The following is a 57,671-nucleotide window of genomic DNA, read 5'->3' on the forward strand; positions in this document are numbered from 1 at the left end:
GCGTTTCCGACTCTATCAGACTCTTTCGTGTCCGATTCCCGGTCGAAGCGGGTCCGCCTTCCAGTTCCACGCTTTCGCGTTTCCCTTTCCGGCGACTCCAACCTTACCAGATTCTTTTTCCGTTCCGTTTCCGGTCCGAATTTCAATTCCGGCGGCCGTTGGAAGGCCATTGCCTTTCGGCGGGCCCGACTTTATCAGAGATTCTGAGTCGGAATTCCGCTGCGCTGCAGGGTCACGGGCACACAAGTGCTTGTGGTGCTGAGCGGTCGGGCGGAGCCGTAAACGTACTGGAGCGGGGTGCCCCGATGCAAATCGTGGCACCCCGCTCCGGTTCACGTCCGCCGGGTCAGACCTCGACGACGACGGGAAGGATCATCGGACGCCGACGGTAGGTGTCCGAGACCCACTTCCCCACCGAGCGACGGACGAGCTGCTGGAGCTGGTGCGGCTCCACCACCCCGTCCTGCGCCGACTTGTTGAGCGCGTCTTCGATCTTCGGTACGACGGCGTCGAACGCGGAGTCGTCGATGCCGGATCCGCGGGCCTGGATGTAGGGGCCGCCGGTGATCTTGCCGGTGGTGCTGTCGACGACGACGAAGACCGAGATGATCCCCTCGTCACCGAGGATGCGGCGATCCTTGAGAGATGTCTCGGTGACGTCGCCGACCGAGAGCCCGTCGACGTACACGTAACCGGCCTGGACCTTGCCGACGATCTTGGCCCTGCCGTCGACCAGGTCGACGACGACGCCGTCCTCGGCGATCACGATGTGGTCCTTGGGCACGCCGGTGAGGGCCCCGAGTTCGGCGTTGGCCCTCAGGTGACGCCACTCGCCGTGCACCGGCATCAGGTTCTTCGGCTTGCAGATGTTGTAGAAGTACAGCAGCTCGCCGGCCGAGGCGTGCCCCGAGACGTGGACCTTGGCGTTGCCCTTGTGGACGACGTTGGCGCCCCAGCGGGTCAGGCCGTTGATCACACGGTAGACCGCGTTCTCGTTGCCCGGGATCAGCGACGACGCCAGGATCACGGTGTCGCCCTGGACGATCCGGATCTGGTGGTCGCGGTTCGCCATGCGTGACAGTGCGGCCATCGGCTCGCCCTGGGATCCCGTGCAGACCAGCACGACTTCGTCGTCGGGCAGATCGTCGAGGGTCTTGACGTCGACCACCAGGCCCGCAGGGACCCTCAGGTAGCCCAGGTCGCGGGCGATGCCCATGTTGCGCACCATCGAGCGCCCGACGAAGGCCACCCGGCGGCCGTACTCGTGGGCCGCGTCGAGGATCTGCTGGATGCGGTGCACGTGGCTGGCGAAGCTCGCCACGATGATGCGCTTGTGGGCGTTGGCGAAGACCGTGCGCAGGACGTTGGAGATGTCCCGCTCGGGCGGCACGAAGCCGGGGACCTCCGCATTGGTCGAGTCGGAGAGCAGCAGGTCGATGCCCTCCTCGCTCAGCCGGGCGAACGCGTGCAGGTCGGTGAGCCGGCCGTCCAGCGGGAGCTGGTCCATCTTGAAGTCACCGGTCGCGACGGCCATGCCCGCAGGGGTGCGGATGGCGACCGCGAGGGCGTCCGGGATGGAGTGGTTGACCGCGACGAACTCGCAGTCGAAGACGCCGATGCGCTCGCGCCTGCCCTCCTCGACCTCGAGGGTGTACGGGCGGATGCGGTGCTCCTGCAGCTTGGCCTCGATCAGTGCGAGGGTCAGCTTGGAGCCGATCAGGGGGATGTCCGGCTTCAGCCGCAGCAGATACGGGACACCACCGATGTGGTCTTCGTGGCCGTGCGTGAGGATGATCCCCTCGACCTCGTCGAGGCGGTCCCGGATCGTGGTGAAGTCCGGCAGGATCAGATCGACTCCGGGCTGCTCCTCCTCCGGGAAGAGGACGCCGCAGTCGACGATGAGCAGGCGGCCGTCGTACTCGAAGACCGTCATGTTGCGGCCGATCTCACCGAGGCCACCGAGCGGGGTGACGCGAAGGCCGCCCTTGGGAAGCTTCGGCGGGGCGCCGAGTTCGGGATGCGGATGACTCAAAAGACTCTCCTTACCACGCGCGCCACGTACCGCTTGGGCACGTGGCGCGCATGTCATTCGTGCACTTGCTGTTGTCTGCTATGTCGCTCTTAAGAGTTTTCTTCTTTTATTCAGTTTTGAAGTCCGTGGTCAGAGCTCTACCCCGCCGGCGGCGAGATCGATCTTGAGCTGCGCCGTCTCCTGTGCGGTGAGCTCGACCAGGGGCAGGCGCAGCGGGCCGGCGGGAAGGCCCTGGAGCGCCAGCGCGGCCTTGGTGGTGATCACACCCTGGGTGCGGAACATGCCGGTGAAGACCGGGAGGAGCTTCTGATGGATTTCCGTGGCCTTCTGCACGTCGCCGCCGAGGTACGCCTCGATCAGGGCACGCAGCTCGGGGGTGACGACGTGGCCGACGACGGAGACGAAGCCGACGGCGCCGACGGAGAGGAGCGGCAGGTTCAGCATGTCGTCGCCGGAGTACCAGGCGAGACCCGACCGGGAGATGGCCCAGCTCGCGCGGCCGAGGTCGCCCTTCGCGTCCTTGTTGGCGACGATGCGGGGGTGCTCGGAGAGCCGTACCAGCGTCTCCGTCTCGATGGGCACACCGCTACGGCCGGGGATGTCGTAGAGCATCACCGGGAGTCCGGTGGCATCGGCGATGGCCGTGAAGTGCCGGAAGAGGCCCTCCTGCGGCGGCTTGTTGTAGTACGGCGTCACCGCGAGCAGGCCGTGCGCGCCGGAGCGTTCGGCCGTGCGGGCGAGTTCGACGCTGTGCCGGGTGTCGTTGGTGCCGATGCCGGCCACGACATGGGCCCGGTCCCCCACTGCTTCCAGGACCGCCCTGACGAGCCGGTCCTTCTCCGCGTCGCTGGTGGTCGGGGACTCGCCGGTGGTGCCGTTGACGATCAGGCCGTCGTTGCCTGCGTCCACCAGGTGGGTGGCGAGCCGCTGGGCGCCGTCGAGGTCGAGTGCGCCGTCCGCCGTGAAGGGCGTGACCATGGCGGTGAGGACCCTCCCGAAGGGGGTCTGCGGAGTGGAGATCGGAGCCATGGGTAACACGCTACTCGCTGCTCAGGGCCCGCGGACCCCTCGGGGGGACACACCATAGGAGCCCGGCACTGCCTGCTCGGGGGTTCAGGCAGTGCCGGGTCCGTTTGATCAGCCTAGATGAACTTCACGAAACGCCGCAATATGGACACCGCTTACGGGGCGACGCGTCCGTTTTTGTTGAAGGCTGCATGGGTGAGCGGCATGAGCCGGGCCCAGTGCTCCTCCATCCGCTGCCCCACCATCTCGATCTCCCGCTGCGGGAAGGACGGCACCTTCGCCAGCTCGTGCTGGGTGCGCAGACCGAGGAAGTGCATCAGCGAGCGTGCGTTGCACGTGGCGTACATCGAGGAGTACAGGCCGACGGGGAGCACCGAACGGGCGACCTCGCGGGCCACCCCGGCGGCGAGCATCTCCTGGTACGCCTCGTACGCCTGGCGGTACGAGTCCTCCATGACCCGGCCGGTGAGCTCGTGCTGGGCCTGCGTGCCCTCGACGAACTCGTACTTGCCGGGACGGCCCTGCTGGACGAGCCTGCGCGACTCGTCCGGGACGTAGAAGACCGGCTCCAGCCGGCGGTAACGGCCCGATTCCTCGTTGTACGACCAGCCCACGCGGTGGCGCATGAACTCGCGGAACACGAAGATCGGGGCGCTGATGAAGAAGGTCATCGAGTTGTGCTCGAACGGGCTGCCGTGCCGGTCGCGCATCAGGAAGTTGATGAGCCCCTTGGAGCGCTCCGGGTCCTTGGTGACCTCCTCCAGGGACTGCTCCCCGGCTGTGGAGACACGGGCCGCGAACAGGACGTCGGCGTCGCCAGCGGAGTGTTTCACCAGGTCGACGGTGACATCGCTGCGGAAGCTGGGCTTTGCGGGCTCGGGGGTCTCGGTCACCGGCGGGGTCCTTCCAATCGCGTCGCTCGGGCGGCGCCCACTCTACGGGCCACCACCGACAACGCCGTCCGGAAGGTTCGCCATGGGATTTCTTCGGTGAATTCGGCGATTCGGGGCACCAAACGGGCCCGTCGTGCGTCTGTCTCAATAGCAGCACCGATCACAGAGTTCAAGGAGAGCTTCCTCATGTTCCGCCGGCGCGAGTCCGTCCCGTTCTCGTTCGTGGCCGAGGCCGACAGGTTCCGCAGCAACGTCACGCCGCCCCCGCGGGAGCGCGCCAGCGTCTCCCAGCTGGCCGCCCACTCGCTCGTCGGGCTCACGATCGTCGCGGGTCTCGTCGGCTCCCTGGTGCTGGGCATGCCCGCCCTGAGCCCGCAGAGCGAGTCGCACGCCCAGCAGACCGAGGCCGCGAACGGCCCCTGAACGGCCCTGCCCCGTACAGGGCCCCTGGGTTGGTCGGGCCGACGATCTCCTCGATAGCCTCACCGGGCACAGCAATCGAGCGTGCTTATGAGTGAGGATCAGTCGTGCCCCTGCCCTTCCTGACGGACGACCGCGCGTTTGACGCGGGCGCTGAGGACGTAGCGCCGCCGTTCGACGACCACGACAGCTGGCGGCGTCCGTACCGCCCCGGGCCCTGGCGGGTCGCGGCCGCGGCCGCCCTGCTGCTGCTCGCGTCGTTCATCCTCCTCGCGGGGGTCATCACCGCGTTCGCCGGGGCGGTGTCGGGTGCGGTCGTGTGCCTGGGGCTCGCCGCCGCCGTCATCGCCTCCGCCCTGCGGCTGCTGCGGATGGGCGCCTGGGTGAGTCGGCACGGGGTGCGCAGAGTGCGCTTCTTCACAACGACGACGGTGTCGTGGGACCGGGTCTCGACGGTCCGCACGGTTCAGCAGCCGGTGCGGTGGCTGGGGCTCCCGCGCACGGTGCAGGGTCAGGCGCTGGTTGTCGTCCGCCGGGGCGTCGAGGCGATGGAGCCGTTGCTCACCGACGGCAACGCGGACTTCCTGGGACGGCCCGACGCGTTCGACCGTGCCGCCGACACGGTCGAGGTGTGGGGGGACGAGTATCGGCGGGACCGAGAGCCTGTCGGGTGACCTCTGAGCGGGCGGCCACGCCCGGTCATCGCTCGGGCCCGGCGGCCGTCCACGGCTGCCGGGCCCGAGCCCGTTCGTCAGGCCCCCGTTCAGGCGCCGGAGGGGTGCGATCCGGCGGTCTTCGCGCCCTTGCCGGTCCGGGCGGGCGTCGCCCGCGCGTGCAGGGCGATGGCGCGCTGCATGGCCTTCCGGGCCCTGGGGGTGTCCCTGGCGTCCTGGTAGGCGACGGCCAGCCGGAACCAGCAGCGCCAGTCGTCCGGGGAATCCTCCGTCTCCGCACGGCGCCGGTCGAACACGGCGTCGGCCGAATCGCGGTCGATACGGCCGGAGGGGGTGCGGGCCAGTTCGTCGACCGGGAGCCCGCCCTCCGCGTCGAGTTCCGCCGCCAGCGCGTTGGCCCGCGCCACGAACCGGGTGTTCTTCCAGAGGAACCAGACACCGATCACCGGCAGGATCAGCACCGCGACCCCGAAGGCCACCGTGAGCGGGGTGCCGTGCTCGATGAGCAGGACGCCACGGCTGCCGACCAGGAAGAAGTAGAAGACCAGGACGGCGGCGGTGACGAAGTACGTGATCTTTGCGCGCATGGCGGGGCCCAGTCAGTCCAGGTCGAGGAAGTGTTCCAGGCCGAACGTGAGCCCGGGGGTGGTCACCACGCGGCGGACGCCGAGCAGGATGCCCGGCATGAAGCTGCTGTGGTGCAGGGAGTCGTGCCGGATCGTGAGGGTCTCGCCCTCGCCGCCGAGCAGCACCTCCTGGTGGGCGAGGAGGCCGCGGAGCCGGACCGCGTGGACCGGGACCCCGTCGACGTCCGCGCCGCGCGCGCCCTCCAGGGCCGTGACGGTGGCATCCGGCTGCGGGGCGCAGCCTGCCTTCCGCCGGGCCTCGGCGATCAGCTGGGCGGTGCGGGTCGCCGTGCCCGAGGGGGCGTCGGCCTTGTTCGGGTGGTGCAGCTCGACGACTTCGACGGACTCGAAATAGCGGGCGGCCTGCTGCGCGAACCTCATCGTGAGGACGGCGCCGATGGAGAAGTTCGGCGCGATGAGCACCCCGGTCTCCGGGAAGGAGGCCAGCCATGCGTTCAGCTGCGCGAGCCGCTCGTCGGTCCAGCCCGTGGTGCCCACGACGGCGTGGATGCCGTGCCGTACGCAGAAGTCGAGGTTGCCCATCACCGACCCGGGGGTGGTGAGTTCGACGACGGCCTGGGCGCCGGACTCCACGAGGGTCTCCAGCTTGTCGCCCCGGCCCAGGGCGGCCACCAGCTCCATGTCGTCGGCGGCATCGACGGCTCGTACGGCCTCGGCCCCGATGCGGCCCTTGGCGCCGAGAACGGCCACGCGCAGCTTGCTCATGTGCTCTGCTTCCTTACCGGTTCGGTGAGGTCTCGTGCTACGAGACCGCTTCTTCGAGGCGGTCGGCCTGCTTGTCCTTGAGCGGGCCGATGACGGAGAGCGAGGGGCGGCGTCCGAGGACCTCGCCCGCGACCGCGCGGACGTCATCGGGAGTGACCTGCGCCATCCGGTCCAGCATGTCGTCGACCGACATCTGGTCGCCCCAGCACAGCTCGCTCTTGCCTATGCGGTTCATCAGCGCGCCGGTGTCCTCCAGGCCGAGGACCGTGGAGCCGGAGAGCTGACCGATCGCCCTGCCGATCTCCTCGTCGCTCAGCCCCTCGGACGCTACCCGGTCCAGCTCGTCGCGGCAGATCTTGAGGACGTCGTGGACCTGGCTGGGCCGGCAGCCCGCGTACACGCCGAACAGGCCGCAGTCGGCGAACCCGGAGGTGTACGAGTAGACGCTGTAGGCGAGGCCGCGCTTCTCCCGTACCTCCTGGAAGAGGCGTGAACTCATGCCGCCACCGAGCGCGGTGCTGAGGACCCCGAGGGCCCAGCGGCGCTCGTCGGTGCGGGACAGTCCGGGCATGCCGAGGACGACGTGGGCCTGCTCGGTCCTGCGGTTGAGCAGTTCGACGCGGCCCGCGGTGCGCAGGGCGCGGGAGCCGGTGCGCGGACCGACCGGGACGGCGTCGGTGCGCGACAGGGCACCGGCGCGTTCGAACGCCTTGCGGACCTGGCGTACGACCGTGGCGTGGTCGATGTTGCCCGCGGCGGCGACGACCAGGCGGGTGGGGTCGTAGTGCCTCTTGTAGAAGCGGGCGATCCGGTCGCGGTCGAGCGCGTTGACGGTGTCGACGGTGCCGAGGACCGGGCGGCCGAGGGGGGTGTCGCCGAGCAGGGTGTGCGCGAACAGGTCGTGCACGCAGTCGCCCGGGTCGTCCTCCGTCATGGCGATCTCCTCGAGGATGACACCGCGCTCGGCGTCGACGTCCTCGGGGGTGATCAGCGAGCCGGTGAGCATGTCGCAGACGACGTCGATGGCCAGCGGCAGGTCGGTGTCCAGGACCCGCGCGTAGTAGCAGGTGTACTCCTTCGCCGTGAAGGCGTTCATCTCGCCACCGACCGCGTCGATGGCGGCGGAGATGTCGAGGGCGCTGCGCCGGGCGGTGCCCTTGAAGAGGAGGTGTTCGAGGTAGTGGGTCGCGCCGTTGAGGGCGGGGGTCTCGTCGCGGGATCCGACGTTGGCCCAGATCCCGAAGGTGGCGGAACGGACGGAGGGCAGGGTCTCGGTGACGACGCGCAGGCCGCCGGGCAGGACGGTGCGGCGCACCGTTCCGACGCCGCCTGTGCCCTTGAGGAGCGTTTGGGTACGGGCGACGGCCCGCGCCTTCGAGGAGGCACGGGCCGTCGTCCGGGAACTACGGGACGTCACTTGGCGGCGTCGTCCTTCTTCTCGGCGCCCGCGGCAGAGCCGCTGTCGGACTCGGCGCCCTCGATGACGGGGACGAGGGAGAGCTTGCCCCGGGAGTCGATCTCGGCGATCTCCACCTGGACCTTGGTGCCGACACCGAGCACGTCCTCGACGTTCTCCACGCGCTTGCCGCCGGCGAGCTTGCGGATCTGCGAGATGTGCAGCAGGCCGTCCTTGCCGGGCATGAGGGAGACGAACGCACCGAAGGTGGTGGTCTTCACGACCGTGCCAAGGTAGCGCTCGCCGACCTCCGGCATGGTCGGGTTGGCGATCGAGTTGATCGTGGCACGGGCGGCCTCGGCGGCCGGGCCGTCGGCGGCACCGATGTAGATGGTGCCGTCGTCCTCGATCGTGATGTCGGCGCCGGTGTCCTCCTGGATCTGGTTGATCATCTTGCCCTTGGGGCCGATGACCTCGCCGATCTTGTCCACCGGGATCTTGACGGTGATGATCCGCGGGGCGTTCGGGGACATCTCGTCCGGGACGTCGATGGCCTCGTTCATCACGTCGAGGATGTGGAGGCGGGCGTCGCGGGCCTGCTTCAGCGCGGCGGCCAGGACCGAGGCGGGGATGCCGTCGAGCTTGGTGTCGAGCTGGAGCGCGGTGACGAACTGCTTCGTACCGGCGACCTTGAAGTCCATGTCACCGAAGGCGTCCTCCGCACCGAGGATGTCGGTGAGGGCGACGTAGTGGGTCTTGCCGTCGATCTCCTGGGAGATCAGGCCCATGGCGATACCGGCGACGGCGGCCTTGAGCGGCACACCGGCGTTCAGCAGCGACATGGTGGAGGCGCAGACCGAGCCCATGGACGTCGAGCCGTTGGAGCCCAGTGCCTCGGAGACCTGGCGGATCGCGTAGGGGAACTCCTCGCGCGTCGGCAGCACCGGCACGATGGCGCGCTCGGCGAGCGCGCCGTGGCCGATCTCGCGGCGCTTGGGCGAGCCCACGCGGCCGGTCTCGCCGACGGAGTAGGGCGGGAAGTTGTAGTTGTGCATGTAGCGCTTGCGGGTCACCGGGGAGAGGGTGTCCAGCTGCTGCTCCATGCGCAGCATGTTGAGGGTGGTCACGCCCAGGATCTGGGTCTCGCCGCGCTCGAACAGCGCCGAGCCGTGCACCCGCGGGATGGCCTCGACCTCGGCGGCGAGCGTACGGATGTCCGTGACGCCACGGCCGTCGATGCGGACCTTGTCCTTGATGACGCGCTCGCGGACCAGCTTCTTGGTCAGCGCGCGGTACGCGGCGGAGATCTCCTTCTCGCGGCCCTCGAAGGCCGGGAGCAGCTTCTCGGCGGCGATCTCCTTGACGCGGTCCAGCTCGGCCTCGCGGTCCTGCTTGCCCGCGATGGTGAGCGCCTGGGCCAGCTCGGAGGTCACGGCGTCGGCGAGGGCCGCGTAGACGTCGTCCTGGTAGTCCAGGAAGACCGGGAAGTCGCCGGTGGGCTTGGCGGCCTTGGCGGCGAGGTCCGACTGAGCCTTGCAGAGGACCTTGATGAACGGCTTCGCGGCTTCGAGACCGGCGGCGACGACCTCTTCGGTCGGAGCCTCGGCGCCGTCCTTGACGAGCTGGATGGTCTTCTCGGTGGCCTCGGCCTCGACCATCATGATCGCGACGTCGCCGTCCTCCAGGACACGGCCGGCGACGACCATGTCGAAGACGGCGTCCTCCAGCTCGGTGTGCGTCGGGAAGGCGACCCACTGGCCCTTGATCAGGGCGACGCGGGTGCCGCCGACCGGACCGGAGAAGGGCAGGCCGGCGAGCTGCGTGGAGCAGGAGGCGGCGTTGATCGCGACCACGTCGTACAGGTGGTCGGGGTTGAGCGCCATGACCGTCTCGACGATCTGGACCTCGTTGCGCAGGCCCTTCTTGAAGGAGGGGCGCAGCGGGCGGTCGATCAGGCGGCAGGTGAGGATGGCGTCCTCGGAGGGACGGCCCTCACGGCGGAAGAAGGAGCCGGGGATCTTGCCTGCGGCGTACTGCCGCTCCTCGACGTCCACCGTCAGGGGGAAGAAGTCGAGCTGGTCCTTGGGCTTCTTGGAAGCGGTGGTGGCCGACAGCACCATGGTGTCGTCGTCCAGGTACGCCACGGCGGAGCCGGCGGCCTGCCTGGCCAGGCGGCCCGTCTCGAAGCGGATGGTGCGGGTGCCGAAGGTGCCGTTGTCGATCACGGCTTCGGCGTAGTGGGTCTCGTTCTCCACTAGCGTTTTCTCCTACATGTCGTCTTCTCGTCCCCCGCGCCCGTGTGGCGGGGGGACTGTTGCGGAGAAGCGCTCCTTCGACGGGCCGGTCTTCGATCGAAGCACCCGGTTGGTGGGTCCGGGAGCCACTACCGAGGACCGGCGGCGGGGAGTTTCGCTTCTCGCTCGTCCGCGGGACGTTTCTGCGACCAGGTTACTGAGATCCGGGTCGGCTTGGCATTCCGGCTGTGCGGGTCGGCCCGCCACGACCCGCACATGTGCGTGTACGCACAACTGTACGTACGGCAAAGGGAGCGGTCCCCTCAGTTGCGGGAACCGCTCCCCTCATGGTGTCTTACTTGGCGCCGGCCGCACCGCGACGGATGCCGAGGCGGTCGACCAGCGTACGGAAGCGCTGGATGTCCTTCTTGGCAAGGTACTGCAGCAGGCGGCGGCGCTGGCCGACCAGGATCAGCAGACCACGGCGGGAGTGGTGGTCGTGCTTGTGCGTCTTGAGGTGCTCCGTCAGGTCCGAGATGCGACGGGAGAGCATCGCGACCTGGACCTCGGGGGAACCGGTGTCACCCTCCTTGGTGGCGAACTCGGCCATGATCTGCTTCTTCGTAGCGGCGTCGAGCGACACGCGGTACTCCTCTTCGGTGTTCGAGCGCCCGCGAGTGCCCCTGTCTTGGTACCAGGGGGGCTTCCGTTACTCGGGGGCGAGGGTCCGATGGGCGCTGCTCCCAGGATGATCCGGGAGCGCGTACACAAACGGCCGTCACACAGCGTACCAGTCGCTGAGACCCCGGCCGCCCGTGGTACCGGGCGGATCAGCTGGTGAGTGCGCGGATCGAGTGGTAGACGTCGAAAACGGCGAGGCACAGCGGCAGCAGCGTCAGGAGCACGCACGCTTCGGCGATCTCCAGGAAGCGCCCCCAGAACGGGGTGACTCCCTTGCGCGGCACGATCAGCCCTACGGCAGTGATCAGCGCGGCGACGCCCGCCACCGCGGCGGTGAGCCAGATCGTACGGATGTCGAGCCCGGCGGTCTCCCCCTTGAACGCCTCGCGCACCAGCGTCGCCGGCGGGTTGAGGGACAGTCCGACGCCGAGGAGCACCAGTGCGCCGAGGCCCGCCGCCAGGGCGCAGCCGACCTGGGCCGTGTAACGGAACAGGTGGGCGCGCATCAGCATGGCGATGCCGGTGGCGAGGGCCAGCAGCTGGCCCCAGATGCTGTCCGAGATGCCGAGCACGGCTGCGGCTCCCACGGCCACCAGCGCGCATCCGCCGACCAGACCGAGGAGCAGCTCGTGGCCACGCCGCGCCTGAGCGGCGATGCGGTCGGCGTCGACCGGGCCCTGCGGCTCCGGGTCGGACGTCCCGTAGTCACCGACGGTGGTACGCGGCGGCTCGAAGCCGATGGGGAGGCGGGCGAAGCGGGTGGAAAGTCCAGGCAGGAAGGCGAGGAGCCCCACGGAGAGGGGGGCACACACGGCCGCGGTCTCGGCCGGCTCCATACCGGTCATGATCGCGACGAAGGTCACCAGCACGCCGATGGCAGCGGCGAACACGAACGCGACGAAGGTGCCGTCGCCTTCGGGTGCGGCGATCATGAGGATCACCGCCGCCACCAGCACGGCGGCGCAGGCGAGCAGGAACTGGAGCCTGCCGGTGCCCTGGCCCTCGCTGAGCGGCAACAGACCGGCCCCGGCGACCGCCGCGTTCGCGAGTACGCCGATCCCCAGCGCGATGGACGATCCACGGTCGGAGTACACACGCGCACGTACGCAGGCGAGCGCGAGAAGGAGTACGGCGGTGACGGCGGCCAGGATGCCCGGCAGGCCGTGCATGTCGTGCCGGACGTCGGAGTTCCACAGCACGAATCCGAGCAGGACCAGCAGGACCGATCCGCCGAAGAGCCCGGCCGATCGCGTGAGGCTGTCGCCCCAGAGAGTGCGGTCCCGGGCGACTGCGGTGGCGACGGCGTCGGAGACGTCGTCGAAGACCGCGGGGGGCAGCGACTCGGAGAAGGGCCGCAGGGACAGCAGCTCGCCGTCGAGGATGCGCTGGCCGGCCAGGGTGCGCCCGCCGTCGAGGACGGTGCCGTCGCGGCGGACCAGGTGATAGCCGACCGGCGCGCCCTGGGCGGGGCTCTGTCCCGACAACCGGAGGATCTCCGGGTAGAGGTCCGCGACGGGGATGTCCTCGGGTAGTGCCACGTCGACGCGGCTGTCGGGTGCGACGACCGTGACCCGGCAGAAACCGGTTCCGTTGCCGGCCGGAACTCCGGGACCCGGCCTACCGGCTCCGGTAGCCGCCATTTGGGCCGTCATAGTCACGTGCTGCTCCCCCTCATGGTTCTTCTGCCTCCTGGAACGCACCCCCGGTGTCATGGGCCCGACCCGCGTCCCGATGGATCACGCCGTCAACCGCGTCCCGAATGACCCATTTTTTTGCGGTAGTTAGCGGATGCGTACACGCGTTGCGACACCCTACCGCCCTCGGGCCATCCCCTACGCCAGTAGGATCCTCCCGCGGACGGAGCAAGTCGCCACGGGGGCGCCGATAGGAACAGCACCGTCCGGCAAGGGAATTGGTGAGCTGTGAGCCAGATTGTCGTCAAGCGCCCACCGCGGGCCCTCCCCTCCGAAGTCCCGGGCGAGCAGGTGCAGTTGCAACCTCCGCCCGAGCTGCCTCGCGGCCAGCAGGAGGGGGTGATGATGCAGCTGCTGCCGATGCTCGGCATGGGCGGTTCCGTCGTCTTCTTCTTCATGACGCCGAACCCGGTCATGCGGATCATGGGCATGATCATGATCGCGTCCACGGTCGCCATGGCCATTGCGATGATCATTCGCTTCCGGCGCGGCACCCAGGGTCAGCTCGCGGACATGCGGCGCGATTACCTCAAATATCTGACCCAGACCAGGCGCGCAGTGCTGAAGACGGCCCGCGAGCAGCGCGACGCGCAGTTCTATCTCCACCCGTCGCCGGAACAGCTGTGGGCGCTCGTCGCCGAGGGCAGCCGGGTGTGGGAGCGCCGCGTCGGTGACGCGGACTTCGCGCACGTACGCATCGGCCTGGGCAGTCAGGAACTCGCCACGCCGCTCGTCGCGCCCGACACCGCGCCGGTCGATGAGCTGGAGCCGCTGACCGCCGGGGCGATGCAGCAGTTCATCACGACCCACAGCACGCTGGACGGCCTGCCGATGGCGGTCTCGCTGCGCGCCTTCTACCACCTGACGATCAGCGGCGAGGCGGAGTCCGCGCGCTCCACGGCCCGCGCGATGGTCGGTGCGCTTGCCTCGCTGCACTCCCCCGAGGACCTGATCATCGCCGTCGCGACCGGCCGGGACGCCGCCCCGCAGTGGGAATGGACGAAGTGGCTCCCGCACGTGCAGGTCCTGGGCTCCGTCGACGGTGCCGGCAGCCGTCGCCTGATCACCACGAGTGTCGAGGAGCTGGAGGAGATGCTCGCGGGCCATCTCGACGGCCGACCGCGCTTCCAGCCCGATGGCCAGCCACTCCTGGAGCAGCCCCATGTCGTCGTCGTGCTCGACGGCCAGTCCGTACCGGCGACATCCGCGCTCGCCGCGGCCGAGGGCCTTCAGGGCGTGACGGTCGTCGAGATCGTCACGGGTCAGGTCAACGGAGCACGCGGCGGTCTCTCCATCGTGGTGGACCCCCACTCGCTGCAGTTGGAGTCCGGACACGGTCTGGTGTACGACGGCCTTCCCGACCTGCTGAGTCACGAGGCCGCCGAAGCACTCGCCCGGCAACTGGCCCCGCTCCACGTGGCCTCGGGCGGCGACGACGACGAACCGCTGCTCGCCAACCTGGAGTTCACCGATCTGCTGAATCTCGGCGACGCCGCCTCGGTCGACGTGAGCCGGACCTGGCGGGCTCGCTCGCAGGCGGAGCGGCTGCGTGTCCCGATCGGCGTCGGCGAGGACGGCGGTCCGGTGATGCTGGACCTCAAGGAGGCGGCGCAGGAGGGCATGGGGCCGCACGGCCTGTGCGTCGGCGCTACCGGTTCCGGTAAGTCCGAGCTGCTCCGTACGCTCGTACTGGGCCTTGCCGTCACCCACACCTCGGAGACGCTCAACTTCGTCCTCGCGGACTTCAAGGGCGGTGCCACCTTCGCCGGCATGGCGCAGATGCCCCACGTCGCAGCGGTGATCACCAACCTCGCGGACGACCTGACGCTGGTGGACCGCATGGGTGACTCCATCAGCGGTGAGCTCAACCGCCGCCAGGAGATGCTGCGCGACGCGGGCAACTACGCCAACATCCACGACTACGAGAAGGCGCGCGCCGCGGGAGCCCCGCTGCAGCCCATTCCCTCCCTCGTCCTGGTCATCGACGAGTTCAGCGAACTACTCACGGCCAAACCTGACTTCATCGAGATGTTCGTGCAGATCGGGCGCATCGGCCGTTCGCTGGGCGTCCATCTGCTGCTGGCCTCGCAGCGCCTCGAAGAGGGACGGCTGCGCGGCCTGGAGACCTATCTGTCGTACCGGATCGGTCTGCGTACGTTCTCCGCGGGCGAGTCCCGGGCGGCGCTGGGTGTGCCCGATGCATACCACCTGCCCAATGTTCCCGGTTCCGGCTACCTGAAGTACGGCACGGACGAGATGGTGCGGTTCAAGGCCGCGTACGTCTCCGGGGTGTACCGCTCGGGCGCCCAGCCGACCGCTTCCTCCGGCCCTCTGCCGGTGGACCGCAGGCCGGTGGTGTTCACGGCGGCTCCGGTGCCGGTGCAGTACGTACAGCCGAGCCCGCAGGCCGGGGCCGTCGTACCCGATGCGCGTACGGCGGAGGACGACGCTCTGGCGGACACGGTGCTCGACGTGATCGTGCGCCGACTGGAGGGCCGGGGGGCCTCGGCGCACCAGGTCTGGCTGCCTCCGCTGGACAACCCGCCGTCGCTGGACGAGCTCCTGCCGGGGCTGTCCGCGGTCGAGGGCCGTGGGCTGACCCAGCCCGGGTTCGAGGGATCGGGCCGCCTCGTCGTACCGCTGGGCGTGGTCGACAAGCCGTACGAGCAGCGGCGCGACACGCTCTACCGGGACTTCTCCGGTGCGGCGGGCCATATGCAGATCACCGGTGGTCCGCAGTCGGGCAAGTCCACGCTGCTGCGCACACTCATCGCGGGCTTCGCACTCACCCACACGCCCCACGAGGTCCAGTTCTACGGGCTCGACTTCGGTGGCGGCGGCATGGCCTCGATCGCCGGTCTGCCGCACGTCGGCGGGATCGCGTCCCGGCTCGACCCGGAGCGGGTGCGTCGTACCGTCTCCGAGGTGTACGGGATCATGGCGCGGCGTGAGGAGTACTTCCGCAGCGCGGGCATCGACTCCATCGCCACCTTCCGCAGGCTGCGGGCGCGCGGCGAGATCTCGGTGACGGACCAGCCTTGGGGCGACGTGTTCCTGATCATCGACGGCTGGGGCAACTTCCGTACGGACTATGAGGGCCTGGAAGCGGCGGCCGTGGACATCGCGGCGCGCGGCCTCGGATACGGCATCCATCTGATCGTCACGGCGTCACGCTCCATGGAGGTCCGGGCGAACCTCAAGGACCACCTGATGAACCGGCTCGAGCTGCGGCTCGGTGACGTCATGGACTCCGAACTGGACCGCAAGGTCGCGGTCAACGTGCCGGCCGGCGTGCCCGGTCGTGGTCTCACGCCGGAGAAGCTGCACTTCATGGCCGCGGTACCGCGGATCGACGGCATCAACTCCGACAGCGACCTCTCCGAAGCGACGGCGGCCATGAACCAGGAGGTCTCACGGCACTGGACCGCGGCGCCCGCCCCGGCGGTCCGTCTGCTGCCCCGCGAACTCCCGGTGCACGAACTGCCCGCGGGCTACGCGCATCCGGAGCGGGGCATCGCGTTCGGTATCGACGAAAACAACCTGGAGCCGGTCTTCCTCGACTTCGAGCGCGACCCGTTCTTCCTGGTCTTCGGCGAGAGCGAGTCCGGCAAGTCCAATCTACTGCGGCTGCTCATCAAGCAGTTGACCGAGAGGTACGAGGGGAACGCCTGCAAGTTCTTCGTCATCGACAACCGGCGAGCACTGCTGGACGCCACCCCCGCGACGCACCTGGCGGAGTACGTGCCCATGTCCAACGACATGGAGCACCACGTGGACGCGCTGTACAACCTGATGAAGCGCCGTACGCCGTCGCCCGACGTCACGGCGCAGGAACTGCGCGATCGCAGCTGGTGGAGCGGCCCGACGGTGTACGTGGTCGTCGACGACTACGACCTGGTCTCCACGTCCAGCGGGAACCCGATGGCCAGGCTCGCGGAGATGCTGCCGTTCGCACGTGACGTCGGCGTCCGGTTCATCATCGCCCGCAGCACGGCGGGGGCCGGACGTGCCCTGTACGAGCCGTTCATGCAGCGCATCATAGAGCTGGGCGCGCAGGGCCTGATGCTCTCGGGCGACCCCATCGAGGGGGATGTTCTCGGCAACGTACGGCCTCGCCCGATGCCTCCGGGGCGCGGGGTCTTCGTCACGCGGCGGCGGGGGAATCCGCTGGTGCAGTCGGGGCTCATGGACGGGGAGCGGTAGGAGTGGGTGCGGAGGCGGGGCGACGCGGGTGACCGGTGGCGGTCGCAATGCGTGGTGTCCCGCTCCCCCCTCGCCCCGCACCTCGCGGGCAGCGGCTGCGGCTGCCCGTCTCAGCAGAGATTCCGAAAGTCCGGCGTTCCCGGCACACACTGGAGGGTTCCGCGCATGGCATGGGCCGAGTGGGAGCAACTGAAGGCCGATGCGGCCAACAAGAGCGGCGCACAGATGCAGCTCAATAAAGCCGCACCTACAGGCGGCGGCGGGCAGGGCGACCTGAAGGTCGATCAGACCGACCTCTCGGCCGTCCGTGACGAGGCCTCCAAGTTGCACGGGCGCTTGTGGAAAGAGGGCCGTGTCGCAGTGCCCACCAGCGAGACAGCAGCAAGCGACCTCACCACCCAAGGACTGGAGCTAGGCGGCGCCCTCCAGCACGTGGCGGATCGGTGGGACAGACAGCTCAAGTCCCTTAGTGACGCCTGCGGGCACATAGCGAACCACGTGGACTTCACCAAATATGTGCACAACAGCGACGATCAGTACGTGAGGAGCAACATCAGCAGTATCGCCTCGCTCGACCAGGGATTCGACGACGACTACGCACCCAAGGGCAAGACGAACAAGGCGGACAACTGATGGATTTCGAAACGCTGCGCTTCGCCAAGTTCGGACTGCTGGACGAGGCCATCACCGACTGGTCGACCATGGTGACCAACCTTGCCGATCTGGAAAAGGACGCCCGGGAAGGCCTCAAGGCGAAAGCCGACAAAGCCAACTGGGCGGGCGACAACGCCAACGTCACCAGAGAGTTCGTCGGCAAGACGGTGCACGAGTTCGATGACGCCCACAAGCAGGCCAAGTCCTTGTGGAGCATCCTCAAGGACGTGCGTGACGAACTGAAGGGCTACCACAGCCAACTCAACGCGGCCCTGGAACGCGCACGTGGAAAGAACCTGACGGTCACCACCACCGGCGGTGGTGGCTTTACGGTCACGATGAACATCCACCCGGACCACGCTGCCAAGGGGGCAACCGTCCCCGACCACAGCCAGAGCGATGTCACCGCCCTACGGGACGAGATCCAGAAGATTCTCAACGAAGCGACCGAGAGCGATCACACGGCCGCCGTCGCCCTCAAGGCACTCTCGGACCAGGCCGACATAGGATTCACGGGGGCCGAGTACAAGGACCGGGACTCTGCGGCCGACGCGATCAAGAAGGCCGACCAGCTGTCCGCGATCGCGAAGAAGGATCCGGAAGATCTCACCGCCAAGGAATTCGACCAGCTGAATGCCGGACTCAAGAAGATGGCGGGCGACGAGCTCTTCGCCGCACGCTTCACGGAGAAGCTGAAAGCCAAGGGGACGTTGGATTTCTGGGCGGGGTTGAACGATCCCCGTCTGACCTATGAGATAGGTCGAGAAAGGGTCGACCAGTACGACGAGCTGCAGAAGAACCTGAGTCTCACACTGGCTACCGCCACCCAGAGCGACAGCCGAGGAATGATGGACTGGAAACGCGAGATGGTGGATCTCGGCAGCCAGCCTGTCTCAAAGCACTCGGGCACCCTGGGTTTCCAGGTGATGAGCAACCTCATGCGGTGGGGGAACTATGACGACCAGTTCCTCAAGAGCTACGGAAGCGAGCTGATCAAGACCGAGAAGAAACTCACCGACAATGGGAGCCACGGGGCCTGGCTACATACGGGAATCGATCCCCTTCTCAATCGAACCGGCACGGATTCCGGAACTGACCCGATGACCGGCTTCATGAAGGCTCTTTCGAACAGCCCCGACGCCGCGACGGACTTCTTCAGCGACACGTTCGTGACCAAGGACGAGGATCACGACTTCGAGGAAGACGCCGACAAGAACGGAAAGAACGAGAAGAGGGAGCTCAGCAACTTCGACTACCTCTTCGAGGAGCGGGACTGGCCCAAGGACCAGAACGACAAGGGCAAGGACAGCGTCACTGGTCGGAACGCCATGGCCTTGGCTCTGGAAGCGGCGACGACCGGCCATCCGGCAGGTGAAATTCCTACAGCTGACACTCCGGCACATAACCCGCAGCAGGCAAAGCTGATGGAAAGTCTTGTTGCCTCGATCTCCGAGGACAGCAAGCGTTTGACCGATCACAGCTACATGGGTGACAGTATCGGCCAGATCTCGTCCGAATATCTGCCCGATATAAACCGGGCAATGGCAGACGACCCAGAGATCCTAAAGGAGGGAGATAACGGAGACGTCAGCAAACTCTTCCCGATCTCGGGAAATCCGGCGGAGATGAACCACAGAGACACCACTCGTTTCCTGCTGGCAGTCGGTCAGACGCCTGAGGGTTACGCCCAGGTCGAACTCGGACAAAAGCAATACATGGCGAACCTCATGGACTATCATTTGAACCCCGATTTGCCTGCAGACCAGCGATTCTCTTCGGACAAGAACCTGACCGTGTCACAGATCGCCTATGGCTCGGGAGAAATTGCAGGAACGCTGGCCATCGGGCGGCAAGAGGAAGTTGCGGGCGCCGCCGAGGAAAAAGACAAAGCCTACGCTCACGCAATGACTCAAACAAAGGGCGCCATCTCGGGAGGTATCGGGATCGGTATCGGCGTGGGCACATCGTTCATTGCCACCCCTGCCGTTGGCGCCGCGGTAGGAGGCGCAGCGGGCACCGTGAGCGGAATGCTCCTTGAGCGAATCTTCAAGGATTACGAGGGGGAAGCAAAGAGCGAGGCAGGAGCGGTCATGGCCGAGCATTGGGAAAATGGACGCGACAATAACTTGAAACACAGTCAAGAAGCGGTGATTCTGGCGGCAAAGGCTCATGGAATACCGTTGGAGGACCTTGCCACATACGCCCGCACCGGCGCACGCGACGGATTCACGGATGCAGGCCCCAATACCACGGCGATGGGGCCCGACCTGAAGACAGACATTTAGATCAACACTCTCTTCTTTCAGGTGATAACCAATCCGTCCACCATCAGCCCAGGGATGAGAGAATTGACAGGCCATAGCGCACGCCTCATTTCCCGCAGAGGGGTGCAAAGAACTGCAGTGTTTACAGCTTTTGCGAGCCTCGCGCTCGTGAGCTGCTCAGACGAGGCAGAGCGCGAGTACAGAGTACCGAACGCCCTGTGTGGCACATCAGTATCGACCGAATTGTTGTCTCCCTTTCTCCCTCCAGGGAAGAAGGTATCGGAGAAATCCTTGACACCCGCGGACGGGATCGCGCGCTGCCAGGTTCTGGTGGACGGCGAGATCGCGCTGGTGGTCAGCCGGGAATGGTGGAGCGACAAGCCCAACCTGACAGAAATCGCACAGGGGCAGGCCTACGTAGAGCTCGAGAATTTCTCGGACGACGGAAGGTACATCCATTCCGAGCGAGGCGCGGTAGGGAAGGCGGATTGCGCAAGACCAGTCAAACCCGGCAACGAGCTGTTCACCGTGGTGCAGGTACCCGAGCCTGGTAGAGCAAATGCTGACGCGGTGAAGGCCCTCATCACGGGGTACACGGAGAGTATGAGCTCCTCGGATCAGTGCACGCGCAATGAGTGACATGATTCAACGAGGCTATCCCCTCTGCTGCGATCGACTTCCAAGAGAGGAACGGCAGTAATCAGCCGTAAAGTCGGACGATCCGCCGCAGCCTGGGCTGCCGGGGCGGCCTTGCTTCTACAGACGGGGTGGGGCAGCGATGACAGCAAATCCACTGCGCTGAGCGCGCAGCAGATAGAGGCTGCGCTGCCGGGTGGTGCGGCCATGCCGGTCTGGACGGTTTCCGAGGAGCCCGAGGCAATTCTCATCAATAGCACGCACAAGCAGCGTGTGCCCCAATGAGGGCAACAAGGGCTGCGAGGACGCTCGTTTCTATGGCCTCTCGACCTTCCAGCGCGACGACAAGAACGACAATGCCTACTTCTAAATCGCAGCCTACAAGGACGAGCAGACAGCCGAGACGGCATACGACGCTCTCTGGAAGAGCAACAGCCGGGGCCCAGGGCCGAAAGCTAAGAACCTGGATCTCGGCGGGCTCGGAGAAGAGAGCAACGCTTGTGTCGGCACTGTGGATTTTAGGGGCGAGCCGGGTGCGGTGGCACAGGTGCGGGTCGGCAGCGCTGTCTGCATAGGTACCGCCCCGATGGTCGGCCCGGGTGGAGTCATCGCGGGGGGGGCGTGGCCGGTACTGCCGCGAATGAAATTATCGGAGCTTCCACGGAAGGCCTGATGAAGGACAGTTCGGGGGAGGTCATCTACAGCAACGGCCAGGAGATGGACGCGACGAAGGAATCGACCTACAAGCTTGTCGAAAAGGCTGCGCAGTTGGCCGGCGAGCGGTCAGGAAACTCCTCTCCGAACATCGTCGCTTCCGTGGCGCCCGCAGCAGAAGAGGGGTTCAACAACGCAAGCACCAACATCCGCTCCTCTCTCGACGGCGAAGGCATGCCGAGGAAGCTCGAGGAGAAGAAGTAGTTCATGACCAAGAGCAAAGATTCAGTGATTGCAGCAAGCCTGGCGGCCGCCGTGGCTCTGGCAGCCGGAGGTGCCTACCTGCTTGAGTTCCCACCGTTCGAAGGCACAAGGACCATCGAAGCAGGCGAGATATGCAAGAACCTCGGCTCTTCGGAAAAAGCCGTCCCAGCCCTCAGAGGAATAGCTCCCCCGAGATCTAAATACTCGTTCGTCGAACAGGAGAACCAAGGGAAGATCACCTACTTCTCCGGCTGTCATGGTGTGGCAGAAGACGCGGAGTTCCTCGTCACCAGAACCGAGTACACCACGCTGAGCGGGACCTTCGAGACGTGGGTCGAGGGCCCGGCAAGCCACATGGTCGACACGGAAAACCCCAAGAACTTCACCAGGTTCGGCACGGGCAGCACGGACACGTGGGGAGTCGTGTCGAAGGACAAGGCGGCTGTGTCCACCCCCTGCTTCGCCGATAAGAAGCAGAGTCTCACCACCATTGTCCTGCTGAGGGATGCGGCAGAACAGGATGGGACGAGGGACTCGCACCGCGAAGAATTGGTCGACCTGGTCAACAGCGCAGCGGAATTCGCCCACCAGGACGCAGGCTGTACTCTGCCTCTCGAACTCGATCAGGGATAGCCGCGAAGAAGAGCGACGAGAGCTCCCCGGGCGTGTCGAACAGACGCAGCATGGCGACACCCCGTCCGCGACGCTCAGCCGCTGAACGTGGGCCGCGGAGGAACCAAGCAACGTAGAGCCAGGGTCGGCGTTCGGCTGACGGCTGGTGAGCCTCGCGTGCCGCGTTCGAGTCGTTGGATGTGTCCGCCAGCGCATCATTTCGGGGCGTCTCGCACAACGATGACAGTGAGGGCCTGACACCCCTGCCCATAGCCGTCTCTCCAAGCAGACAGCTATCGACTTCGATGACCTCAAGTCGGATGGAACATGCAGTCCGAGTGGGGAGAATTCCTCCAGCTTCTGGGGGACAGCAGAGTGTCCCGGAGGCATAGCGATCGCCCAATATACCGCGAGCCCGGAACAGGGAGGCGCGAGGCCTGAATTTACTGTCGCGCCACCTACGGCACGAGAGTACGCAGATCTGCGCACCTTCGCTGAGCAGTCAGCAAAATGTCACGGCTGCACAGGTCTCAAATTCCCCTCCGCGCCCACCAGATAATACTCGTCCCGCACTCCGAGAGGGAATTCAGTGATCACCTCTGATATAATAATTCGCCCATTGTTGATCGATGAGTACTTTTAGGAGCTCCGGCATGACGGCTGTGGGGGCACGAGACGCAGGGCCCGGGCGTGTAGGAACAGGGGGTCGTTGACGGCGATGGTTGTGTTCATTTTTCTCCTGGCTGCGACACTCGTTGCGATGGGTTGCCTCAAGGCGGACCGTGTCCGTGCCTGGCGCCGGTCCTTCAACCCTTCGGCACCCGAACTTCCAGATTCTGCCTTCGTTGTCGGTCGCATCTTCCTCTTCGGGATGGCGGGCATCGGCGCCTATACGGCCTTTCATTTCATGGCTGTCTCCGCCAACTCGGAGTGGAGCGATGACGAATTGGCCAGTGCGGTCAGCCAGGCCACGACCGCGTTGGACGGTGCGTCCCGCTTCGGCGACATCTTCGGTGACGACAGCGGCTTCAATGACGAGTACGCGAAGATGATCGAGGACGAAGTCATTGAACACGGCGGCGGTGGTGCTCCGCAGACTGGCGTGGACGCCGCCCCCGCAGACACGAACAAGGCCTCCGACGCCCGCTACACAGTCAGTGCGTCCGGCGCGGCCGCAGCCTTCTGTCTGCACGTCGAACGCGTGAGGTCGAAGGATGGCGACTGGGAGCCCCCTGGCGTGGCAGGCGGCGCCGGGACGGTGACCGTTCCGAGTTACGACTTCACGGTGACAAGCCGCGAGGGTGAGTGCTGAGTTGAAGTTGCCCCGGTTTGATGGACAACCTTTCACTTTGGGACACTGGGTCCCGCAAGGAAGAGTTCATCGTGCCAAGGGCGCGTCCGGCCTACCAACCGGAGTTCCGTCGCCAGATAGTCGAGCTGGTTCGGACTGGCCGGTCGCCGGAGGAGCCGGCGAAGGAGTTCGAGCCGTCCGCCCAGACCATCCGCACCTGGGCCAACCAGGACTGGGTGGATACAGGGGAGCGCCCCGGTCTGACCAGCGACGAGAGGGAGGAACTCGCCCAGCTGCACCGCGAGGTCAAGCATCTGCGTGAGGAGAAGGAGATCCTCCGCAAGGCCACGGTTTCCTTCGCCCGGGAGACCAGCCGGTGATCTGCAACCGGCTGATCGACGAGCACGCGGCACACCACCACGACGTCTCCCTCATGGCCCGGCTGCTGGGGCAGGGCTACCACGCCTGGAAGGACCGCGCCCCCTCTCGCCGGCAGCGGGAGGACGCCGAGCTCACGGAGAAGATCCGCGGGCACCACGAGCGGTCCCACGGGACCTACGGAGCCCAGCGCGTCCACGCGGACCTGCGCGAGATCGACGGCCTGTTGGTCGGGCGCAAGCGCGTCGCCCGCCTGATGCGCAAGGCCGGGCTGACAGGCGTGCACCGCCGCACCGGCCGGGCCTCGCTCACCCGCCAGGACCGGCAGGCCACGGCCACCCCCGACCTGATCGGCCGCGAATTCACCGCGAGCGCGCCGAACCTGCGACCCGACGCCACGCCGAGCAGGCCCTCTTCGCCTACATCGAAGGCTTCTATAGCCCCTAGCGCCGCCATTCAACGAACGGCCAGCTCACCCCAGCCGAGTACGAACGTCGTCACGCCGCGAAGACACCACACAGAGTGCACTGCGCACCCGCATAGCTCGCAAGCCCATCAGTGTCTGCCAGACCGGGGCAACTTCACTCGGGACATAGGTCAGGGTGGGCACCTCCCGTGCGTGCTCGCCCTGCCCCGTGTTCTCCTCACGGAGCCAGGGGCAAACCCGCGCCCGCCTGAACTATCAAGATCGGACTCTAGGAAACTCGGGGCAGCTCGCCTGTCAGCTTCGCTCCGAGCCGGCCTGGCCGAAAACGGTCCGGGCTCACAAGCCAACTGTCCGCTTCGCACTGCTTCGGCCTGCGCAGACATCGCCGTGCCCACCGACCGCACCGCGTCCACCGCTTCTGGGCTTCATCCACGACTTGTCCGCCAGGGTCCGCGCTCGTCGGTGCGGGACTCACATGCTGGGCCTACGAGGCGAACCAGACCGTCGGCTGCCCGGTTCGAGTCGTGCTCGTCGGCACGGTACGAGGATCGGCCGACCACCGAGTGGACACTAAACTTGCGTCAAGTTCGGTAGTACGGACAGTGTTTCGAGCGGCAGATCGAAACTTCTCAACCAGCTCAGCGGTACAGGTTGCACGGGGAAAGGGGTCTGATGACCTGGGACGAGTGGGAGCAGCTCAAGACGACGGCTGTCGAGAAGCGCTCAGCGGCGATGCAGCTGAACCGTGTACCGGAAGACCCAAGCATGACCGCGCCCGGACATGACCTGAGGGTCAGTCAACAGGATCTCGCGGCCGTCGGTGACGCCGCGTTCCGGCTCTTCGACAATCTGGGCAAGTGCGGCCGTGACGCCTGGTCCATCAGCCAAACAGCCGCGAAGGATCTGAGCACCCAGGGTTTCGCGCTGGGCGACGCGCTCAACCATGTGCAGGAGCTCTGGGAGAAGCAGCTCAAGACCCTGCTTGACGCCTGCGCGCACATTTCCAATCACATGGACTTCACCCAGGGTGCACACGCCGGTGACGAGTACTACATCCACGACATCGTGAGCAGCATCTCGACGTTGGACGACGGATTCACTGAGAGGACGCAGCGCTGATGGACTTCGAAACGCTGCGCCAGGGCGACTTCGGCCAGCTCGGCCAGGCCATCACTGCCTGGAACGGAATGGTGGGCAAACTCGAAACGCTGGAATCGGACGCACGGGACGATCTGAAGGCAAAGGCGGACAAGGCCAACTGGGCCGGTCTGAATGCCTCGATCTCGCGTGAGTTCATCACCAAGACGGCGGGGGAATTCTCCGATGCCCGTACACAGGCGAAGACCATCCACGACATCCTCAAGGACACCCGCGACGAGCTGGTGAGCTACAAGGAGCAGTTGGATCAGGCCTTGGAACGGGGCCGCAAGAAGAACCTCACGGTGACCCAGACCCTCGGTGGCGGCTTCGCCGTGACGATGCTCATCCATCCGGACGGCGCTGCCGAGGGCCACGAGGTTCCGGCCCACTCCCCGCAGGACATGGAGCACCTGCGGGACGATGTGCAGCGCATCTTGAACCGGGCGACCGAGAGCGACACGACGGCGGCAACCGTTCTTCGCGCCATCGTCGACCAGGCCGAGGTCGGCTTCTCGGGTGCCTCGTACGGCGACCGTGACACTGCGATCGACGCCCTGCGCAAGGCGGAGGAAGCGGCCAAGCTCCTCAAGGAGAAGGGCGACGAGATGTCGCCCGCGGAGTTCCAGAAGCTGAACCGTTTGCTCGGCTCGTACAAGAACGACCCGTTGTTCCAGGAGAAGTTCGCCACGCAGCTGGGTCCGAAGGCGACGCTGGAGTTCTGGGCGGATCTGTCGAGCTTGGACAGTCCGAATGACCTGACCCGCACGCAGCTCAACCAGCTCGGCGAGTTCCAGAAGAACCTGGGTCACGTCCTCGGCGGCGCCACTCAGTCGGACAGCCCTGCCATGCGGCAGTGGGAGAACAACATGCTGAAGTTCGCGGGCGAGCGGTACAACACCCGCGCAGGCGATGTCTGGGGCTTCCAGATCATGAGCAACCTCATGCGCACGGGCGACTACGACGACCAGTTCCTCAACAAGTACGGCAACAACCTGGTTGCCAAGGAGAAGGAGATGAGGCTGCCGGGCAATTACTGGAACCAGCAGCCGAAGCCGAAGCTGAACTTCATCGGCGACGAGGAGTTCGGCCGCGACCCGATGACGGGCTTCCTCACGGCACTTGCCAACAGCCCGGATGCCTCTACTGACTTCTTCAACGCCAAGGAGCCGCAGGACAACGCGCAGTGGGTGCTGAAAACCCGCCCGTATCCCGACGACTCGCCGCTGAAAGATGGCCCGAACGAGGCCAAGGACGCGCTCGGCAAGGCCATGTTCGCGGCCGTCTCGGGCGTGTCCGACCCGAAGGATTCCGACGCGAAGTTCCTGCCGCACTCACCGGAGCAGCGGGAGGCCATGAAGCGCTCCCTCGGATTCCTCTCCAGCATGGGCAACGACTTCCCGCCCGAACTGCGCGACGACATGGCACTGGCCATGGGCAACCACGGCGACTGGGTGCACAAGGCGATGAGCGATCCGGTGTCACGCCACGAGCTCGACTCGGGGCAGCTGATGGAGGTCAGCAAGCAGATCTCGCGGAACAGGGACGCTTACGGCGAGCTCGTCAGGCAGATGCACGGAGCGGTCGTGGCCGACATCTACACGGAGAAGGCGCACCCGGAAGACAGCCTGGACCGCGCCGGCCGCACCATCGGCTTCCTGGAGGAGGCCCGCTACCAGGCCACCAACGACGAGAAGGGCCAGAAGCTCGCCGACGCCTCGTGGGAGAAGGCCGGGAGGTACCACGTCATCGGCGGCCTCGTCACACCGTTGCCACTGGCCGGCGACGCTGTCCAGCGCCTCGTGGACGTGGTCACGTCGAAGATGCTGGAGGACGAGCAGAACAAGATCAACGGCCAGGCGAGCGCGGACCACCAGGAGACGTACAGTCGGCGTACCCGGGAGCTCCAGCAGATCGCGGACATCTGGTACCAGGAGAACACAAAGTGGGCCGAGGATCCGACCCACGAGGGCTACTCACAGGACCACGGCGTCTACAAGCAGATCGGGGAAGCCGCCAACGACGGCAACAAGAAGGCCGAAGGAGTGGCGGGCGTCCAATGACCGGGAAGACATCACGGCGCCTCACCGCCTCGGCCCTTGTCTGCTGCCTCGCGCTGTCCCTCACCGCGTGTGGCGGGGGACGCGAGTACACCGTTCCGCAGGAGGCGTGCGGCCTCCCGATCAGCGAAAAGGCGCTCGACCCGTTCCTGGTGGATGGGAAGAAGTTCCAGATCCTGGGCGAGCCGCTGGCCACGGGTGTGGGCAACTGCGCCATTTGGGTGGACAATTGGCTCGTGGTCAACCTCGCACTCGAAAAGGTCGATAAGCTCTACGACCCGATGGACGAGTCGGAGGAGTTTCGCTTCAAGAACCGGGCAAAGGTGGCGGACCTGCCGTTCGACGGACTGGGCGCGGTGGGTGACTTCAACGCCATGGTCAGCACGCAGTGCGAGGCGCCCGATGCCAAGTACGTCATCGTGTACGTCGAGGTCAGTCTCAAGTCCACCGGCGATGTCTCGCGGCGGCGCGAGAACATCGAGTCCTACGCCGTCGACGTCGTACCGAAGGTGAAGAAGGCTCTCGGTTGCACGGTCTGACACCACGCCCCGTAGCCGGATCTCGTGGAATACGGCTACGGGGCGTGAGTCATCGGGGGGATTGTTCCAGCCGACCTGCGGACTGAAGCTCCCCTCTGAACCTGGACAGCAGGCAGAGAGGCTGCGGGGGCTGGTTGCAACAAGGTCCGCGCCTCGAGTGAGCTGGCGTGCCCGTACTCGGGGTGCTTACGGAGCCTGGTGCAATTGCATGCGATCTCGACGATGCGGAAGACGTCAGCTCGGGCGTGAGCCTGCGAGTTGATGCTGCTCCGGGCGCTGCACTGTGCTCGGCTTGGTGTTCGGGACACAGGTCAGGGTGGGCACCTCCCGTGCGTGCCCACCCTGACTGTGTTCTGGCGAGACTTACTCGAAGTTGGCCCTCGCCCGCTTGTCGCCGGCGTGGTAGGCAGCTCCGGCCTCGCGCACCTTGCGGGAGATCTCGCTCAGGGCGTCGCGAATCGCAATGGCGTCGTTGTCCCAGCCCTGCTGAGCGGTGTCATAGGCACTCTTGGCTTCGCCCACCCAGAGCTCGGACACATTGGCGATCATTCGCTTGATGGACGCAAGGTCCTCTTGGAGCTGCTTACTCTGCCGGTCGATGGCGCCGGCTGCGAGATCCAGGCTCGAGTAAGTGACAACCATCGTGCCGTCGTTGTTCGGCATGCGGTCCTCCCGTGGTATCCAGGTTCGGTTTGAAGACTTCGTACGTGGTAAAGGCGCGGCAAGATCAGAGGTTGTTGATGCTCGAGGCCCTGGCCTCCGCGGTCGCGTCACCCGAGTAGCCGCTGACGACGTCGACGCCCTGGAGGGCCTGCCTGACCTCGTCTTCGGTGTTACCCGAAATAGTCCGGGCCGCCTTGATAGCCTCCTGGAAGTTGAGGAGCCGATTGGCGATGCTGACCATCTTCCGGTTTACCTCCTCCTGCTTCGTGTTGAAGGCGCTGGCGCCGATGCCCTTCCAATGGCCTTCGAGGCTGTCGATCGTCGCCTGCAACGTCTTCAGCTGGCCCTTCACGGAGTCGAACCGCGTGGACAGCTCACCCTCCAGCTTGAGGAGAGCGGCATCTGAGAGCTTCTGATCAGCCATGTTTTCGGCTTCCTTTCTGGTGCTCTTGTTCGTCCGGCTTCACTTGCCGGTGGGTACGGGCGAAGAACATGGGTCGGTCAGGCGGTACGGCGCTTACGGACGAGCGCGAAGGCTCCCCCGCCGAGCACGATTACCGCTGCCACTCCGCCGAGGACCAGACCCAGTTGGCTGTTGTCGTCCTTCTCAGCGCTGGAGCTTGCCATGGCAGCGTCATCAGCCTTCTCGTTCTTGCCGGGCTGTGACGAAGCTGATGCAGACGGGGCAGGGGAGGCTGAGGAGCCGGACGTCTGCTCCTTGGTGAGAGGGCTGATGTCCGGGTCGCCAGGGTCTCCCTTGCCCTTCAGGATGTTCATGGAGGGGCGGATCAGGCCGTGGCCGAGGTACTTGCTGAGCGTGCCCTTCTCCCAGTCACGGCTGGCGGTATCGAAGAGAACGTTGAGGACTTGGTTCGCAGTCCAGTCCGGGTGGGCGGACCACACCAGGGCCGCGGAGGCTGATGCGATGGCGGTGGCCGCACTCGTTCCGCCATCGCCGTCGCAATAGCTTTGAAATGTGGTGTCGCACCAACGTGGGATGTCATTGCCAGGAGCAGCGATATCTACGATGTTCCCGTTTTGGGAGTACTCGGCCACCTTGCCCTTACGGTCAGCCGAGGAGACACCAACGACCTGCGGGTACGCGGCAGGATATTGCTCCCTATTGCTTCCCTCCGCATTGTTCCCTACACCCGCAAAGAACAGTTTTCCCTTGCTCTGGGCGTACTTGACAGCTTCTCTTTCTTCCCTGCCTGGAAAATCGCTGGCGAACGACATGTTGATGATCTGCGCGTCGCTGTCCGCCGCGGCTCGGATAGCATCCTCGGTATCATGCGCATTCACCGAATGCTCGTTCTGGAACTCCGTATCGGTGATCCGCATTGGGATGATCTTCGCACCTGGGGCGAGGCCTTGCAGGCCCCCGCCCTTACCTGTTCCAGCAATCAGCTCAGCCATGGTGGTGCCGTGGCCTTCGTAATCGTCCGTCTCGTCGCCCTCGGCACCTGTGGCATCAAGCCCTTTCAGGACCTGTCCCTTAAGAGACGGCGTCGATGAGTTGACACCCGTGTCGATGACAGCAACCTTAATGCCCTCACCCGTGGTGACCTTCCACATCTCCTCGGCCTGCATCGCGCTGAGGTACCACTGCTTCGATTGCACGTCTGCGGCCACCGCGGAGGGAACAGCTCCTGCAAATCCCACGCTCCAGGCAGCGGCCACAGCCACCGTGCCGAGCAGGCGTCCTCGCGATCCGAGAGGCATGCGGCGTTTCCGGGTCTGACTCATTCCTGCTGTCATCCTGACTTCCGAACTTCCCTGCACCTACTCGACCACCGGTGGTGCGACTCCACGCCGTCCGACCTCCCACGTCTCTCTGTCTTCCGTCAGGTAGTCCGGACGCGGCGTTCCCCCGTCCTGGTCCTCGTTGTTAGAGCCCTTTCGGCCTGCAGGTCCACGCACGAGGCCTGCACCTCCAGCGGTGAAGCCCTTTACGCCGCCGGATCCGGCAGCACCACCACGAGGCGTACCCACGACTCCGTTCGTGCTGGGAGTGCCTCGTCCACCAGGCCGAGGCGCGCTGTTCGCTCCCCCGGTTCCGATCACTCCCCGCGGGTTGGCAGCACCGGAAGAGCCGCGCGTTTGTGCTGCACCTCCTGCCCCGATGACCGTGCCACGCGAAACACCACGGGCTCCCCCAGGCATACCCGTGCCTGGGGCGGCACGTTGCGGAGTTCCGCCTACGATGCCGCTTGCCCGCCCAGCACGCGGACCGGAGGTTCCGGATGTACCTCCATGGCCTCCTGCCACGGGTCTTCCACCAGTCACACCGGACCGGCCAACAGGGGACTGCACCCCGCTGCCGCGTCCGGATGTGCCTGAGGCAGTGCCTCCGCCCATCGGAGACGGACGCCCCACCGGGGCTCCGGCGCGACCATTCGCTGCCGGCCCGCTGCCAGTGGAACCCGCGGCTCTGGATGCGCCGCCCCCGGGCTGCCCGACTGCCCTGGGCACGCCTGCTGATCCCTGGGACCACCGCGAGCTACCTGCCACAGGGTTCACAAAGCCATTCGCCATGGGCGGAGTCGAGCCTCCGCCGGGGCCCGTAGGACCTGTGGCTGGGGAAGCTGGAGATGTATTGGGAGCGGTCGCTGGAGCCGGTGGAGTGGCCACACTGTTGATCTCTGTCGAGGTGCTCGTGTCCAGCACGGGTGCAGTTCCGAGCGCCTCAATTGCAGCTTGGCTGCCAGTGCCTGTGGCGCGCAAGGTGGTTGCACTGCCAGTTGTGGCCTGCTCTGAGCTCTCTCGTGGCGTGCCGCTCCCTATCGCCTCAGAGCCTGCTGATGAGTTGCCGGAGTCAATAGGCGTTTCAATGCGCCCCTGCGGCCGCGGCATCGCAACATCAAGCCGCTTATCAAACCGCGGCGGCTCCTGCGCCGCCAGCGTCTGCTCCGAGACCGCGTAGTACGACGCGAGTCGGTTCGCCTGGTTGATCGCCTCCTGGCGGTGCTTCTCGGCCTGCACCGCCGCGGCGTACTCCGGGTTGCCCTCGATCCGTTTCGGGGCCTCGATGTCCTCGGGGGACTTGCGGCTGACACGGTTGTCGCGGGGCGGCAGTGAGTTGCGTACCGAGGCGAGGCCCGTGCCCGCGACCGTGATCTGAGTGCCGGCCGTCTGCGCGAACTCGCCGAGCTTCCTAGCGTGGGCGACCAAGCCGTTGCCCCAGTCCCGGAAGGCGATGCCCGATTCGCCCTCCCAGTGGACAGCCTTGATGAAGTCGCCCAACTCCTGTGCGGCCTCGTTGATCGCGGTCCTGGCCTTCAGTAGCGCCTCACCTGCGTTTTCGAGGTGCTCCGGGTTGGAGTTCTCGATCAGGTCGATCATCGCGTTGAGCTCATGGCCCTCAAAAGATGTCCGCCCCGAGGAGCCGGGCCCCCGGAAGCCGAACACCTTCAGGGTGCCCTCGAGCTGCCGGTTGACGTCGGTGATGAGCAACTGGCCCTGGACGCGTACCTGATCCTGCTGCTGCTGTTCCTGCGGAGTCAGTTCCGGCTGAGACTCGGAACCCGGTTCCGGCTTCTTCGGTTCGCTCATTCGGCTGCCCACCCCGAGTCGCTCTGCTTGTCAGCGTTCCGCTCAGGCGTGTCCGTCTTCTCGGCCTGCGCCTTCTCGCGCTCAGCGTCCAAACGCACCTGGATCTCGTAGAACCGCCGCCGCACGTCGTCCTCCACGTTGTCGAAACCCACAGCCGCCGCGTGCACGCCGAGGCTCAGGTACTCGATCTGGTCGCCCAGGGACTTCGAGAGCGTGACGAGCGACTCGTGGACGCGGTTGTACTGCGTGTAGAGCCCGTCCGCTTCCGCGAAGCACGTGTTCTGACCGCTCAAGGAGGCGCGCGACACCGTCTGTGCCGCGATGTTCGACTTGCCGGCTGCCGAACCCTCGAATTCCGCCAGCAACGCGTTCACGCGCTTCTGGAACTGCTCGAGGGCGCCTACGCCGCGCTGGAGATCCCCGCTCGTACCGTCGGTCACGATACTGCCCTTCCCCGATTCCCCGTTTACTCAGGCCGTCTCGCGTTGCTATCGCACCCGTGTGAACAGGCCTGGCCCCATAACGTCAACTTTAGCCACTGGCACTGACATGACCAACTCACTTGCCCATCGGGTGACTTCTCGGACTGACGTGATCGACATGTTCGAGCCCCAATCGTCGCCGCAATGTCAGGTACCGCTCATTCGCCCCGCGTGCCCGGACCGCCGTCGCATGTCGCGCAAGGCCACAGCCGCACCCGCTATGGCGGCGACCAGTACGCCCCCGCCCACCACCACGTAGGTCGCCAGGCGGGCGTTGCGTTCGTCCGCTGTCTCGCCCAGCTGGAGGGCGGCCGGAACCGGTGCTTCCCCCTTGCTCACGCCCTCGTGCGCCACCGGGCGTTCGATGGGTTTGTCGTCCTCGGTCAGGGCGCGCACCGGGTCGACGACGCCCCAGCCGACCCGGCTGTCGTGGCCCGCGATCGAGCGTTCCGCCGTCTGCTGGATCTGGGCGACGATCTGATCCTGCGTCCAGTCCTTGTGCTTGGCCTTGATGAGGGCGGCGACTCCCGCGACGTACGGGGCCGAGAAACTGGTGCCGTTGTCGGCGCAGTGTCCGCCGCCGGGGACCGTCGAGACCATGTCCACACCGGGGGCGGCCACGCCCACGAAATCGCCGGACTGGGAGAAGGCGGCCCGTTCGTTGTTGCGGTCCGACGAGGCCACTGCCAGGACACCCTCGTACGAGGCCGGGTAGGTCTCCTTGACGTTTCCGCCCAACCCGTCGTTGCCGGCCGAGGCGACGATCACGATCTCCTTGGCCAGAGCAGCGTCAACCGCTTGCTCGAGGACGGGATCGGGCTTCACCGCGTTGGCCGTGTCCTGGGAGATGTTGATGATGTCGGCGTCCGCCTCGTTGGCGGCGTAGCGGATGGAACGGGCCAGTGACTCCGCCGTTCCGTGGCCCTCGGCGTCGTTCTGCTGGATCGGGATGATCACCGCGTCCGGAGCGAGGCCGGTGAAGCCGGTGCCCTTCATCTCTCGCGCGGCGATGATTCCGGCGACCTTGGTGCCGTGGCCGACCACGTCGGTGGTGCCATTCTCCTTGCCGCGCTCGATCTTGCTGCCGTTGTCGTCCTTGAGGTCCTTCGGCAGGAAGTTGCGGCCGCTCCCGGTATCCACGGCCTTGGTCAGCTGAGGATTCTTGACGTCGACGCCGGTATCGATGACCGCGACCCGTACACCCTTGCCGGTGGACTGCTTCCACAGCTCGTCCAGCAGAACGCGCTGCAATGCCCAGGGCCGGCCCGGGTAGTTCTTCGAAGGGAAGGTGCACTGGGAGGAATCGTCCGCGGCCGCGGGCGGTACCGGCAGCGTGACGAAGAGGACGGCGATGGCGGCTGCGGCTGTCAGCAAACGCCGGGGGCGAGGAGAGGGATGCGTCGTCACGTGGTCGCTCCTCACGAACCCTGCGGCTGGCGGGCGGCGCCGGTCGACAGGCGCGGTCCCGTCGGCAGGAACGTGGACCAGGCAGCCGGAATGGGTGCGGGATCGACGTCCTTGTATCCCAGCCGATTCTGCGCCTGCTGGGCCTCCTGCTGACGCTGCTGCCTCTCCTCCTTCGTGCCGGATTCACCGATGCCGGAATCGTCCTGGGCGCTGTCGGCGTTGGACTGCATGGCGTAGCGCAGACCGGTGTCGGTCACCAGGAAGAGAGGGCCGGAGTCCGCGTTGGAGCCCTTGAACTGGCGGAAGAGCTGGCCTGATCCAGGGGTGACGTAGGCGCTGCTGGATCCGGTGGGGAGCGTGGCGGGGAAGCTCGTGCCCGCCCAGGTGATCAGCGTGGTGGTGCCGTCCTTCTCGGCGACGTCGCGCAGGACGTTGCACACGGTGTTGCGGCTTCCCTTCGCCGTACTCGCGGAGTTGATGGGGGCCAACTCGCTCGTGGGCCAGTCCCTCTCCTGCCCGAACGCCTCACCGGGCTCGAACGCTCCGGCGCTGACGTGCTTCACCTTGCCGTCCTGGTCGAGGTTGACCAGGGCGCTGCTGCTGAGCAGGAGTTTGGCGACGAAGTCCGATACCGGGGCGACCCTGCCCGGCAGGACCACGTACTGCTGGGTGCTGGTACCGGAGGGCGCCGCGAGGACCATGCCCACCTTGTTCGCGTCGGGCTGCAGCTTTCCCGGAACACCCGCGTCGGCGCCGGGAGTCCCCTCTATGACCGGGAAGGTGATCTCGTCTCCGGGGTGCAGTGTGGCGAGCCAGGCGGCGGACACCCGCTGGGGGACACGGTTCTCACCGACGAGGGTACGCAGCAGCAACTCGTCCTTCTGCACCGGGTACGCCTTGCCCGTGGCGTCCACGATGTAGCGGGTCCTGTCCGGTCCGGGCCCCTCGACGTACATCATTTCGCCACCGCGCAGCCGGCCTGTGCCCTCGGTCTTCTTCTGCTCGCGCTCCGCGAAGACGAACGCGGCCTTCTGGATGGCCCTGCCGCCCTCGCCGGGCTGCTCACAGACCGCCCAGCGCTTGTTGGAGCCGGCTTCGGTCCTGTCGGGCAGCCGGTCGGGCGCGTACGGGATGCCAAGGGTGGCGCCGTGCGGGATCTTGCCGCTGTCGAGGACCGATTCGTCGACGTTGATGACCTTGCCCTTGTCCGGGGCGAGGAGGAGTTTGGCGCTGGACATGTTCAGCACCGGGTGGAGCTGCTTTTTGCCGTCAGTCTTCAACACCACATAGCGCGTGGTGGATTTGCTGGCGATGATGACGTTCTCGTAGGGGGTGTCCCACTTCTGGGGAGCCACGGGCTTGAACATCCCCCAGGCCCCGAAGACCGCCAGGACGACGGCACCGACGACCGCCCCGGGCATCACCGCACGCAGGGGGCGCGGCGCACCCTCCTCCGAGCCGGACGGGTTGGGCTGCAGGAACTGTGCGATCAACCTCCGCTTCGCGAAGGTGTAGGCATTGAGTTCATCCCGCCGTGATGCCATGTGCGCGCTGCCCCTTCTCCCCAGTGGGCGACCAGGTTCCCACACCCGCCGTGAGCCGCCGCCGTCGACTGGGGCCCTTACTATGCCTGTTGGCACTTGGCTCTCACTGCTCGGGTAGGGTGATCGCCCGATCAACACCCATGGAAAAAACGATAAATGGGGCACGAGGGGGCAACGCGGCGATGGGTCCAGCGACGCGCGAGCGTACGAGGCGGTCTAGTCACCGATCGTCCGAATCTTCCCGACGGCAACGCAGCAACGGGTCGGCCGACGCAGCTTCCCGTCCATCGGCGAACGCCCCTGCGGCGACCACTCTGCGCTCGATCTCCCGGACCGGTCGCGTCGGGCCCGTGCTGCGTCAGATGGTCCTCGTCGAGGCAGCCCTGGCGGTCGCCCTGGTGGGCGCCGCGCTCGGCGGTCTGTGGCTGGTGCCCGGCGTCGCGGTCGCCTGCCTGCTGATTCTTCTCGCGGTGGTGCGTCGCCGGGGCCGGGCCGTTCAGGACTGGCTGTCGACGCTGCTGTTCCTCCGCGATCGCAGGCGGACCGCTGCGGCGCCCTCCGCCGAGACGGAGCCGCAGCTGGCGCCGGTGGCGGAGAACGTGCCGGGATTCGCTCCGTACATCTATGTGGACCGGAACCGCCGCACGGTGGGCATGCTCGGGGACGGCACGTTTCTGACCGCTGTCGTACGGGTCGAGGCGAGCGGTGAATCGCTCCGTCAGGCGCTGGGGGCGCGGGCGCTTCCGCTGTCCCTCCTGGGCGATGCCCTCACGGTGGACGACATCGTGCTGGAGTCGGCACAGCTCGTGCAGCAGGTGCGCCCCGCTCCGGCGCCGCATCTGCCGGAACGCTCGGTGGCCCGGCTCTCGTACGCCCCTCTGCAGGACCGGACCGGGGCGCCCGCGCTGCGGATGACCTGGGTGGCGTTGAAACTGGATCCGGAGCTGTGCCGGGAAGCCGTGGAGGCACGCGGTGGCGGAATCGGAGGAGCTCAGCGCTGTCTGGTGCGGGTCGCGGACCACGTGGCGAGCCGGATCACCGGCGCCGGGTTCCGGGCCGCGGTGCTGGATCAGGAGGAGCTGAACTCCGCCGTGGCGACGTCCGCGTGTGCCAGCCCCATCCTGTCGGCGCGCGCCGGGCGCCCGGATGCCGCACCGCAGCGACGGACGATGGAAACATCACGGGTCTGGCGCTGCGACGACCGTTGGCACACCACCTACGCGGTGGATCACTGGCCCGAGCTGGGCCGGGGAGCCACTCCGCTCCCGCGGCTCGTCTCGCTGTTGACCTCGGTCCCCGCGTATGCGACAACGTTCAGCCTGACGGTGCGCCGCGGTGCGCACCAGGGCCACATGTCCGTCTGCGGCCATGTACGGATCACCGGTGGCTCCGACACCGAACTCGTCGGGGTGCGAAGGACATTGGAGCAAGCCGCCCGGCATGCGAAGGTCGGCCTTGTACGGCTGGACCGCGAACAGCTGCCGGGTGCCCTGGCGACGCTCCCGCTGGGAGGCGCACAGTGACGAAGCACATCGCTCCGAGGCGGGGGCTGCTCGGCCCGCGTCATGCCGGCCACACCCTGGCAGCGGACCATCTGGGCGCGCTGTCGTTGCCGGTGGGGGACGACGGCGTGATCATCGGCGACGACGCCGAGGGACGCCCGCAGATGATTGGGTTCCACCGACCGGCGCCGTACGACGTGCTGTTGATCGGCGGACTGTGGACCGCGCAGGTGTTGGCACTGCGCGCTGCCGCTACCGGTGCGCGGGTGGCGGTCGAGACGGGGCGCACCCAGGCGTGGACCACGCTGGCACAGTCTGCGGGCGCCGGTCTCGAGTGCATCTCTCTCCATGACGTGGGCCGGGTTCCGCCGACAGGAGCGACCGTCAGCAGCCCGGTGTTGGTGGTGCGTGACTGCGGCATGCGCCCGCCCCGTGGCCGGGTGGTGTCTTCGCCGTGGCAGTCGGTGCTGACGCTGCTGCCCTATCTGAGCCCGGTGGCACCTCGGTTGCTGCGAGCTTCGACGCTCGTGGGCGTTCAGCGGGTCTCGCCGGCCGAAGCGGAGCAGATCGGCAGGATTCTGGGGCTCGCACGGGCCGAGAGCGAGGCCCTGCCCACTCTGGCAGACGGTGTCACGCTCTGGGTGGCGGGCCGCGAGCGCCACTGGGTGATGACCAGTGCCACGGACGTCGAGACCGGATTGCTGGGCGCTGCTCGCAGAATGGACTGAATCCTGTCTCGTTTACACCCCGGACCCGCCGCCGTTCAGGATCATGGCGGGGAACGACACAGTTCGATGGAAGGGACGTACGCATGGGCACCCAGCAGGAAAAGGACGAGCTCTATGCTCTCGACATCTCGGATGTGGAGTGGCTGAGCGCACCCGGTACCGAGAACGTCGAGGAACGGGTCGAGATCGCGCACCTCCCCGGGGGCGCGGTGGCCATGCGTTCCTCGCTGGATCCGGAGACTGTACTGCGGTACACGGAGGCCGAGTGGCGCGCGTTCGTGCTGGGCGCACGGGACGGTGAATTCGACCTCGCGTAGGTATCAGTCCGGTGCGAGGGCGGCTGTCCGGACGAGGCCGCCCTCTCACTACGCCCGGACATGTCCCGGTCTGTGACAGACCGTCTGCTTCTTCGTTCACGTTCTGCCGCCCCCGGTTCTCTTGAGCGTTGTACGTGACAACGGCTTCTGCGGGACAGTTGCTGCTATGCGATACAGCCTGCCGCGCTGAGCTCGATGGCGATTAGGGTGGGCCAGGGCGCGCCAGAAGAGCCTGTTCCGTGTCCCAGGGGGAGAGCCGCGCGCTCGGCAGAACGGAAACGGTCGCCCCCACCCATCAGTGCACAAGGGTGCTCGACCAGACCAGGAGGCAAAGTGAACGGCGATCGGGACGAGAAGCGCGGGGGCTGGAACATGCCCGTCGACGAGTCGTCCGACGCGGAGCCCGCCGAGATGACGGGTGAGTTCACCATCGACTACACCCCGCCCGCCTGGTACACGCAGAACTCCTCGGGGGATTCGTCGGGCGGTGCCGGCACGCATCTGGCTCCGCCTCCGCCGCCCAGCGGGGCGCCGCTCACCGTGCCCCCGCCGCCGGGCAGCGGCTTCGACCACGGCTGGGCCGCGACGCCGGCGGCGCCGCCCGTGCCGGACCCGGCCCAGGGCCCCGGCCCGGCCCGTCCCGCGGCGGTCGACGCCTCGGCCGCCGCCCCGGAGGGGGTGACGGCGGGATCCCCGGCGGCGGGTGGCACGGACGCGACGACGGACCCGTTCGGCGGCGGGGACGTGGAGAGCGGCGCGACGATGCGGTTCTCCCCGGCCGCGCTGAAGCGGGAGATCGCCGAGCGCGAGGAGGCGCCGAGGCGCGCGGAGGAGGACGGTCCCGGCACGGGTGCGGGCCCGGCTGCCGAGTCCGTCACGGCCACCGGCACCGGTGCGGGTGGTACGGACGGGAACGGGAGCGCCGGTTCGCCGCCCGCGCCCACGCCGACGGCGGACGCGAGCGCCGACGCACCGGCCGACGCGGATGCCGGTGCCGGCGCCGGTGCCCACAACGGTGCCGGTACGGCCGAGCCCGGCACGGACGCCACGACGTCCGCCGACGAGGCGAGCGGCACCGGGGACGCCGCCACCGGCGATGCCGCCGCGACGCCGCAGGACTCCGCGCCCTCGGACGCGGTGCCCCAGGACGCGCCGCCCGCCTCATGGGCCCCGGCGCCGCCTCAGGGCGGCCTGCCACCGCTGCCGCCCGCCTTCCAGCCCGCGGCGCCGCAGCCCGCGGCGCCTCCGTCCGCGGCGCAGTGGCCCGTGCAGACCCCGGCCGCCGCCCAGGGGCCCGGGAGCTACGGGTTCCCGCAGGCCGGCGGCGCCCAGACGCCGCAGCAGGGCGGTTACGGGTTCCCTCAGCAGACGCAACAGGGCGGTTACGGCTTCCCGCAGCAGCAGCCCGGTCCCCCCGCACAGGGGACACCGGCACAGCCGCTGTCGGCGCAGGGTGGTTACGGGTTCCCGCAGCAGCAGGCACCCCACGCGCCCCAGGCGCCGCTGCCGCCCCAGGCACCCCAGGCCCCCCAGTGGCCCGCACAGCAGGGCGCGCCCCTGCCCGCACAGGCGACCCCGCAGCAGCCCGCCCAGCCCCAGCCGGCACAGCAAGCGCAACAGCCCCAGGCCCAGCAGGCGCAGACACAGTCGGAACAGGGCCCGGGTCAGCACTTCCAGGCCCAGCCCGTCGATCCGCGGACCGGAACCGCCTGGCCGTCCCCGATCACCCACGACCAGCGCGAGCGTTCGGTGCCCGGCGCCCCGCTCGGATACACGGCGGCGGTGGAACTCTCCTCCGACCGGCTGGTCCGGGGCAAGCAGAAGGCGCGGAGCAGCCGCGCACCGTCCGCCGCGGCCCGCTTCCGGCTGGGCGGGAAGAAGGAGGAGGCCGAGCGGCAGCGCAAGCTCGAGCTGATCCGCACTCCCGTGCTGTCCTGCTACCGGATCGCGGTCATCAGCCTCAAGGGCGGGGTCGGGAAGACCACGACGACCACCGCTCTCGGCGCGACGCTGGCGACCGAGCGGCAGGACAAGATCCTGGCCATCGACGCCAACCCGGACGCGGGCACGCTCGGCCGCCGGGTGCGGCGGGAGACCGGCGCCACCATCCGCGACCTGGTCCAGGCGATCCCGTACCTCAACTCGTACATGGACATCCGCCGTTTCACCTCGCAGGCGCCCTCCGGTCTGGAGATCATCGCCAACGACGTGGACCCGGCGGTCTCCACGACGTTCAACGACGACGACTACCGGCGCGCGATCGACGTCCTGGGCAGGCAGTACCCGATCATCCTCACCGACTCGGGCACCGGTCTGCTGTACAGCGCGATGCGCGGGGTGCTGGATCTCGCCGACCAGTTGATCATCATCTCGACGCCGTCGGTCGACGGCGCGTCCAGCGCGTCCACCACCCTGGACTGGCTGTCGGCGCACGGGTACGCGGAGCTCGTCCAGCGCTCCATCACCGTCATCTCGGGGATCCGTGAGACCGGCAAGATGATCAAGGTCGAGGACATCGTGCAGCACTTCGAGACCCGCTGCCGCGGCGTCGTCGTCGTGCCGTTCGACGAGCACCTCGCGGCCGGCGCGGAGGTCGACCTCGACATGATGCGCCCCAAGACCCGCGACGCGTACTTCACGCTCTCGGCGATGGTCGCCGAGGACTTCACGCGCGCCCAGCAGCAACAGGGGCTCTGGACGGCGAACGGCTCCACGCCCCCGCCGCAGTACGCCCCGCCGATGCCCGGCCCGCAGCAGTACGCGCCGCAGCAGCCGTACCCCCAGCAGCAGCCGCAACAGCCGTACGGCCAGCCCCAGCAGCAGCCCCAGCCGCCGTACGACGGGGCTCAGCCGCCTCAACAGCCGTACGGCGGCGGGCCGTACCCGCCGCACCCCGGCCCCGGCGTGCAGCAGCACGGCTGGCAGCAGTCCTCGCCGTCCCAGGCACAGTCCCCGGCGAGCCCGGCCGGACCGCCCCCCTCGGTCCACCAGCCGCCCGCCGCGCCGAACCAGCCCGGCCCGCCCGACCACCCCGTTGCACCGAATCAGCCTGGTCAGCCCGGTCCGGCCGGTCCGTCGCAAGGTCCGCTCCCCCAGGCGCCGGTACCGCCTCCCGGCTGGCCGCAGCAACCGCCGTCAGCGCCTCAGCAGTAAGGCGGCAGAGGAGTAGACCAATGAGGGCCCGCACCGTCTCCACGGTGCGGGCCCTTCGCGCATTACCGCAGACCACACGGCATTTCGAGGACCGTTGACGTGGCTCGACCACCGCTGATAAACCTTCGCTTCACCAGCTGGCGAACCACAGATCAACCCGCCTTCTCCGTGCGAGTCATGACGCGAGGTCCCTGACCATGGTTGAAAGAGTTCCACCAAGCTCCGCCCAGCCGCGCCGACTTCGGCGTGTACTCCTGGCCTCCGGTGCCGCCGCGCTGGCGCTGGCCGCCGGTTCCGTCGTCCCGGGCGCGCCGCTCGGTGCCGCACCGCAACAGGCGCAGGCCGCCGACAGCGGCACGTCCACGCTGACCGTCGCCATCGCACAGAGTGTCGACTCCCTGAGCCCGTTCCTGGCCCAGAAGCTGCTCAGCACCAGCGTCTCCCGGCTCATGTACGACTTCCTGACGAACTACGACGCCAAGGACAACCACGCGATCCCCGGCCTCGCCACCGAGTGGAAGCCCTCCGCGGACAAGCTGACGTGGACGTACACCATCCGCTCCGACTCCACGTGGTCGGACGGGCAGCCGGTCACCGCCGAGGACGCCGCCTGGACCTTCAACAAGATGATGACCGACGAGGGCGCCGCGCAGGCCAACGGCAACTTCGTCGCCAACTTCAGGAAGGTGACGGCGCCCAGCCCGACCCGGCTGGTCATCGAGCTGAAGGAGCCGCAGGCCACCATGGCCGCGCTCGACGTGCCGATCGTCCCGAAGCACGTCTGGGAGAAGGTCGGCGACTTCTCCAAGTTCAACAACGACACGAAGTTCCCGATCGTCGGCAACGGGCCGTTCGTCCTGACCGACTACAAGGTCGACCAGTACGTGAAGCTCAAGGCCAACAAGGACTTCTGGCGCGGGAAGCCGAAGTTCGACGAGCTGGTCTTCAAGACGTACAAGGACCAGGACGCCGCGGTCGCGGCCCTGCGCAAGGGTGAGGTCTCCTTCGTCGCCGGATCCCCCGCGCTGACGCCCGCTCAGGCCGCGTCCCTCAAGGGCGAGAAGAACATCAAGGTCAACGAGGGTCCGGGCCGCCGCTTCTTCGCGCTGGCCGTCAACCCCGGCGCGCGGACCAAGGACGGCAAGAAGTTCGGCGACGGCAACAAGGCCCTTCTCGACCAGAAGGTCCGCCAGGCCCTCTTCCTCTCCATCGACCGCAAGACCATCATCGACAAGGTCTTCCAGGGGCACGCCGTCGAGGGGCAGGGTTACATCCCGCCGCGCTTCTCCGAGTACTTCTGGCAGCCCTCCGCCGAACAGACCCTCGCCCACGACCCGGCCAGGGCCGCGAAGCTGCTCGACGAGGCGGGCTACCCGCTCAAGGGCGGCAAGCGCGTCGGCGAGGACGGCAAGCCGCTCGACCTGCGCATCCTGTGCCACGCCACCGACCCCAACGACAAGGCGATCGGCAAGTACCTCCAGGAGTGGTGGGGCAAGCTCGGCATCGGGCTCAAGGTCGACTGCCGCGACGACGTCTCCGTGCCCTGGTACGCCGGTGAGTACGACCTCGCCTTCGACGGCTGGTCCGTCAACCCGGACCCGGATTTCGTCCTCGGCATCCACACCTGCGCGGCGCTGCCCGCCAAGGCCAAGGAGAGTGCCACCACCGACAACTTCATCTGCGACAAGACGTACGACGGGCTCTACAAGAAGCAGCTCGCCGAGTACGACCCGGCCAAGCGCGCGGACCTCGTCAAGCAGATGCAGTCCTGGCTCTACGACTCCGCGTACATGAACGTCATCGCGTACCCGAACGCGGTCGAGGCGTACCGCACCGACCAGATCAAGTCCATCACCACCATGCCCGAGGCGGCCGGCAACATCTACGGCCAGGACGGCTACTGGAGTTGGTGGTCGGCCGTACCTGCGGGCGGCGAGGGCGCGCACGGAGCGGGCGGTTCCGGCTCCGGCTCGGTTTCCACCGGCGTCGTGATCGGCGTCGTCGTGGTGGTCGTCGTCCTCGCGGGCGGCGGGCTGCTCCTCACGAAGCGCCGCCGCGCCACGGCGGACGACCGCGAGTAGGAGGGCCGGGCAGTGGGCAGCCCGCGACCCCGCGAAGCCCACTGCCGGACCCTCCCAGCGCACCCGGGCCTGTAGCGAGGGACCCCCGCGGGTCGGCCGTCCGGCCGGCCCGTCGGTCCCCGTCATCGCCGACCGGCCCGGGTGCGGCACGAGTGACAGCACGAGTAACGAGAGTTCCTTATGACAGCTGACAGCACTCCGGCGCTCGTGCGGAACGCGGACGCGGATCCCGAAGGCCCGGCCCCGGCCGGTCCCTCGGCCGCACGCGGTCCACGGGCGCGCGACACCCGGGCCTATCTCCAGTACGTCGCGGTCAAGATCGGCGGCGCCCTCGTCTCCCTCTTCGCCGTCCTGGTCACCAGCTTCTTCCTCTTCCGGCTGCTGCCCAGCGACCCGGTCAAGCAGATGACCGGGGGCCGCAGCGTCTCGGCCGAACAACTCCAGTCCCTGCGGCATGAGTTCGGACTCGACCTACCCCTCTGGAAGCAGTTCACCAGCTATGTGGGCGACGCGCTGACCGGGGACTTCGGCACCTCGTACCAGTTCCACGTCCCGGTCATCGACAAGATCGTCGAGGCGCTTCCGGCGACGCTGCTGCTCACCGGCACGGCGTACGTCCTCTACACCGCGCTCGGCATCTGGCTGGGCACCCGCACCGCCTGGCGCAACGGCTCGCGGAGCGACCGTTTCCACACCGCGTTCGCGCTCACCCTCTACTCGGTCCCGTCGTTCTGGCTGGGCCTGCTCCTGATCATCGTCTTCTCGGTGGGGATCGGGCCGATCCCGGGCATGTTCCCGACCGGCGGCATGGAGTCGGGCGGCGAGAGCGGGTTCGGGTACGTGCTCGACGTGGCGCACCACCTGATCCTGCCGGTGGTCACCCTGGTCGCGGCCGGATATGCGCAGACGCTCCTGGTGATGCGTTCCTCGCTGCTCGACGAGATGGGCAGCGACTACCTGACCACGGCCCGCGCGAAGGGGCTGCGCGACGATGTCGTGCGCCGCAAGCACGCCGTGCCGAACGCCATGCTGCCGACGTTCACGCTGATGTTCGTGAACCTGGGGCGTGTGGTCGCCGGGCAGATCCTGGTCGAGACGGTGTTCTCCTGGCCGGGCCTCGGCGGGCTCTTCTACCAGGCGCTCAGCGTGCCCGATCTCCCCCTCGTACAGGGGTTGTTCTTCGTCTTCGCCACCGCGGTGATCCTGGCGAACACCCTGGCCGATGTGCTGTATCCGCTGCTCGATCCTCGGGTGGGCCGATGACGACCGATTCCATGCCGACGCCCACCGAGGCCGAGGCCACGTCCGTCGGGACCGGGGCCGCCGGGAACCCACGTGCCCTTGCCAGGGCCCGCAGACGGCAGTCCGCCGCCCGCTTCTGGCGCGACTACCGCCGCCATCGGGGCGGCCTGTGGGGTCTGGGGGCACTGGTCCTGATCGCACTGGTCGCCGTGTTCGCGCCGCAGCTCGTCGGCGCCGGTTCGCAGAGCGTCACCGACGCGCCGGGGGGCGCGCTGGAGAGGCCGAGCGGTGAATTCCCGCTCGGTACCGACCAGTTCGGGCGCAGCGTACTGGCGCTGTTGGTGTGGGGTGCCAGGGTCTCGCTGACGGTCGGTCTGCTCGCGGCCTTCCTGTGCGTCGCCATCGGTACCATCGTCGGGATCATCGCCGGGCACTTCCACGGCTGGTACTCGACGGTCCTGATGCGGATCACCGACTGGTTCCTGGTGATGCCGACCCTGGTCCTGGCCATCGCGCTCGCCACGGTGATGGACCGCTCCATGTGGACGGTCATCATCGCGATCGGCGTCACGACCTGGCCGACCACGGCCCGTCTCGTGCGTGCCCAGACCCTGGCCGTGGAGTCCCGCCCGTACATCGAACGGGCCCGGGCCCTCGGCGGCGGCCACGGGCACATCATGGTCCGGCACGTCCTGCCGAACGTGATGCCGCTGGTGCTCGCCCAGACCACGCTGGTGATCTCCAGCGCGATCCTCACCGAGGCCATGCTGGCCTTCCTCGGCCTGAGCGACCCGACCATCACGTCCTGGGGCGGCATGCTCCAGGACGCCCGCGAGGCGGGCGCGGTGAGCGCGGGCCACTGGTGGTACCTGGCACCGCCCGGCATCGCCGTCGCCGCGGTCGCCATGGCGTTCACCCTGTGCGGACGCGCCGTCGAGTCCGTGCTCAATCCCAAGCTGGGGGTGTCCCGTTGAGTGCGACGAGCACAGGGAGCACGCCGAGTGCCGCGGGCGACCGCGGGGCGCCGCTCCTCGACGTCCGGAACCTCACCGTGACCTATCCCGGCGGGGCGCGCGCCGTGCGCGGGGTGGACCTCACCGTCGAGGCCGGGCAGAAGCTCGGCATCGCCGGTGAGTCGGGCTGCGGAAAATCGACACTGGCGCTCGCGCTGCTGCGTCTGCTGCCCGCCGGGACGCAGGTCACCGGCGAGATCCTGCTGAACGGCGAGGACGTCCTCACCATGAAGTGGGGCCGGGTCCGGGCGGTGCGCTGGGCGGGGGCGTCGATCGTCTTCCAGGGCGCCATGCACTCCCTCAACGCGGTGCACCGCATCGGGGACCAGATCGCCGAGCCGATCCTGCTGCACGGCGGGGCGAGTCCGGCCGCCGCGGCCCGGAAGGCCGGTGAACTCCTGGAACAGGTGGGGCTGCCGGCGGCCCGCGCGAGTGCGTACCCGCATGAGCTGTCCGGCGGGCAGCGTCAGCGCGTGATGATCGCGATGGCCCTCGCCTGCGACCCGGACCTGGTCGTCGCGGACGAGCCGACCACCGCGCTCGACGTCATGATCCAGGCCCAGATCCTGCGGCTGATCGAACGGCTGGTCTCCGAGCAGGACCTCGGCCTGATCATGATCAGCCACGACCTCGCGGTGCTGTCCGACACCTGCGACCGGCTCGCGGTGATGTACGCGGGCCGGGTCGTGGAGGAGGGCCCGGCCGCCGAGGTCCACCACGACGCGCACCACCCGTACGGCAGGGCCCTGTCCGGTGCCTTCCCGCGCATCGGCGACCCGGCCTCCCGGTTCGCGCCCCGCGGACTGCCCGGCGATCCGCCGGACCCGTCGGCGCAGCCGGACGGCTGCGCGTTCCACCCCCGCTGTCCGGTGGCACTGGACTCCTGCGCCACGCGGGACCCGCTGCTGCGGGAGTCGGGGCCGGGGCGGCGGGCCGCCTGTGTGCTGGTGGGACCCCAGGCGGCGTCCGCGGCCCGGCCGGCCGCCGAGGAAGCGAGGAACACACCATGACCACCACCACTGCCCTGCTCAGCGCCGAGGAGCTGAAGGTCGTCTTCCCCGGTCGGCGCGGGGCCGCCCCGGCGCGTGCCGTGGACGGCGTCGACCTGGACATCCGGCCCGGCGAGATCGTCGCGCTGGTCGGTGAGTCCGGCTGCGGCAAGACGACGCTGGCGCGGTCGCTGCTGGGCCTGGTGCCGCCGACGTCCGGGCGGGTGACCTTCGGCGGGCAGCCGCTCGACTACACGAGCCGGGCGCTGAAGGCGTACCGCAAGCGGGTACAGCTGGTGCTCCAGGACCCCAGCGGTTCACTCAACCCCCGGCACACGGTGTACGACGCCGTGGCCGAGGGACTGCGCATCCACGGATACGCGGGCGACGAGCGGGCCGCGGTCGCCGGGGCGCTGTCGCGGGCCGGGCTGCGGCCTCCCGAACGCTTCTTCCTGCGCTACCCGCACGAGCTGTCCGGCGGGCAGCGCCAGCGGGTCGTGATCGCGGGCGCGCTGGTGCTGGAGCCGGAACTCCTCGTGGCGGACGAACCGGTGGCCTCGCTGGACGCCTCGGTGCGCGGCGAGATCCTGGCCCTGCTGCTGCGGCTCCGGGACGAGCTGGGCCTGTCCGCCCTGGTGGTCACGCACGACCTCGGGCTGGCGTGGAACATCGCGGACCGGGTCGCGGTGATGTATCTGGGGCGGATCGTCGAGACCGGCGAGGTGGAGCAGATCCTCACGGCCCCGCGGCACCCGTACACCCGGGCGCTGCTGTCGGTGCTGCCGGAGGCCGGGACCGAGCCCGTGGTGCTGACCGGTGAGCCGCCGGACCCGTCCCGGGTGCCCTCCGGCTGCCGGTTCCACGCCCGCTGCCAGGTGCTGGCGTCGGGCGAGGCGGAGCGGGCGGGCGTCGCGGAGGCGTGCCGCACGGAGGAGCTGCCGGTGCTCGCGGGCGGCGGGCGGACGCAGGTGGCGTGCCACTGGGCGAACGCGACCGCGGCGCGTTCCTGACCGGGCCGGGGTCGGGTCACTGCCGCGTCGCAGTGGCCCCGGCCCCGTACCGGACGGAAGGCGGATCAGCGGCGCTCGTCAGCGGAGACCAGCTCGCTGCACCGCTTCACGTCGGCGGCCATCGCCACGAGCAGGTCGTCGACCGAATCGAATTTCCGCATGCCGCGCACGTACGCGAGGAAGTCCACCGAGACGTGGAGTCCGTACAGGTCGAGGTCGACGCGGTCGATCGCGTACGCCTCCACCGTGCGCTCCGTGCCGTCGAACTGGGGGTTGGTGCCGACGGAGATCGCGGCGGGCATCGCCTCGCCGTTCGCGTTGAGCCAGCCCGCGTAGACGCCGTCGGCGGGGATCGCGGTGTGGGGCAGCGTCTCCAGGTTGGCCGTGGGGAAGCCGAGCTCGCGGCCGCGCTGGGCGCCGCGGACCACGATGCCCTCGACCCGGTGCGGCCGTCCCAGGATCTCGGCGGCGCCCGCGACGTCGCCCGCGGCGACCAGGCGCCGGGTGAGGGTGGAGGAGAACGGTTCGCCGCCGCCCGCCTCGCCGGTGACGTACAGGTCGACGACCTCGACGCCGTAGTCGTACGTCGCGCCGAACTCCGTGAGCAGCTGTACGTTGCCCGCCGCCTTGTGACCGAAGCGGAAGTTCGGCCCCTCGATGACCAGGCACGCGTGCAGCTTGTCGACGAGCACCTTCACGATGAAGTCGGCCGGCGCCAGCTTCGAGAACTCGGCGGTGAAGGGCAGGACCAGCACCGCGTCGACACCGAGATCGGCCATCAGCTCGGCGCGCCGGTGGTGCGGGGCGAGCAGCGGGGGGTGGCTGCCGGGGCGCACGACCTCGCTGGGGTGCGGGTCGAAGGTCACCACGACCGACGGCACGCCCAGCTCGCGCGCCCGCTCCACGGCACGCCCGATGATCAGCTGGTGTCCGCGGTGCACCCCGTCGTAGGAGCCGATGGTGACGACGCTGCGTCCCCAGCCCTCGGGGATGTCCTCCAAGCCACGCCAGCGCTGCACTGTGACCGCTCCTCGCCCGAACCCGTGTACATGAGATTGCTTTTTACGCAGGTCTAAGACTGCCATGCGCACGCCCCGCGGCCCGCATCGGCATCGTCTTCGGGCCTCCCGACGCCGTCACCGCCCGCCGTGCGTCCGGACCGAGGAGGGCCTCCCATTCCTGCGGGGCGTCGTCCGCCCACCCGGCGACCAGGGCGGCGAAACCGGGCACGTCACGCATCGTTCCGGCCAGCAGGCGGTCGAGCCGGGACGCGCCCTCGGGGGTGCGGACGAGCAGCGTCCCGGCGCGGTGGACCAGGGCGCGGGTGCGGGCCGGGGCGCGGGTGCCGCAGTCCGTCGCGGTGACCCGCAGCAGGGCCTCCAGCACGCGGGGATCGCGGTGGGCGCCCTCCTCGAAGTCGAGCAGGACCTCCAGCAGCTCGCCCCTGAGCCGCCCGGACGCCGGGCTGCCCGGCGCGGCGAGCACCTCGGCGAGCGCGCCGCGCACGGCCGGGGACACGGGGGGCTCCCGCAGCAGTCCGGTCACCAGGGGCGGCAGCAGGGCGCGGGCGGCCGGGCCGTGTTCCAGCCTCCGGTCGAGGTAGGCGGCGGGGTGGACGGTGTCGGCGGGGTGGCTGTCGATGTACGCCCGGACGAGTCCGGCGGCGTGCAGGGCCAGCGCGGGGGCATCGCTCCCGGCGAGCGCGCGCAGTGTCTGCGCCGCTCCGTCGTCGGCCCGGGTGAGCCGTTCCCGCAGCGCCGTGAGCACCTGCTGCGGATGGGTGGGCAGCGCGGCGACGAGGACCTCGACGGACAGCGGCGGCGCGCCCGCGACGAAGGCCCGCAGCGCCTGTGGGAGAACGCGGTCCCGGGTCGTCGGGTCCTGGACGAGGAGGGCGAGCGCGGCCCCGTGCAGGGCCGCGTCGCCGGGGCGGGCCAGCAGGACGTCCGCGGCCCCGCGCAGCAGCTCGCGGTCGTCGTCGCGGGTCACGTGCGGGGCGGCGAGCAGGGCGTACGCGGCGGCGGCATCCCGGCGGCCGGGGTGTTCCTCGTCACGGGCCCAGCGGTCCACGGCCCGGCACAGCGCCGACGGCTCGTCCTCGGCCAGCGCGGCGAGCAGTTCCCCGGCCCTCGGGTGGCCGGTCGCCACCAGTGCGTCGGTCAGGTCGTCGACGGCCAGGTCCCGGCGGACGTACAGCAGTGCCTGGGCGGCGGCGGCCACGGTCGGGCGCAGGGCGCCGCCGTCCCCGGGCAGCGGACGCTCGTCGGTGAACCAGGCGCACAGCAGGGGCTGCACCGTCCGGGGCCGGGCGGCGAGACGGCGTGCGACGGCGTCGAGGTACCGCTCGTCGCCCTCGCCCTGCGGGACGCGGCCGTGACCGTCGCCGCCCGCGTCGGCCCGGCGCGGCGCATCGGCGGGCAGGAGGCGCCGGAGCAGATCGATCCGGTCCGCCTCGGGCAGCCTCAGCCGTCGCCAGAACCACGGACCGAACGCGGGGTACGCCCCGGAAGTCCCCGGCCCGCCCGTGGCGGCGTGCCGGACGACGACTCCGGCGAGCAGCCGCAGCACGCCCAGATGGGGCCGGGCGTCGGGCACCCGGAGCAGGGTGCGGGAGAGCAGGTGGACGGCCCACCAGCGGGCGTCGTCGCGGGCCCGGTGCCCGGCCGCCGGGGTGGGTGCGCACGTCAGCCGGTCCAGGGCCTCGACGAGACCGGCCAGCCGGTGCGCCAGCGCGGCGGGGCCCTCCCTGCGTCCCAGGAGCAGCAGCGCCTGGATCACCGGGCCGGTACGGTGGCGCGGCACGGGCCGGGGGCGGTCCGCCGGTCCGGTCGTGGCCGGCGCGTCCGCCGTCACCTCCGGTGCGGACGGGGCGGGAACCGCCTCGGGCGCGGGGGTGGTGCCGCGCCGGTCCCGGGCCCGCCTCGGCCGCGGGACACGGGCCTCCCGCGCCGCGACGGCCACCGTCCCCGGCCCGGCTCCTGGCCGCGGCTCGGCGTGCCCTCGGTGGACCAGTGCGTACAGGGCCGCGTCCAGGTCCAGGTGGGCGCCCTGCACCCAGTCCCCCAGCTCCTCGTGGGCGAAGCGGTAGCCCGCGCCCGCCGGAACGATCAGGCCCTCGGCGAGGACCGCCGACGCCCAGCCCGTGCGCCAGGGGAAGACCTCCTCGAACGCCGCGCGGTCCAGCTCCCCCTGTCCGGGGCCCAGGCAGCGCCGCGCCGCCTCATGGACCTGTCCGGCCACCCGGGCGGCCAGCCGACGGAGCGCGCGGCCCCCGGGCGCCGGGTCCGACAGGGCCGCGACACGGACCGCGACGCGCAGGCACATCAGGTCCAGGTGGGCTCCGAAGACGTCGTCCGTGTCGGGGCGTCCCCCGACGTCCGTCGGCAGCGCCTCGCGCACCTGCGCGAACAGGCGCAGGGTGAGCGGGTGCCGGTCGTGCCCGGGGGCCAGCGCACCGGGCGGGATGCCGTACCGTTCCCCGGCCCGTAGGGCCTGGCTCGCGGTGAGGTCCCCGAGGCGGACGGCGTACGGAAGGCGTCCGGCCCGCCGCGCGGGCCGGTGCGGGGCGTCGGGCGGGAGGAGCGCGCCGGCCGTCTCCCAGTGCTCGGGCGTGCAGGCGATCACGAGCCGTACGTCGTTGGCGCGCAACCAGTCCACCGTTGCGGCGGTCCACCGGGCCAGGTCGTGGACCGGCGCGGGAGGCATCTCCTCGGGCCCGTCCAGCAGGACGAGCAACGGGCTCCCGTTCCCGGAGGCCAGCCGGGCCACCCGTTCGGGGACGGCCGTCGTCATGTCACCCCGCGCACCGGCGGCGGACGCGATCCGTCCGGCCCGCCGCAGCGCGCGGCCGACCGCGTCGGCCACCGAGGTGTCGTCGGCCAGCAGATCGGCGCCGCGCAGCCAGACCGTGGGGGCGGGCACGGGTCCACGGGCCCTGCGGGCGGCGAGCGCGGCCAGTTCGGTGGTACGGCCGGAGCCCGGCGCACCGACGAGACCGAGGACCACGGCGGGTCCGCCCGCCGTGGCGGACGGAGTCGCGGGGAACGTGAAGTGGGCGAACTCCGCGGTGACGTACGGGCGTTCCACCGGATCGGGGCAGCCGGCGGGTCCGCCGGCCGCGCCCAGCGAGGTCGCCGTCAGGTGGAGGACTCCCGCGAGGTTCAGGTCACGCCCGTATCCGGGCACGCCCGTCGTGTTGCGCCGCAGCAACTCGCCCAGCGGGCCGTCGGCGCCCGGGCCGCCGACCGGCACCGCAAGGCCCGCGGCGGGGTGCCCGGACCGCAGGGCGGTGCCCAGGACGGCGATGACCGCCCCGCTGTCCGGGTCGACGACGGGTCCGCCCGCGGCCGTGCCACCGAACCGCAGCGCGTCCGCGCCGTCCGTGCCCAGCGCCAGTTCCAGCGCGCCCTCGATCCGGTGGCCGCGCCCGTCCGCGCCACAGGTCACCGGACAGGTGCCGAGGACCCGGGCCTCGCGCCAGCCGTGGGCGGCGATCGTCACGTACGTCCCCGCCTCGACGCGGCTGCGGGACGCGATCGGCACCGGATCGACGCCGAGCACGAAGAGCCCTCCGGTGCGCAGCAGCGCGAGGCCCCGTTCGGGCAGCGCGGTGATGTCCGCGGCCCCCGCGGAGCAGCTACGGCCGTCCGTTCCGTGCAGGACGAGCCGACTGCGGCCGTCGACCGTTTCGTGGCTGGTCACGACCGTGCCCCGGTCGTCGGCGACGAACCCGGTCCCCCGCGGCCGGCCGGCCGGATCGCAGATTCGTACCAGCGTTGCCCGGTCCCCACTTCCCATGATCCGACGTTAGGTCGGCCAGGATCGGCGCGCGGGCCGCTCGGGTCGAAAGCGCCCTCGGGCACCCCTGATTCACCCCTGGCGCCTGCTCGTCGGGGTGAATTCGGGGCGTTCGGCAGTCCGGAGCCGCCGGAGGGGTGCGTGAGCGGACGAGGCGGCCCCGCCCGCTCCAGGGCGGGCTCCGCACGGCCGCCCGGCCCTTCCCTGACCTGCCGTCGGTCAGCCGAAGACGGCGAGGCTCCTGGCCTTGCCCTTCTGCTCCTCCACGAGGACCAGGAAGCGACCGTCGGGCCCGAAGACCCCGACCGGCCCCGGAGGGAAGGCGGGCATGTCGAGCCGAACCCCGTTCAGCAGCAGCCTGGCGCGCTTCTCGTCGACGTCCCAGCGCGGGAACGCGGAGGCGGCGGCCTCGGCCACCGGCATCACGGTCAGCTTCTCCTGGTGCTGGTCGAGCGTCCGCGCCGTGTCGAGTCCGTACGGTCCGACGCGGGTGCGCCGCAGCGCGGTCAGGTGTCCGCCGACGCCGAGCCCGGCGCCGAGGTCGCGGGCGAGGGCACGGATGTACGTACCGGAGGAGCAGACGACGGAGACGACCAGGTCGATCACCGGCGTCCCGTCCTCGGCGGTCTCCTCGCGCACGTCGTAGACGCGGAAGGACGAGATCGTCACCGGACGGGCCGGGATCTCGAACTCCTCGCCGCCGCGCACCCGGGCGTAGGACCGCTTGCCGTCGATCTTGATGGCGCTGACCTTGGACGGCACCTGCATGATCGGGCCGGTGAGGGCCGCGACCCCGGCGTCGATGGCGTCACGGGTCACCCCGGAGGCGTCGGTGGACGAGGTGATCTCGCCCTCGGCGTCGTCCGTGATGGTGTTCTGGCCGAGCCGGATCGTGCCGAGGTACTCCTTCTCGGTCAGCGCGAGGTGGCCGAGGAGCTTGGTGGCCCGTTCCACGCCGAGCACGAGGACGCCCGTCGCCATCGGGTCCAGCGTGCCGGCGTGGCCGACGCGCCGGGTCCGGGCGATGCCGCGCATCTTGGCGACGACGTCGTGCGAGGTGAAGCCGGCCGGCTTGTCGACGATCACCAGGCCGTCCTCGGGGCCTGTGCCGCCCCGGCCCGGGGCGGCCTTCCCGCCCCGGCCGGCCGTCTTGTTCTGCGATGTCATTCGGAGGCGGTGTCCTCGTCGCTCGCGCCGTCCGCCTTGCGGTACGGGTCGGCGCCACCGGCGTACGTGGCGCCGGAGGACGCCTCGCGCACCCGCGCGTCCGAGGCCCGTGCCCGGTCGAGGAGGTCCTCGATCGTCCTGGCGTTCTCGGGGAGGGCGTCGGCCACGAACGTCAGCGTGGGGGTGAACTTGGTCCCCGCCGCCGCTCCGACCGCCGAGCGCAGCACGCCCTTGGCACTCTCCAGCCCGGCCGCCGCGCTCGCGCGCTCCTCGTCGTCCCCGTAGACCGTGTAGAAGACCGTGGCCTCCCGCAGATCACCGGTGACCCGGGTGTCCGTGATGGTCACGTGCGTACCCAGACGGGGGTCCTTGATACCGCGCTGCAGTTTCTCGGCGACCACCTCCTGGATGAGGTCCGCCAGCTTCTTCGCCCGCGCGTTGTCGGCCACTGGTCCGTCTCCTTCTCAGCTTCGGGACAGGCCACCGAGGGGTGGCACGTACCACCCCTCGCCGTCCCTTCCTTCTTACGTGCTCAATCGTCTTGGTCGCTGTGCAGCCGCCGTCGTACGGACAACAGCTCCACTTCCGGCCGGGCGGCCACCAGCCGCTCGCACCGGTCCAGAACATCTGTGAGGTGTCCGGTGTCCCCGGAGACCGCGGCAAGGCCGATCTCGGCCCTCCGATGGAGATCCTGACCGCCCACCTCCGCCGCGCTCACCGCGTATTTGCGCTGGAGCTCGGCGACGATGGGGCGGACGACGGAGCGCTTCTCCTTCAACGACCGTACGTCGCCGAGAAGCAGATCGAAGGACAGTGTCCCCACATACATGAATGTCCGGATGTCCCGCCGGTTCGGGTTCGCGCCCTGCCAGCGCTTGGCAGGAACACCAGAACCGTACACGCAACGATCGGGGCCGATCGACGGAAATACGACCCGTCGACCGGCCCCGACCGTTGCGGAGAACTCCGGGAGATGTCCCCCCGGAGACCCGCCGCGGATCAGCCTCGCGGCTTCTCGCGCATCTCGTACGTCGCGATGATGTCGTCGACCTTGATGTCGTTGAAGTTCCCGAGGTTGATACCGCCCTCGAAGCCTTCGCGGATCTCGGTGACGTCGTCCTTGAAGCGGCGCAGACCGGAGATGGTGAGGTTCTCCGCGATGACCTTGCCATCGCGCAGCAGGCGCGCCTTGGTGTTGCGCTTGACCTCGCCGGACCGGACGAGCACACCGGCGATGTTGCCCAGCTTGGACGAGCGGAAGATCTCGCGGATCTCCGCCGTACCGAGCTCGACCTCTTCGTACTCCGGCTTGAGCATGCCCTTGAGGGCCGCCTCGATCTCCTCGATCGCCTGGTAGATGACCGAGTAGTAGCGGACGTCCACGCCCTCGCGCTCGGCCATCTGCTGCGCACGCCCGGCGGCGCGCACGTTGAAGCCGATCACGATGGCGTCGGAGCCGGTCGCCAGGTCGATGTCCGACTCGGTGACCGCACCCACGCCGCGGTGCAGGACCCGGATGTCGACCTCGTCGCCGACGTCGAGCTGGAGCAGCGAGGACTCCAGGGCCTCCACCGAACCGGACGCGTCGCCCTTGATGATGAGGTTGAGTTCCTGGACCAGACCGGCCTTGAGCGCCTCGTCGAGGTTCTCCAGGGAGAACCGGACACCCTTGCGGGCGAAGTTGGCGTTGCGCTCGCGGGCGGCGCGCTTCTCGGCGATCTGCCGGGCCGTGCGGTCCTCCTCGACCACGAGGAAGTTGTCGCCGGCGCCCGGGACATTGGTGAGACCGAGCACGAGGACCGGGGTCGACGGACCCGCTTCCTCGACGTTCTCGCCCTTGTCGTCGAGCATGGCGCGCACGCGGCCGTAGGCGTCACCGACGACCATCGTGTCACCGACGCGGAGGGTACCGCGCTGGACGAGGACGGTCGCCACGGCGCCGCGTCCGCGGTCGAGGTGGGCCTCGATCGCGATGCCCTGCGCGTCCTGGTCCGCGTTGGCCCGCAGGTCGAGCGAGGCGTCCGCGGTCAGGACCACGGCCTCCAGGAGCTCGTCGATGTGCAGCCCCTGCTTGGCGGAGATGTCGACGAACATCGTGTCGCCGCCGTACTCCTCGGCCACCAGACCGAACTCGGTGAGCTGGCCGCGCACCTTGGTCGGGTCGGCGCCCTCGACGTCGATCTTGTTGACCGCGACCACGATCGGCACGTCGGCCGCCTTGGCGTGGTTCAGTGCCTCGATCGTCTGGGGCATCACGCCATCGTTCGCCGCGACCACGAGGATCGCGATGTCGGTGGACTTCGCACCGCGGGCACGCATGGCGGTGAACGCCTCGTGACCCGGGGTGTCGATGAACGTGATCCGGCGGTCCTCGCCGTTGACCTCGGCGGAGACCTGGTACGCACCGATGTGCTGCGTGATGCCGCCGGCCTCGCCCGCGACGACGTTCGTCTTGCGGATCGCGTCCAGCAGTCGGGTCTTTCCGTGGTCGACGTGGCCCATGACGGTCACGACCGGCGGGCGCGGGGTGAGCGCCTCTTCGCCGCCCTCGTCCTCGCCGAACTCGATGTCGAAGGACTCGAGCAGCTCGCGGTCCTCCTCCTCCGGGCTGACGATCTCGAGGACGTAGTTCATCTCCTCGGCCAGCAGCTTCAGCGTGTCGTCGGAGACCGACTGCGTGGCCGTGACCATCTCGCCGAGGTTCATCATCACGGCGACGAGCGACGCCGGGTTGGCGTTGATCTTCTCCGCGAAGTCGGTGAGGGAGGCACCGCGCGACAGACGGACGGACTGCCCGTTGCCGCGGGGCAGCATGACGCCGCCCACCGACGGGGCCTGCATGGCCTCGTACTCCTGGCGCCTCTGCCGCTTCGACTTGCGGCCACGGCGCGCCGGACCGCCGGGACGGCCGAACGCACCCTGCGTGCCACCGCGGCCACCGGGGCCGCCGGGACGGCCGCCGAAGCCGGGACGACCGCCGAAGCCGCCGCCACCGCCACCGGGACGGCCGGCACCGCCGCCGCCACCGCCACCGGGACGGCCGGTGAAACCGCCGCCACCGCCACCGGGACCGGCCGGACGGCCCGCGAAGCCCGGACGACCGCCGCCGCCGCCGGGGCGACCGCCGCCACCGGGACCACGGCCGCCGGGGCCGCCACCGGGACGCGGGCCCGCGGCGGGACGCTGCGGCATCATGCCCGGGTTCGGACGGTTACCACCGGGGCCGCCGCCCGGACGGGGTGCCTGCGGACGCGGCATGCTGCCCGGGGTCGGACGGGGAGCGCCCTGACCCTGGGGACGCGGGGCGCCACCGGGGCCGCCCTGCGGGCGCGGGCCGGGACGGTCCTGGCCGCCGGGGCGCGGGGCGCCGCCGGGACGGGGTGCCTGCGGACGGGCCATGCCCGTCGAACCGCCGGACGTGAAGGGGTTGTTGCCCGGACGGGGACCGGCCGGACGTGCACCGGGGCGCGGGGCTCCCTGACCGCCGGGGCGTGCCGGACGCTCGCCGCCGCGGCCGCCGTCGCGCTGGCCGCCGGCCGGACCCGGGCGTGCGCCGGGGCGCGGACCGGAAGTGCCCGAGGGGCGCGGTGCCTGCGGCTGCGGCGCGGCCGGCTGGGCCGGGGCCGAGAACTCGGCGGCGGGGACCGGCGGCACCGGGGCCGGCTTCGGCGCCGGACGCGGGCCGGGGCGCGGCCCGGGCGTCGGCGCGGAGGCGCTGCCCGCCGCGGCGGCGGGGGCCGGCTTGGGGGCCGGGGCGCCGGGCTTCGGGGCAGCGGGACGTGCCGCGGCGGCCGGGGAGGGCGCCGAGGGCTTGGCAGGCGTCGCCTTGCGGGGCGCGCCAGGCTTGGCAGCGGGCTTGCCGGCGCTGCCGCCGGGCCCCTGCAGTGCGTCAGTCAACTTGCGTACGACCGGCGCCTCGATCGTCGAGGACGCCGAACGGACGAATTCACCGAGTTCTTGGAGCTTGGCCATGACGACCTTGCTCTCCACGCCGAACTCCTTGGCGAGTTCGTATACCCGGACCTTAGCCACTTCGCTCCTTTTAGGTCCGGTTACCGCCGGACCGTCGCTACTTCATGGGCGTACTCATCGCGTACTCATCGAGTGCTCATCGCAATCTCGACCTACTTCCAACTCGCGAGGTACCTGACCGCACGGGGTTCCGTGCCGTTCACTTCTTACGGTGTCGCCCGCTCGACGAACCCCCGCACCGCGGTGGTGTCGAACGGCCCCTTGGCCTTGAAGGCCCGGGGAAACGCCCGGCGGCGAACCGCCAGGTCCAGACAGACGGAGACGGGGTGTACGTACGCACCCCGGCCGGGCAGCGTACCGCGAGGATCGGGAACACAGGAGTCCCCGTCCGCGACGATGCGCAGCAGCTCGTGCTTGGCCGCCCGCTCCCGGCATCCCACACAGGTTCGCTCAGGGCACACGCGAGCACGCGTCCGGCCAGACACGTCCAAGTCTACCTCCCCACATCGACCTCACCCCTTCGGGGCAAAA

General features: G+C 68.9%; 45 protein-coding genes. 23 read left to right on the forward strand and 22 right to left on the reverse strand.

Features of this window, described 5'->3' with window-relative positions:
* Positions 1-346: 346 nt before the first annotated feature.
* The 3 genes from ACGF2V_RS15610 to thyX form a co-directional block, all read right to left on the reverse strand.
* Positions 347-2,032, reverse strand: a complete 1,686-nt coding sequence (locus ACGF2V_RS15610; protein WP_362618567.1) for a ribonuclease J — start codon at positions 2,030-2,032, stop codon at positions 347-349.
* Between the two features lie 129 nt (positions 2,033-2,161).
* Positions 2,162-3,061, reverse strand: a complete 900-nt coding sequence (gene dapA / locus ACGF2V_RS15615; protein ID WP_362618570.1) for a 4-hydroxy-tetrahydrodipicolinate synthase — start codon at positions 3,059-3,061, stop codon at positions 2,162-2,164.
* 152 nt (positions 3,062-3,213) lie between these two features.
* Positions 3,214-3,951 carry an FAD-dependent thymidylate synthase gene (gene thyX / locus ACGF2V_RS15620; RefSeq protein WP_362618573.1) on the reverse strand — a complete coding sequence of 246 codons (738 nt, stop codon included), beginning with the start codon at positions 3,949-3,951 and terminating at the stop codon, positions 3,214-3,216.
* Positions 3,952-4,137: 186 nt separating this feature from the next.
* Here thyX and ACGF2V_RS15625 point away from each other — a divergent pair, with 186 nt between their 5' ends.
* Positions 4,138-4,374 carry a hypothetical protein gene (locus tag ACGF2V_RS15625; RefSeq protein ID WP_362618575.1) on the forward strand — a complete coding sequence of 79 codons (237 nt, stop codon included), beginning with the start codon at positions 4,138-4,140 and terminating at the stop codon, positions 4,372-4,374.
* 104 nt (positions 4,375-4,478) lie between these two features.
* Positions 4,479-5,045: a hypothetical protein gene (locus ACGF2V_RS15630; protein WP_362710353.1), complete on the forward strand. Its 567-nt coding sequence runs from the start codon at positions 4,479-4,481 to the stop codon at positions 5,043-5,045.
* Between the two features lie 89 nt (positions 5,046-5,134).
* On the opposite strand, the gene ACGF2V_RS15635 is transcribed toward ACGF2V_RS15630, so the two are convergent.
* The 6 genes from ACGF2V_RS15635 to eccD form a co-directional block, all read right to left on the reverse strand.
* Entirely contained in the window at positions 5,135-5,632 is a 498-nt protein-coding gene (locus ACGF2V_RS15635; protein WP_362710350.1) for a hypothetical protein, read from the reverse strand.
* 12 nt (positions 5,633-5,644) lie between these two features.
* A complete protein-coding gene (gene dapB / locus ACGF2V_RS15640) occupies positions 5,645-6,397 on the reverse strand; it encodes a 4-hydroxy-tetrahydrodipicolinate reductase (protein WP_362618583.1) in 753 nt (250 codons plus the stop codon).
* A gap of 37 nt (positions 6,398-6,434) precedes the next feature.
* A complete protein-coding gene (locus ACGF2V_RS15645; protein WP_362710347.1) occupies positions 6,435-7,814 on the reverse strand; it encodes a pitrilysin family protein in 1,380 nt (459 codons plus the stop codon).
* Complete coding sequence (locus ACGF2V_RS15650; RefSeq protein ID WP_362710344.1) at positions 7,811-10,048, reverse strand: polyribonucleotide nucleotidyltransferase; 2,238 nt, start codon at positions 10,046-10,048, stop codon at positions 7,811-7,813. The genes ACGF2V_RS15645 and ACGF2V_RS15650 overlap by 4 nt, the downstream gene beginning before the upstream one ends.
* A 334-nt stretch (positions 10,049-10,382) precedes the next feature.
* A complete protein-coding gene (gene rpsO / locus ACGF2V_RS15655) occupies positions 10,383-10,670 on the reverse strand; it encodes a 30S ribosomal protein S15 (protein ID WP_362618589.1) in 288 nt (95 codons plus the stop codon).
* A gap of 187 nt (positions 10,671-10,857) precedes the next feature.
* The gene (gene eccD / locus ACGF2V_RS15660; protein ID WP_362618935.1) at positions 10,858-12,360 is read right to left on the reverse strand and encodes a type VII secretion integral membrane protein EccD; all 1,503 of its coding nucleotides are present in this window, start codon (positions 12,358-12,360) and stop codon (positions 10,858-10,860) included.
* A gap of 270 nt (positions 12,361-12,630) precedes the next feature.
* Between eccD and eccCa the strand changes: the two genes are divergently transcribed.
* The 12 genes from eccCa to ACGF2V_RS15720 all read left to right on the forward strand — a co-directional run bounded on the left by eccCa (position 12,631) and on the right by ACGF2V_RS15720 (position 27,521).
* Positions 12,631-16,605, forward strand: a complete 3,975-nt coding sequence (gene eccCa, locus ACGF2V_RS15665) for a type VII secretion protein EccCa (protein ID WP_362618591.1) — start codon at positions 12,631-12,633, stop codon at positions 16,603-16,605.
* Between the two features lie 165 nt (positions 16,606-16,770).
* Complete coding sequence (locus ACGF2V_RS15670; protein WP_362710341.1) at positions 16,771-17,238, forward strand: hypothetical protein; 468 nt, start codon at positions 16,771-16,773, stop codon at positions 17,236-17,238.
* Entirely contained in the window at positions 17,238-19,544 is a 2,307-nt protein-coding gene (locus ACGF2V_RS15675) for a hypothetical protein (RefSeq protein ID WP_362710337.1), read from the forward strand. Before ACGF2V_RS15670 ends, ACGF2V_RS15675 begins: the two co-directional genes overlap by 1 nt.
* A 117-nt stretch (positions 19,545-19,661) precedes the next feature.
* Positions 19,662-20,162: a hypothetical protein gene (locus ACGF2V_RS15680; protein WP_362710334.1), complete on the forward strand. Its 501-nt coding sequence runs from the start codon at positions 19,662-19,664 to the stop codon at positions 20,160-20,162.
* A gap of 618 nt (positions 20,163-20,780) precedes the next feature.
* Positions 20,781-21,077, forward strand: coding sequence for a hypothetical protein (locus ACGF2V_RS15685; protein WP_362710332.1), 297 nt, complete (start codon positions 20,781-20,783; stop codon positions 21,075-21,077).
* A gap of 3 nt (positions 21,078-21,080) precedes the next feature.
* Positions 21,081-21,710, forward strand: coding sequence for a hypothetical protein (locus ACGF2V_RS15690; protein ID WP_362710329.1), 630 nt, complete (start codon positions 21,081-21,083; stop codon positions 21,708-21,710).
* Positions 21,711-22,398: 688 nt separating this feature from the next.
* Entirely contained in the window at positions 22,399-23,001 is a 603-nt protein-coding gene (locus tag ACGF2V_RS15695; protein WP_392912286.1) for a hypothetical protein, read from the forward strand.
* A gap of 71 nt (positions 23,002-23,072) precedes the next feature.
* Complete coding sequence (locus ACGF2V_RS15700; protein WP_362710327.1) at positions 23,073-23,360, forward strand: transposase; 288 nt, start codon at positions 23,073-23,075, stop codon at positions 23,358-23,360.
* A gap of 53 nt (positions 23,361-23,413) precedes the next feature.
* A complete protein-coding gene (locus ACGF2V_RS15705) occupies positions 23,414-24,379 on the forward strand; it encodes an IS3 family transposase (RefSeq protein ID WP_362710356.1) in 966 nt (321 codons plus the stop codon).
* A 78-nt stretch (positions 24,380-24,457) separates the two neighbouring features.
* Positions 24,458-24,904, forward strand: a complete 447-nt coding sequence (locus ACGF2V_RS15710) for a hypothetical protein (protein WP_362710325.1) — start codon at positions 24,458-24,460, stop codon at positions 24,902-24,904.
* Positions 24,904-26,985, forward strand: a complete 2,082-nt coding sequence (locus tag ACGF2V_RS15715; protein WP_362710323.1) for a hypothetical protein — start codon at positions 24,904-24,906, stop codon at positions 26,983-26,985. Before ACGF2V_RS15710 ends, ACGF2V_RS15715 begins: the two co-directional genes overlap by 1 nt.
* On the forward strand, positions 26,982-27,521 hold the full coding sequence (locus tag ACGF2V_RS15720; RefSeq protein ID WP_362710320.1) for a hypothetical protein: 540 nt from the start codon (positions 26,982-26,984) through the stop codon (positions 27,519-27,521). The genes ACGF2V_RS15715 and ACGF2V_RS15720 overlap by 4 nt, the downstream gene beginning before the upstream one ends.
* A 363-nt stretch (positions 27,522-27,884) precedes the next feature.
* Here the strand turns inward: ACGF2V_RS15720 and ACGF2V_RS15725 are convergent, their stop codons facing one another.
* The 6 genes from ACGF2V_RS15725 to eccB form a co-directional block, all read right to left on the reverse strand.
* On the reverse strand, positions 27,885-28,184 hold the full coding sequence (locus ACGF2V_RS15725; protein WP_362618609.1) for a WXG100 family type VII secretion target: 300 nt from the start codon (positions 28,182-28,184) through the stop codon (positions 27,885-27,887).
* Between the two features lie 64 nt (positions 28,185-28,248).
* Positions 28,249-28,608 carry a WXG100 family type VII secretion target gene (locus tag ACGF2V_RS15730; protein WP_362618611.1) on the reverse strand — a complete coding sequence of 120 codons (360 nt, stop codon included), beginning with the start codon at positions 28,606-28,608 and terminating at the stop codon, positions 28,249-28,251.
* A 77-nt stretch (positions 28,609-28,685) separates the two neighbouring features.
* Complete coding sequence (locus tag ACGF2V_RS15735) at positions 28,686-29,942, reverse strand: S8 family serine peptidase (RefSeq protein ID WP_362618613.1); 1,257 nt, start codon at positions 29,940-29,942, stop codon at positions 28,686-28,688.
* A 1,790-nt stretch (positions 29,943-31,732) separates the two neighbouring features.
* Positions 31,733-32,176 (reverse strand): hypothetical protein, encoded by a 444-nt coding sequence (locus ACGF2V_RS15740; protein WP_362618616.1) that lies wholly within the window; start codon positions 32,174-32,176, stop codon positions 31,733-31,735.
* Positions 32,177-32,365: 189 nt separating this feature from the next.
* Positions 32,366-33,625 carry a type VII secretion-associated serine protease mycosin gene (mycP, locus tag ACGF2V_RS15745; protein ID WP_362710317.1) on the reverse strand — a complete coding sequence of 420 codons (1,260 nt, stop codon included), beginning with the start codon at positions 33,623-33,625 and terminating at the stop codon, positions 32,366-32,368.
* A gap of 11 nt (positions 33,626-33,636) precedes the next feature.
* Positions 33,637-35,169: a type VII secretion protein EccB gene (gene eccB, locus ACGF2V_RS15750; protein ID WP_362710313.1), complete on the reverse strand. Its 1,533-nt coding sequence runs from the start codon at positions 35,167-35,169 to the stop codon at positions 33,637-33,639.
* A 182-nt stretch (positions 35,170-35,351) separates the two neighbouring features.
* On the opposite strand from eccB, the gene eccE reads away from it, so the two are divergent.
* The 9 genes from eccE to ACGF2V_RS15795 all read left to right on the forward strand — a co-directional run bounded on the left by eccE (position 35,352) and on the right by ACGF2V_RS15795 (position 47,204).
* Positions 35,352-36,692 (forward strand): type VII secretion protein EccE, encoded by a 1,341-nt coding sequence (gene eccE, locus ACGF2V_RS15755; protein WP_362618623.1) that lies wholly within the window; start codon positions 35,352-35,354, stop codon positions 36,690-36,692.
* Positions 36,689-37,399: a hypothetical protein gene (locus tag ACGF2V_RS15760; RefSeq protein WP_362618625.1), complete on the forward strand. Its 711-nt coding sequence runs from the start codon at positions 36,689-36,691 to the stop codon at positions 37,397-37,399. The genes eccE and ACGF2V_RS15760 overlap by 4 nt, the downstream gene beginning before the upstream one ends.
* Positions 37,400-37,482: 83 nt before the next feature.
* Complete coding sequence (locus tag ACGF2V_RS15765; RefSeq protein WP_362618627.1) at positions 37,483-37,716, forward strand: DUF397 domain-containing protein; 234 nt, start codon at positions 37,483-37,485, stop codon at positions 37,714-37,716.
* A gap of 333 nt (positions 37,717-38,049) precedes the next feature.
* Positions 38,050-40,869, forward strand: coding sequence for an SCO5717 family growth-regulating ATPase (locus tag ACGF2V_RS15770; RefSeq protein WP_362710311.1), 2,820 nt, complete (start codon positions 38,050-38,052; stop codon positions 40,867-40,869).
* A 197-nt stretch (positions 40,870-41,066) separates the two neighbouring features.
* A complete protein-coding gene (locus tag ACGF2V_RS15775; protein ID WP_362710308.1) occupies positions 41,067-42,950 on the forward strand; it encodes an ABC transporter substrate-binding protein in 1,884 nt (627 codons plus the stop codon).
* Between the two features lie 180 nt (positions 42,951-43,130).
* Positions 43,131-44,213 (forward strand): ABC transporter permease, encoded by a 1,083-nt coding sequence (locus ACGF2V_RS15780; RefSeq protein ID WP_362710305.1) that lies wholly within the window; start codon positions 43,131-43,133, stop codon positions 44,211-44,213.
* 11 nt (positions 44,214-44,224) lie between these two features.
* Entirely contained in the window at positions 44,225-45,166 is a 942-nt protein-coding gene (locus tag ACGF2V_RS15785; RefSeq protein WP_362618940.1) for an ABC transporter permease, read from the forward strand.
* On the forward strand, positions 45,163-46,215 hold the full coding sequence (locus ACGF2V_RS15790; protein ID WP_362618636.1) for an ABC transporter ATP-binding protein: 1,053 nt from the start codon (positions 45,163-45,165) through the stop codon (positions 46,213-46,215). Before ACGF2V_RS15785 ends, ACGF2V_RS15790 begins: the two co-directional genes overlap by 4 nt.
* Complete coding sequence (locus ACGF2V_RS15795; protein ID WP_362618639.1) at positions 46,212-47,204, forward strand: ABC transporter ATP-binding protein; 993 nt, start codon at positions 46,212-46,214, stop codon at positions 47,202-47,204. The genes ACGF2V_RS15790 and ACGF2V_RS15795 overlap by 4 nt, the downstream gene beginning before the upstream one ends.
* 65 nt (positions 47,205-47,269) lie before the next feature.
* On the opposite strand, the gene ACGF2V_RS15800 is transcribed toward ACGF2V_RS15795, so the two are convergent.
* From ACGF2V_RS15800 to ACGF2V_RS15830, 7 genes are all read right to left on the reverse strand, one after another.
* Positions 47,270-48,223: a bifunctional riboflavin kinase/FAD synthetase gene (locus tag ACGF2V_RS15800; RefSeq protein ID WP_362618641.1), complete on the reverse strand. Its 954-nt coding sequence runs from the start codon at positions 48,221-48,223 to the stop codon at positions 47,270-47,272.
* 43 nt (positions 48,224-48,266) lie between these two features.
* Positions 48,267-52,001 (reverse strand): serine protease, encoded by a 3,735-nt coding sequence (locus ACGF2V_RS15805; RefSeq protein WP_362710303.1) that lies wholly within the window; start codon positions 51,999-52,001, stop codon positions 48,267-48,269.
* Positions 52,002-52,220: 219 nt separating this feature from the next.
* Positions 52,221-53,168, reverse strand: coding sequence for a tRNA pseudouridine(55) synthase TruB (gene truB, locus ACGF2V_RS15810; protein ID WP_362618645.1), 948 nt, complete (start codon positions 53,166-53,168; stop codon positions 52,221-52,223).
* On the reverse strand, positions 53,165-53,617 hold the full coding sequence (gene rbfA, locus ACGF2V_RS15815; protein ID WP_362618648.1) for a 30S ribosome-binding factor RbfA: 453 nt from the start codon (positions 53,615-53,617) through the stop codon (positions 53,165-53,167). Before rbfA ends, truB begins: the two co-directional genes overlap by 4 nt.
* Before the next feature lie 83 nt (positions 53,618-53,700).
* The gene (locus ACGF2V_RS15820) at positions 53,701-53,997 is read right to left on the reverse strand and encodes a DUF503 domain-containing protein (RefSeq protein WP_073791457.1); all 297 of its coding nucleotides are present in this window, start codon (positions 53,995-53,997) and stop codon (positions 53,701-53,703) included.
* 170 nt (positions 53,998-54,167) lie between these two features.
* A complete protein-coding gene (infB, locus tag ACGF2V_RS15825; protein WP_392912304.1) occupies positions 54,168-57,200 on the reverse strand; it encodes a translation initiation factor IF-2 in 3,033 nt (1,010 codons plus the stop codon).
* A 146-nt stretch (positions 57,201-57,346) separates the two neighbouring features.
* Entirely contained in the window at positions 57,347-57,625 is a 279-nt protein-coding gene (locus ACGF2V_RS15830; RefSeq protein WP_362618943.1) for a YlxR family protein, read from the reverse strand.
* Positions 57,626-57,671: the final 46 nt, after the last annotated feature.

The sequence above is a fragment of the Streptomyces sp. NPDC047982 genome (genome assembly GCF_043204165.1).
Classification (GTDB): Bacteria; Actinomycetota; Actinomycetes; order Streptomycetales; family Streptomycetaceae; genus Streptomyces.

What these genes read in the sequence shown, in the direction of transcription:
- ACGF2V_RS15775 (WP_362710308.1), top strand. Translation starts at nt 41,067, where the DNA reads ATGGTTGAAAGAGTTCCACCAAGCTCCGCCCAGCCGCGCCGACTTCGG.
- eccD (WP_362618935.1), bottom strand. Translation starts at nt 12,360, where the DNA reads ATGACGGCCCAAATGGCGGCTACCGGAGCCGGTAGGCCGGGTCCCGGA.
- dapA (WP_362618570.1), bottom strand. Translation starts at nt 3,061, where the DNA reads ATGGCTCCGATCTCCACTCCGCAGACCCCCTTCGGGAGGGTCCTCACC.
- ACGF2V_RS15715 (WP_362710323.1), top strand. Translation starts at nt 24,904, where the DNA reads ATGGACTTCGAAACGCTGCGCCAGGGCGACTTCGGCCAGCTCGGCCAG.
- ACGF2V_RS15725 (WP_362618609.1), bottom strand. Translation starts at nt 28,184, where the DNA reads ATGCCGAACAACGACGGCACGATGGTTGTCACTTACTCGAGCCTGGAT.
- ACGF2V_RS15690 (WP_362710329.1), top strand. Translation starts at nt 21,081, where the DNA reads ATGACCAAGAGCAAAGATTCAGTGATTGCAGCAAGCCTGGCGGCCGCC.
- ACGF2V_RS15635 (WP_362710350.1), bottom strand. Translation starts at nt 5,632, where the DNA reads ATGCGCGCAAAGATCACGTACTTCGTCACCGCCGCCGTCCTGGTCTTC.
- ACGF2V_RS15795 (WP_362618639.1), top strand. Translation starts at nt 46,212, where the DNA reads ATGACCACCACCACTGCCCTGCTCAGCGCCGAGGAGCTGAAGGTCGTC.
- ACGF2V_RS15705 (WP_362710356.1), top strand. Translation starts at nt 23,414, where the DNA reads ATGGCCCGGCTGCTGGGGCAGGGCTACCACGCCTGGAAGGACCGCGCC.
- ACGF2V_RS15805 (WP_362710303.1), bottom strand. Translation starts at nt 52,001, where the DNA reads ATGGGAAGTGGGGACCGGGCAACGCTGGTACGAATCTGCGATCCGGCC.
- dapB (WP_362618583.1), bottom strand. Translation starts at nt 6,397, where the DNA reads ATGAGCAAGCTGCGCGTGGCCGTTCTCGGCGCCAAGGGCCGCATCGGG.
- ACGF2V_RS15710 (WP_362710325.1), top strand. Translation starts at nt 24,458, where the DNA reads ATGACCTGGGACGAGTGGGAGCAGCTCAAGACGACGGCTGTCGAGAAG.
- ACGF2V_RS15785 (WP_362618940.1), top strand. Translation starts at nt 44,225, where the DNA reads ATGCCGACGCCCACCGAGGCCGAGGCCACGTCCGTCGGGACCGGGGCC.
- ACGF2V_RS15730 (WP_362618611.1), bottom strand. Translation starts at nt 28,608, where the DNA reads ATGGCTGATCAGAAGCTCTCAGATGCCGCTCTCCTCAAGCTGGAGGGT.
- ACGF2V_RS15780 (WP_362710305.1), top strand. Translation starts at nt 43,131, where the DNA reads ATGACAGCTGACAGCACTCCGGCGCTCGTGCGGAACGCGGACGCGGAT.
- ACGF2V_RS15765 (WP_362618627.1), top strand. Translation starts at nt 37,483, where the DNA reads ATGGGCACCCAGCAGGAAAAGGACGAGCTCTATGCTCTCGACATCTCG.
- eccE (WP_362618623.1), top strand. Translation starts at nt 35,352, where the DNA reads ATGGGTCCAGCGACGCGCGAGCGTACGAGGCGGTCTAGTCACCGATCG.
- ACGF2V_RS15735 (WP_362618613.1), bottom strand. Translation starts at nt 29,942, where the DNA reads ATGACAGCAGGAATGAGTCAGACCCGGAAACGCCGCATGCCTCTCGGA.
- eccB (WP_362710313.1), bottom strand. Translation starts at nt 35,169, where the DNA reads ATGGCATCACGGCGGGATGAACTCAATGCCTACACCTTCGCGAAGCGG.
- ACGF2V_RS15720 (WP_362710320.1), top strand. Translation starts at nt 26,982, where the DNA reads ATGACCGGGAAGACATCACGGCGCCTCACCGCCTCGGCCCTTGTCTGC.
- ACGF2V_RS15670 (WP_362710341.1), top strand. Translation starts at nt 16,771, where the DNA reads ATGGCATGGGCCGAGTGGGAGCAACTGAAGGCCGATGCGGCCAACAAG.
- ACGF2V_RS15625 (WP_362618575.1), top strand. Translation starts at nt 4,138, where the DNA reads ATGTTCCGCCGGCGCGAGTCCGTCCCGTTCTCGTTCGTGGCCGAGGCC.
- ACGF2V_RS15820 (WP_073791457.1), bottom strand. Translation starts at nt 53,997, where the DNA reads ATGTATGTGGGGACACTGTCCTTCGATCTGCTTCTCGGCGACGTACGG.
- ACGF2V_RS15675 (WP_362710337.1), top strand. Translation starts at nt 17,238, where the DNA reads ATGGATTTCGAAACGCTGCGCTTCGCCAAGTTCGGACTGCTGGACGAG.
- truB (WP_362618645.1), bottom strand. Translation starts at nt 53,168, where the DNA reads ATGACATCGCAGAACAAGACGGCCGGCCGGGGCGGGAAGGCCGCCCCG.